The organism is Ruegeria sp. YKSF131 (assembly GCF_059612645.1).
Map to the genome: position 1 here is coordinate 1 of NZ_JBXWQZ010000015.1, position 56,111 is coordinate 56,111.

54 protein-coding genes (1 of these 54 running past the window's edge) are annotated in these 56,111 nt (G+C 60.1%); 28 read left to right on the forward strand and 26 right to left on the reverse strand.

Going from position 1 to position 56,111, the window contains the following annotated elements; translation table 11 throughout:
* Positions 1–256: 256 nt before the first annotated feature.
* Genes AC2FLZ_RS07340 through AC2FLZ_RS07355 form a run of 4 tightly spaced genes read left to right on the forward strand, consistent with a single transcriptional unit; the run spans position 257 to position 3,759 of the window.
* Positions 257–907 carry a histidine phosphatase family protein gene (locus tag AC2FLZ_RS07340; RefSeq protein ID WP_480517941.1) on the forward strand — a complete coding sequence of 217 codons (651 nt, stop codon included), beginning with the start codon at positions 257–259 and terminating at the stop codon, positions 905–907.
* Between the two features lie 21 nt (positions 908–928).
* On the forward strand, positions 929–1,543 hold the full coding sequence (locus AC2FLZ_RS07345; protein WP_480517943.1) for a glutathione S-transferase family protein: 615 nt from the start codon (positions 929–931) through the stop codon (positions 1,541–1,543).
* Between the two features lie 14 nt (positions 1,544–1,557).
* Complete coding sequence (locus tag AC2FLZ_RS07350; protein ID WP_496882017.1) at positions 1,558–2,613, forward strand: saccharopine dehydrogenase; 1,056 nt, start codon at positions 1,558–1,560, stop codon at positions 2,611–2,613.
* Positions 2,614–2,616: 3 nt separating this feature from the next.
* On the forward strand, positions 2,617–3,759 hold the full coding sequence (locus tag AC2FLZ_RS07355) for a saccharopine dehydrogenase family protein (RefSeq protein ID WP_480554422.1): 1,143 nt from the start codon (positions 2,617–2,619) through the stop codon (positions 3,757–3,759).
* A 94-nt stretch (positions 3,760–3,853) separates the two neighbouring features.
* Here the strand turns inward: AC2FLZ_RS07355 and AC2FLZ_RS07360 are convergent, their stop codons facing one another.
* The 3 genes from AC2FLZ_RS07360 to AC2FLZ_RS07370 form a co-directional block, all read right to left on the reverse strand.
* Positions 3,854–4,057, reverse strand: a complete 204-nt coding sequence (locus AC2FLZ_RS07360; protein ID WP_480474216.1) for a DUF1127 domain-containing protein — start codon at positions 4,055–4,057, stop codon at positions 3,854–3,856.
* Positions 4,058–4,094: 37 nt separating this feature from the next.
* Positions 4,095–4,322 carry a DUF1127 domain-containing protein gene (locus AC2FLZ_RS07365; protein ID WP_480474217.1) on the reverse strand — a complete coding sequence of 76 codons (228 nt, stop codon included), beginning with the start codon at positions 4,320–4,322 and terminating at the stop codon, positions 4,095–4,097.
* Positions 4,323–4,567: 245 nt separating this feature from the next.
* Positions 4,568–4,885, reverse strand: a complete 318-nt coding sequence (locus AC2FLZ_RS07370) for a DUF3775 domain-containing protein (protein ID WP_209505065.1) — start codon at positions 4,883–4,885, stop codon at positions 4,568–4,570.
* A gap of 151 nt (positions 4,886–5,036) precedes the next feature.
* On the opposite strand from AC2FLZ_RS07370, the gene AC2FLZ_RS07375 reads away from it, so the two are divergent.
* Both AC2FLZ_RS07375 and AC2FLZ_RS07380 read left to right on the forward strand, forming a co-directional pair.
* The gene (locus AC2FLZ_RS07375) at positions 5,037–5,693 is read left to right on the forward strand and encodes a sigma-70 family RNA polymerase sigma factor (RefSeq protein ID WP_480517947.1); all 657 of its coding nucleotides are present in this window, start codon (positions 5,037–5,039) and stop codon (positions 5,691–5,693) included.
* Between the two features lie 10 nt (positions 5,694–5,703).
* On the forward strand, positions 5,704–6,354 hold the full coding sequence (locus AC2FLZ_RS07380; RefSeq protein ID WP_480554421.1) for a ChrR family anti-sigma-E factor: 651 nt from the start codon (positions 5,704–5,706) through the stop codon (positions 6,352–6,354).
* 63 nt (positions 6,355–6,417) lie between these two features.
* Here AC2FLZ_RS07380 and AC2FLZ_RS07385 read toward each other — a convergent pair whose 3' ends face one another.
* From AC2FLZ_RS07385 to AC2FLZ_RS07410, 6 genes are all read right to left on the reverse strand, one after another.
* Complete coding sequence (locus AC2FLZ_RS07385) at positions 6,418–7,647, reverse strand: DNA recombination protein RmuC (protein WP_480517951.1); 1,230 nt, start codon at positions 7,645–7,647, stop codon at positions 6,418–6,420.
* Between the two features lie 52 nt (positions 7,648–7,699).
* Positions 7,700–9,562 (reverse strand): DNA mismatch repair endonuclease MutL, encoded by a 1,863-nt coding sequence (mutL, locus tag AC2FLZ_RS07390; protein ID WP_496882018.1) that lies wholly within the window; start codon positions 9,560–9,562, stop codon positions 7,700–7,702.
* 261 nt (positions 9,563–9,823) lie between these two features.
* Positions 9,824–10,753, reverse strand: a complete 930-nt coding sequence (locus AC2FLZ_RS07395; RefSeq protein WP_480474222.1) for a metal ABC transporter permease — start codon at positions 10,751–10,753, stop codon at positions 9,824–9,826.
* Complete coding sequence (locus tag AC2FLZ_RS07400) at positions 10,750–11,955, reverse strand: metal ABC transporter permease (RefSeq protein WP_480493931.1); 1,206 nt, start codon at positions 11,953–11,955, stop codon at positions 10,750–10,752. Before AC2FLZ_RS07400 ends, AC2FLZ_RS07395 begins: the two co-directional genes overlap by 4 nt.
* A 3-nt stretch (positions 11,956–11,958) precedes the next feature.
* On the reverse strand, positions 11,959–12,762 hold the full coding sequence (locus AC2FLZ_RS07405; protein ID WP_480474224.1) for a metal ABC transporter ATP-binding protein: 804 nt from the start codon (positions 12,760–12,762) through the stop codon (positions 11,959–11,961).
* Between the two features lie 3 nt (positions 12,763–12,765).
* Positions 12,766–13,719: a metal ABC transporter solute-binding protein, Zn/Mn family gene (locus AC2FLZ_RS07410; RefSeq protein ID WP_496882019.1), complete on the reverse strand. Its 954-nt coding sequence runs from the start codon at positions 13,717–13,719 to the stop codon at positions 12,766–12,768.
* A gap of 198 nt (positions 13,720–13,917) precedes the next feature.
* Between AC2FLZ_RS07410 and deoC the strand changes: the two genes are divergently transcribed.
* The 3 genes from deoC (at position 13,918) to AC2FLZ_RS07425 (ending at position 18,350) form a co-directional block, all read left to right on the forward strand.
* On the forward strand, positions 13,918–14,916 hold the full coding sequence (gene deoC / locus AC2FLZ_RS07415) for a deoxyribose-phosphate aldolase (RefSeq protein WP_496882020.1): 999 nt from the start codon (positions 13,918–13,920) through the stop codon (positions 14,914–14,916).
* A 266-nt stretch (positions 14,917–15,182) separates the two neighbouring features.
* Positions 15,183–17,516, forward strand: coding sequence for an aldehyde dehydrogenase family protein (locus AC2FLZ_RS07420; protein ID WP_496882021.1), 2,334 nt, complete (start codon positions 15,183–15,185; stop codon positions 17,514–17,516).
* Positions 17,517–17,540: 24 nt separating this feature from the next.
* Positions 17,541–18,350, forward strand: coding sequence for an SDR family oxidoreductase (locus tag AC2FLZ_RS07425; protein ID WP_480554417.1), 810 nt, complete (start codon positions 17,541–17,543; stop codon positions 18,348–18,350).
* A 22-nt stretch (positions 18,351–18,372) separates the two neighbouring features.
* Here the strand turns inward: AC2FLZ_RS07425 and AC2FLZ_RS07430 are convergent, their stop codons facing one another.
* The 7 genes from AC2FLZ_RS07430 to AC2FLZ_RS07460 form a co-directional block, all read right to left on the reverse strand.
* Positions 18,373–19,683 carry a M16 family metallopeptidase gene (locus AC2FLZ_RS07430; protein WP_480517963.1) on the reverse strand — a complete coding sequence of 437 codons (1,311 nt, stop codon included), beginning with the start codon at positions 19,681–19,683 and terminating at the stop codon, positions 18,373–18,375.
* Entirely contained in the window at positions 19,680–21,020 is a 1,341-nt protein-coding gene (locus AC2FLZ_RS07435) for a M16 family metallopeptidase (RefSeq protein ID WP_496821875.1), read from the reverse strand. Before AC2FLZ_RS07435 ends, AC2FLZ_RS07430 begins: the two co-directional genes overlap by 4 nt.
* 81 nt (positions 21,021–21,101) lie before the next feature.
* A complete protein-coding gene (locus tag AC2FLZ_RS07440; RefSeq protein WP_480474232.1) occupies positions 21,102–21,617 on the reverse strand; it encodes a DUF3035 domain-containing protein in 516 nt (171 codons plus the stop codon).
* A 50-nt stretch (positions 21,618–21,667) separates the two neighbouring features.
* Positions 21,668–22,144, reverse strand: a complete 477-nt coding sequence (gene lspA / locus AC2FLZ_RS07445; protein WP_480474233.1) for a signal peptidase II — start codon at positions 22,142–22,144, stop codon at positions 21,668–21,670.
* Positions 22,144–23,733: a bifunctional phosphoribosylaminoimidazolecarboxamide formyltransferase/IMP cyclohydrolase gene (purH, locus tag AC2FLZ_RS07450; protein WP_480554414.1), complete on the reverse strand. Its 1,590-nt coding sequence runs from the start codon at positions 23,731–23,733 to the stop codon at positions 22,144–22,146. Before purH ends, lspA begins: the two co-directional genes overlap by 1 nt.
* Positions 23,734–23,755: 22 nt before the next feature.
* On the reverse strand, positions 23,756–25,495 hold the full coding sequence (locus tag AC2FLZ_RS07455) for a heparinase II/III family protein (RefSeq protein ID WP_480554413.1): 1,740 nt from the start codon (positions 25,493–25,495) through the stop codon (positions 23,756–23,758).
* A gap of 89 nt (positions 25,496–25,584) precedes the next feature.
* On the reverse strand, positions 25,585–26,844 hold the full coding sequence (locus tag AC2FLZ_RS07460) for an RsmB/NOP family class I SAM-dependent RNA methyltransferase (RefSeq protein WP_496882022.1): 1,260 nt from the start codon (positions 26,842–26,844) through the stop codon (positions 25,585–25,587).
* Positions 26,845–26,932: 88 nt separating this feature from the next.
* Between AC2FLZ_RS07460 and AC2FLZ_RS07465 the strand changes: the two genes are divergently transcribed.
* Positions 26,933–27,115: a DUF1674 domain-containing protein gene (locus AC2FLZ_RS07465; protein WP_480605489.1), complete on the forward strand. Its 183-nt coding sequence runs from the start codon at positions 26,933–26,935 to the stop codon at positions 27,113–27,115.
* 4 nt (positions 27,116–27,119) lie between these two features.
* On the opposite strand, the gene AC2FLZ_RS07470 is transcribed toward AC2FLZ_RS07465, so the two are convergent.
* Positions 27,120–27,974 carry a LysR family transcriptional regulator gene (locus tag AC2FLZ_RS07470; RefSeq protein WP_480474239.1) on the reverse strand — a complete coding sequence of 285 codons (855 nt, stop codon included), beginning with the start codon at positions 27,972–27,974 and terminating at the stop codon, positions 27,120–27,122.
* Between the two features lie 99 nt (positions 27,975–28,073).
* Here AC2FLZ_RS07470 and tmpA point away from each other — a divergent pair, with 99 nt between their 5' ends.
* From tmpA to AC2FLZ_RS07485, 3 genes are read left to right on the forward strand one after another with little or no spacing between them, the layout of a single operon-like run.
* Positions 28,074–29,210 carry a 2-trimethylaminoethylphosphonate dioxygenase gene (tmpA, locus tag AC2FLZ_RS07475; RefSeq protein ID WP_496882023.1) on the forward strand — a complete coding sequence of 379 codons (1,137 nt, stop codon included), beginning with the start codon at positions 28,074–28,076 and terminating at the stop codon, positions 29,208–29,210.
* On the forward strand, positions 29,207–29,797 hold the full coding sequence (gene tmpB, locus AC2FLZ_RS07480) for a (R)-1-hydroxy-2-trimethylaminoethylphosphonate oxygenase (protein ID WP_480493940.1): 591 nt from the start codon (positions 29,207–29,209) through the stop codon (positions 29,795–29,797). Before tmpA ends, tmpB begins: the two co-directional genes overlap by 4 nt.
* A complete protein-coding gene (locus AC2FLZ_RS07485; protein WP_480474243.1) occupies positions 29,794–30,462 on the forward strand; it encodes an ureidoglycolate lyase in 669 nt (222 codons plus the stop codon). Before tmpB ends, AC2FLZ_RS07485 begins: the two co-directional genes overlap by 4 nt.
* An 86-nt stretch (positions 30,463–30,548) precedes the next feature.
* Here AC2FLZ_RS07485 and dapB read toward each other — a convergent pair whose 3' ends face one another.
* The gene (dapB, locus tag AC2FLZ_RS07490; RefSeq protein WP_480517976.1) at positions 30,549–31,358 is read right to left on the reverse strand and encodes a 4-hydroxy-tetrahydrodipicolinate reductase; all 810 of its coding nucleotides are present in this window, start codon (positions 31,356–31,358) and stop codon (positions 30,549–30,551) included.
* Between the two features lie 101 nt (positions 31,359–31,459).
* Between dapB and rbfA the strand changes: the two genes are divergently transcribed.
* The 7 genes from rbfA to AC2FLZ_RS07525 all read left to right on the forward strand — a co-directional run bounded on the left by rbfA (position 31,460) and on the right by AC2FLZ_RS07525 (position 36,995).
* Entirely contained in the window at positions 31,460–31,855 is a 396-nt protein-coding gene (gene rbfA / locus AC2FLZ_RS07495; protein ID WP_480474247.1) for a 30S ribosome-binding factor RbfA, read from the forward strand.
* Positions 31,852–32,595: a phosphodiester glycosidase family protein gene (locus AC2FLZ_RS07500; RefSeq protein ID WP_496882024.1), complete on the forward strand. Its 744-nt coding sequence runs from the start codon at positions 31,852–31,854 to the stop codon at positions 32,593–32,595. The genes rbfA and AC2FLZ_RS07500 overlap by 4 nt, the downstream gene beginning before the upstream one ends.
* 54 nt (positions 32,596–32,649) lie before the next feature.
* Positions 32,650–33,555, forward strand: a complete 906-nt coding sequence (truB, locus tag AC2FLZ_RS07505) for a tRNA pseudouridine(55) synthase TruB (RefSeq protein WP_480494047.1) — start codon at positions 32,650–32,652, stop codon at positions 33,553–33,555.
* Between the two features lie 21 nt (positions 33,556–33,576).
* Positions 33,577–34,080, forward strand: a complete 504-nt coding sequence (locus AC2FLZ_RS07510) for a DUF1643 domain-containing protein (RefSeq protein ID WP_480517980.1) — start codon at positions 33,577–33,579, stop codon at positions 34,078–34,080.
* 95 nt (positions 34,081–34,175) lie between these two features.
* Positions 34,176–35,210 carry a calcium-binding protein gene (locus tag AC2FLZ_RS07515; protein ID WP_496882025.1) on the forward strand — a complete coding sequence of 345 codons (1,035 nt, stop codon included), beginning with the start codon at positions 34,176–34,178 and terminating at the stop codon, positions 35,208–35,210.
* A gap of 143 nt (positions 35,211–35,353) precedes the next feature.
* A complete protein-coding gene (rpsO, locus tag AC2FLZ_RS07520; RefSeq protein ID WP_480474255.1) occupies positions 35,354–35,623 on the forward strand; it encodes a 30S ribosomal protein S15 in 270 nt (89 codons plus the stop codon).
* A 196-nt stretch (positions 35,624–35,819) separates the two neighbouring features.
* Positions 35,820–36,995 (forward strand): S41 family peptidase, encoded by a 1,176-nt coding sequence (locus AC2FLZ_RS07525; protein ID WP_496882026.1) that lies wholly within the window; start codon positions 35,820–35,822, stop codon positions 36,993–36,995.
* 69 nt (positions 36,996–37,064) lie between these two features.
* On the opposite strand, the gene AC2FLZ_RS07530 is transcribed toward AC2FLZ_RS07525, so the two are convergent.
* Positions 37,065–37,964: a hypothetical protein gene (locus tag AC2FLZ_RS07530; RefSeq protein ID WP_480493945.1), complete on the reverse strand. Its 900-nt coding sequence runs from the start codon at positions 37,962–37,964 to the stop codon at positions 37,065–37,067.
* A gap of 175 nt (positions 37,965–38,139) precedes the next feature.
* On the reverse strand, positions 38,140–39,852 hold the full coding sequence (locus AC2FLZ_RS07535; RefSeq protein ID WP_480622593.1) for an adenylate/guanylate cyclase domain-containing protein: 1,713 nt from the start codon (positions 39,850–39,852) through the stop codon (positions 38,140–38,142).
* Between the two features lie 329 nt (positions 39,853–40,181).
* On the opposite strand from AC2FLZ_RS07535, the gene pnp reads away from it, so the two are divergent.
* The gene (pnp, locus tag AC2FLZ_RS07540) at positions 40,182–42,332 is read left to right on the forward strand and encodes a polyribonucleotide nucleotidyltransferase (protein ID WP_480493947.1); all 2,151 of its coding nucleotides are present in this window, start codon (positions 40,182–40,184) and stop codon (positions 42,330–42,332) included.
* A 175-nt stretch (positions 42,333–42,507) separates the two neighbouring features.
* The gene (locus AC2FLZ_RS07545) at positions 42,508–43,512 is read left to right on the forward strand and encodes a Hint domain-containing protein (RefSeq protein WP_496882027.1); all 1,005 of its coding nucleotides are present in this window, start codon (positions 42,508–42,510) and stop codon (positions 43,510–43,512) included.
* 12 nt (positions 43,513–43,524) lie between these two features.
* On the opposite strand, the gene AC2FLZ_RS07550 is transcribed toward AC2FLZ_RS07545, so the two are convergent.
* Complete coding sequence (locus AC2FLZ_RS07550) at positions 43,525–44,160, reverse strand: DUF1326 domain-containing protein (RefSeq protein ID WP_480560535.1); 636 nt, start codon at positions 44,158–44,160, stop codon at positions 43,525–43,527.
* Between the two features lie 265 nt (positions 44,161–44,425).
* On the opposite strand from AC2FLZ_RS07550, the gene AC2FLZ_RS07555 reads away from it, so the two are divergent.
* Positions 44,426–45,115 (forward strand): outer membrane protein, encoded by a 690-nt coding sequence (locus AC2FLZ_RS07555; RefSeq protein ID WP_480560537.1) that lies wholly within the window; start codon positions 44,426–44,428, stop codon positions 45,113–45,115.
* 130 nt (positions 45,116–45,245) lie between these two features.
* Here AC2FLZ_RS07555 and AC2FLZ_RS07560 read toward each other — a convergent pair whose 3' ends face one another.
* The gene (locus AC2FLZ_RS07560) at positions 45,246–45,896 is read right to left on the reverse strand and encodes a peroxiredoxin (protein ID WP_480517988.1); all 651 of its coding nucleotides are present in this window, start codon (positions 45,894–45,896) and stop codon (positions 45,246–45,248) included.
* A gap of 214 nt (positions 45,897–46,110) precedes the next feature.
* On the opposite strand from AC2FLZ_RS07560, the gene AC2FLZ_RS07565 reads away from it, so the two are divergent.
* A complete protein-coding gene (locus AC2FLZ_RS07565) occupies positions 46,111–47,550 on the forward strand; it encodes an aldehyde dehydrogenase family protein (protein WP_496882028.1) in 1,440 nt (479 codons plus the stop codon).
* A 61-nt stretch (positions 47,551–47,611) separates the two neighbouring features.
* Here the strand turns inward: AC2FLZ_RS07565 and AC2FLZ_RS07570 are convergent, their stop codons facing one another.
* On the reverse strand, positions 47,612–48,046 hold the full coding sequence (locus AC2FLZ_RS07570) for a glyoxalase superfamily protein (RefSeq protein ID WP_480474265.1): 435 nt from the start codon (positions 48,044–48,046) through the stop codon (positions 47,612–47,614).
* Positions 48,047–48,223: 177 nt separating this feature from the next.
* The gene (locus AC2FLZ_RS07575; protein ID WP_480474266.1) at positions 48,224–49,075 is read right to left on the reverse strand and encodes a bifunctional helix-turn-helix domain-containing protein/methylated-DNA--[protein]-cysteine S-methyltransferase; all 852 of its coding nucleotides are present in this window, start codon (positions 49,073–49,075) and stop codon (positions 48,224–48,226) included.
* A gap of 117 nt (positions 49,076–49,192) precedes the next feature.
* Between AC2FLZ_RS07575 and nth the strand changes: the two genes are divergently transcribed.
* Positions 49,193–49,837: an endonuclease III gene (nth, locus tag AC2FLZ_RS07580; protein ID WP_209505105.1), complete on the forward strand. Its 645-nt coding sequence runs from the start codon at positions 49,193–49,195 to the stop codon at positions 49,835–49,837.
* Positions 49,834–50,823 (forward strand): adenosine kinase, encoded by a 990-nt coding sequence (locus AC2FLZ_RS07585; protein WP_480517990.1) that lies wholly within the window; start codon positions 49,834–49,836, stop codon positions 50,821–50,823. Before nth ends, AC2FLZ_RS07585 begins: the two co-directional genes overlap by 4 nt.
* A 74-nt stretch (positions 50,824–50,897) precedes the next feature.
* On the opposite strand, the gene AC2FLZ_RS07590 is transcribed toward AC2FLZ_RS07585, so the two are convergent.
* Positions 50,898–51,797 (reverse strand): LysR family transcriptional regulator, encoded by a 900-nt coding sequence (locus AC2FLZ_RS07590; RefSeq protein WP_496882029.1) that lies wholly within the window; start codon positions 51,795–51,797, stop codon positions 50,898–50,900.
* Between the two features lie 409 nt (positions 51,798–52,206).
* On the reverse strand, positions 52,207–52,698 hold the full coding sequence (locus tag AC2FLZ_RS07595) for an RNA pyrophosphohydrolase (RefSeq protein ID WP_496808927.1): 492 nt from the start codon (positions 52,696–52,698) through the stop codon (positions 52,207–52,209).
* Between the two features lie 137 nt (positions 52,699–52,835).
* On the opposite strand from AC2FLZ_RS07595, the gene AC2FLZ_RS07600 reads away from it, so the two are divergent.
* Both AC2FLZ_RS07600 and AC2FLZ_RS07605 read left to right on the forward strand, forming a co-directional pair.
* Entirely contained in the window at positions 52,836–54,863 is a 2,028-nt protein-coding gene (locus tag AC2FLZ_RS07600) for an FAD-dependent oxidoreductase (RefSeq protein WP_496882030.1), read from the forward strand.
* Between the two features lie 404 nt (positions 54,864–55,267).
* Positions 55,268–56,111 carry the 5' portion of a LysR family transcriptional regulator gene (locus tag AC2FLZ_RS07605; RefSeq protein WP_480474271.1) on the forward strand. The gene runs 62 nt beyond the window's last position, so the window shows 844 of its 906 coding nt (coding positions 1–844); its start codon is at positions 55,268–55,270; its stop codon lies off the right edge, out of view.

The following is a 56,111-nucleotide window of genomic DNA, read 5'->3' on the forward strand; positions in this document are numbered from 1 at the left end:
CGCCGCAATATCCGCTTTTGAATAGGCCGGGCGGATGACTCCTTTGCCCACACCCGAGGCACCGAATTCACGCAGCTTGTGCAGATCATCCAGAAAACGCGTGTGATCGACGGCCATGAATCCCTCCGGGCGCAGTTGGTCAGGGCGACCATAGCCAGAAACCGGACAGCTGCGAATGTTTTTCCGGCGAGATCAAGAAACCCCTCTGGTCCCGGCAAGGAACCTGCCCTAAGACTTCGGCGCAAGAGGGAGCGACATGTCACATATCACATTGGTGCGCCACGGGCAGGCAAACACGACAGCGCGCGACGAAGCAAGCTATGACAAGCTGAGCGATCTGGGCCATCAACAGGCCCGCTGGCTGGGCGCGCATCTGCGTGACACCCGCAGCCACTATACACGCGTCTATTGTGGCACCCTGACCCGCCACACCGAGACGGTGGCCAGCATGGAATTGACCGATCCTGTCTGCGACGCACGGCTGAACGAGATCGAGTATTTCACCCTTGCACAGTTGTTCGAAGAACAGCACGGCGTCGAAATCCCGACCGACCGCGAGGGATTTGTCGAACACTTGCCCAAAACCTTCGCGGCCTGGGCCAGTGGAAAGATCGAGAACGCTCCGGAAACCTTCGAGGCGTTTGAAGCCCGCGTCCGCGATGCGCTGCACGAGATCGGGACCGAGGGCGGACCGGCCATCGTCGTGACCTCGGGCGGGTTGATCTCGATGGTGGTGCGGCAGGCGATGGGGTTGGACATCCCGTCGATGGCGCGGGTGGCCCTTGCCATCATGAACACGTCGATGCATCGTCTGCACCCGATTGGCGCGCAGCTGAGCCCGGTCCTGTTCAATGCGGTGCCGCATCTGGAAGCACCTGACCGGCAGTTTGCGCAGACCCACCTGTAGGAAGCAGATTGGAGATCCCCGATGCAGCTTTATTACGCACCCCGAACCATCTCGGTCGCTGTTGCGATTGCTCTGGAAGAGGCCGGACTGGACTATGAAGCAATCAAGCTGGACTTTGCCGATGGGGAACAGACAAAACCGGCCTACAAGCAGATCAATCCCAAGGGGCGCGTTCCGGCGCTGGTGGTCGATGGCGGCATCCTGACCGAGACCGGCGCGTTGCTGGAATATATTGCGGCCAAGGCACCCGAGGCCGGGTTGGTGCCAGCTGATCCGGTCATGGCCGCCCGCATGCGCGAGGTGATGTTCTATCTGGCCTCGACCATGCATGTGAACCACGCCCACAAGCTGCGCGGGCATCGCTGGGCCGACAAGAAATCCAGCTGGAAAGACATGACGGACAAGGTCGCGCAAACGATGACTGCATCTTGCGACTATATCTCGTCAAACGGGTTGCGCGGGTCGTATGTTCTGGGGGACGCGTTCTCTCTGGCCGATGCCTATCTTTATGTGGTTTGCAGCTGGCTGGAAGGCGACGGCGTCGATGTCTCGGCCTTTCCCAGGATCATCGCCTTCCGCGAGGCGATGGAGGCACGGCCTTCGGTTCAGGCGGTGCGCGCTGCCGGGATGCTCTGACAAAAGGAAATAAGATGACACATCTCTGGGTCAGGGCGGAACAGCGCCCGAACGAGGAACGGGTGGGGCTGACACCCGAAGGAGCCGCAGCACTGATCGCCGCAGGTATCCGCGTGACGGTTGAGGAAAGCCATGTCCGCGCCATTCCGATTGATGGCTACAAGGACGCTGGCTGTGCAATCGCGGCTGAGAATTCGTGGCCCGAGGCCCCGCTGGACGCGATCATCTTTGGCCTCAAGGAACTGCCCGAAGATGGCACCCCCCTGCCCCATCGCCACATCATGTTCGGCCATGCCTATAAGGGCCAGCATTCGGGTCGTGCGCTGCTGGAGCGGTTCAAGGCCGGGGGCGGCACGCTTTATGATCTGGAATATCTGGTGAGCGAAGATGGCCGCCGCGTTGCCGCCTTTGGTTACTGGGCCGGGTATGCCGGTGCTGCGGTAACGCTCAAGACGTGGGCGGCACAGCAACGGGGCGAGGCATGCCCGCCGGTTGGGGTGTATGCAGGCAAAGACGTTCTGAACTCTGAATTGCTGGCCGAGTTGGACGCCACCGGAGCCCCACGCCCCCGCGCCATCGTGATCGGTGCACTGGGTCGCGTGGGTACGGGGGCCGCAGACCTGTGCGACGCGATGGGCGTCGACGTCACCAAATGGGACATGGCGGAAACCGCCAGCGGCGGACCGTTTCCGGAAATTCTGGACCACGACCTGTTCCTGAACTGCATCTTCGCGCGCCCCGGAACCCCGGTCTTTGTTCCGCGTGAAGCGTTGACTGCCCCGCGCAACCTGACTGCTATCGGCGATGTCGCCTGCGACCCGGACAGTGATTACAACCCGGTGCCGGTCTATGACCGTGCAACCACATGGGACGCGCCAGCTTTGCGCGTGGCAACCGATCCGGTGATGGACGTGATGGCCATCGATAACCTGCCGTCGATGCTGCCGGTCGAAAGTTCGGAAGATTATGCGGCACAGCTTTTGCCGTCGCTTCTGACCCTGACCGATCTGGACAGCGGCGTCTGGGGTCGGGCAAAAGCAACTTACAAAACACATATCGAAGGGATCTGAGCGATGACGATTCACTGGTGTGGCACCGGCCTGTCGGCCATCCCCGGCCTGCGCCGTCTGATCGAGGGCGGTCACAAGGTCACTGTCTGGAACCGGACGGTCGAAAAAGCCAGGGCCGAGGTTGGGGACCTGACCAACGATATTCGCGCCTTCGACATCGACGCTCTGGGTGGTGTGCTTGAGAAGGGCGACGTGATCGTGTCCATGCTGCCGGGCGACTGGCACGTACCACTGGCAGAACTGGCGATTGCGAAACAGGCCAATTTCGTGTCGTCATCGTATATCGCGCCCGAAATGCGCGCACTGGACGACAAGGCGCGCGAGGCCGGTGTGGCGCTGGTCAACGAAGTTGGTCTGGATCCGGGCATCGACCACCTGATGGCCCATGCACTGGTCGATGACTATCGCGCCTCGGATGCGTTCGATCCGCAAAACCACCTGAGCTTTATTTCGTATTGCGGTGGCATTCCCAAGATCCCGAACCCGTTCCGCTACAAGTTCAGCTGGTCGCCCTTGGGTGTGCTCAAGGCGCTGCGGTCGCCGTCGAAGTCGATCCGCGACTATGCCCCGCTGGACGTTGCCCGTCCGTGGGATGCGATCAGCAGCTATATCGCGCCGCTGCCAACGCCGGAAAGTTTCGAGGTCTATCCCAACCGCGACTCGATCCCGTTCAAGGCGCAGTACCAGTTCGAGGATCACTGGCCAGTCAGAGAATTCGTCCGCGGCACCCTGCGCCTGAACGGTTGGGCGGATGCGTGGTCGGATGTGTTCCGTGAAATCGAAACCCTGTCGGGCCCGGAAGGGGATGCGCGTCTGAAAGAGATGTCTGACCAGTTCTGGAGCGAAAACGCCTATGACGAAGGTGAGCCCGACCGCGTTGTGCTGTGTGTTGGACTGAAAGCCGAGAAAGACGGCGTTCCTGTCTGGCACAAGACCTATGTCATGGACGCCTGGGGCGATGAGCGCGGCACAGCAATGGCGCGTCTGGTATCGATCCCGGTTTCACTTGCCGTCGAGGCCGTTTTGAACCGCGCCATCCCGGCAGGCGTTCACGCAGCCCCGAGCGACCCAAAACTGGTACAGGGCTGGATGGCCGAGATCGACAGGTTGGCCCAGCACTTGCAGATCGTGGATCATACGGCCTGATCGCACGAAAAAAGCCATTCCAGAGTTTCTGGAATGGCTTTCATTGTTCTTCTTCAGGCATGGTAAACTCGTCTGGATTTCTCTGAAGGTATCTTCAAATATAGCGCTCGATGGTGTCTTCGACATCGCTGCGGTTGATGCCAAGCTCTGCCAGCTGATGGTCGGTCAGGCCGTTCAGATGCTGGGCGGCCCGAACGATATCCGGGCTGATGGCTCGAATGCGCATGGCGCGATCAAACAGCAACAAGGCGCTGGCGGCCGGGGTCGGTTGATTGGTCGAGGGGATAAAGTCAAACATACTGATTACCTCACGCAAGGGTTGCGAAACTTTCGGGTCACTGCTGGTAGGGTGCGTTGTGATACACGCTGTGATAAGCGCGCCGACGGATCTGGTCGCGGGGAATGCCGATATCGTTCAGCTGCTTGTCGCTGAGCTTTTCCAGCTTCCGAACGGTTTTTGAGAAAATCTGGCGTCGGAAATGTTCAACTTTTGCGTCGGCATATTTGGCAAAGAGGCCGTCCAAGAGGCCCTTATGAGTGTCAATCGTCTGTGCATGGGTCATTGCTGGTTCCTCCAATATTTGAGTTGCTTGGTTGTGATAGCTTCAAATAAGGGAGGCCACCGTTAAGGCCGCCAGTCGGAATCATTAAAGTTTGTTGAGATGACGCGTGCAGCTATTCGCGACCGGTCTGCCCTACCTGTTCCTCACTTACAGGAGTGCCCGCGCAGCGGAAGGCGCGTTGGCCTTGGTATCCGACGCTGGCGACCAACGCACAAGTCTGTTTTTGGGTGATGCCGCCGAAGGGCCTACATCAGATCGTTTTCTACGTCTTCCGCAGATATTCCCAGTGCGTCCAGACCATTCTCAAGGTGGTCAGACATGTGCGGTGTTCCGATCAGGTAGTCTGCACAGGGGGTCGAAGCCTCGGACTTGGCGGTGGCGATGGCCTCGGCCAGATCTTCCGCGAAAAAGCTCTCGCGCCCGATCCACATGATGGCAACCAGTTCGGCCTGCTCGTCTTCGCTCATGCGGTCGATGAACGCCCGCAATTCGCCCTCGGCCCGGTTCAGTTCGCGGCCCATCATGGCGACCTGGGCGACTTTTCTTGCCGAGATTTCCAACATCTCTTCCACTCCTCGTGTTCGCGGTTGTTACGCCATCACAACCACCGACAGCGGCCTGCGTCTTTGATCTTGAACAAACAGGCGGATCAGCGCCGCGAACAAAATGTCCCGATAAAGTGATCCGGCTTGGGGCGTGCGCCGTAATGTGGTTATGTTTACCCAGACCAATACAGCGACCTTGGACGGACCAGCGGTTGAAACACCCGCCCCTCAACCTTGGCGCATCAACAAACACATCAAGGGTAGGCGGGTGAACGACATCAACGGCAAGCGCGAGACCAGGGCCGAATGGGTGGACCACGTCAGACGCATCCGGGATGCGCAGGATCAGGCGGCATTTGCCGATCTGTTCCAGCACTTCGCGCCGCGTATCAAGGCCTTTCTGATGAAGTCAGGGGCTGATGCCGCCATGGCAGAAGAGTGCGCGCAAGAGGTGATGGCGACCTTGTGGCACAAGGCCCACCTGTTCGATCCGACGCGTGCCACTGTGGCCACGTGGGTGTTCACCATCGCACGGAACAAGCGCATTGACGTGCTGCGCAAGCAACGCCGTCCTGAACCCGAGGATCTGGGTTGGGGTCCCGAGGCAGAGCCCGATCAGGATGACGTCATCGCGCTGCAACAGGAAACCGCGCAACTGCGCACCGCCTTGCAGGCGTTACCGGATGCGCAGCGGGACCTGATCGAGAAGGCGTATTTCGGCGACCTGAGTCACCGGGAAATAGCGTCACAAACCGGATTGCCACTGGGAACAATCAAGTCACGGATACGGCTGGCGCTGGATCGCTTGCGCCACGCGATGAATTGAGATGAGTAAGATGAACAAGTTGATCAAACATCACCTGATAGATGACCTGCTGATGGCCTATGCCGCAGGCAACCTGCCCGAAGCCTTCGATCTGATGGTCGCCACGCATCTGTCCCTATGCGACCACTGCCGTGCGCGCGCAGAAAGCTATGACGCCGTTGGCGGGCAAGTTCTTGACAAGCAGAGTGAGGCAGTCAGCATGAGCGAAACCTCTCTGGCGGCCACGATGGCTTTGATCGCCAAGGGTGCTCCGGCGCCCAAGCCCGTTCGCCCGGGATGTGCAGTTCTGCCGGCCCCGTTGCAGGATTACGTGGGTGGAACAGTCAAGGACATCCGCTGGAGGCCGATTGGCATGGGCGTCAAACAGGCGATCCTGCCGACCACTAAAGACGCCACCGCCCGATTGCTGTTCATCCCAGCCGGTGCCGCCGTACCGGATCATGGCCATAACGGCATGGAGCTGACAATGGTTCTGCAAGGGGCTTTCTCGGACGAGGTTGACCGCTTTGCCCGCGGCGATGTCGAGATCGCTGACGAGGATCTTGAACATACGCCTGTGGCGGATATCTCGGAAGACTGCATTTGTCTGGCGGTTACGGATGCGCCGCTGAAATTCAACAAGCTGATGCCGCGCCTGTTCCAGCCCTTTCTGCGTATCTGAACGCTTGCAGGCGCTGGCCCATCAGAACCGGCCCGGTGCCGGTTCAGTTTTTCAACAGGATCCTCAGCCTTCGTGACGCGCCAGAGGTACAACCTCTGTTTCAGTATCGGGCGCGATTTCTTCGAAGTCGAAATTATCCAACCGCTGCGCCCGGCGGCCGGCCTTTTCGGCACTGATCTTGATTTCCGAGATATCCTTGGCCGCCTGACCGAAGTGACGGTCGAGGTTTGAAACGCGGTCACCCAGACGGTCCACATCCTTGTGCAGCAATCCCAGTTCTTTGCGGATCGCACCGGCCTGTTCACGCATGCGCGCATCTTTAAGGATCGCCCGCATCGTGTTCAGCGTGGCCATGCAGGTGGTGGGAGAGACGATCCAGACCCGTGCGGAGAACCCTTCGCGCACCACATCGGGCAAGCGGGCGTGCAGCTCGGCATAGATCGCTTCGGACGGGACGAACATCAGGGCACCGTCAGCGGTTTCCCCTTCGAGGATGTATTTCTCGGAAATGGCCTTGATATGCACTTTCACGGCAGCGCCAAAAGCCCGCAGGCATCTTTCAACATCTGCCTTGGTCTGCGCGGCGGCAAGTGCTTCGAAATCCTCAAGCGGGAATTTCGCGTCAATCACGATCGGGCCAGGCGGGTTAGGCAGATGCACCAGGCAATCCGCGCGCCTGCCGTTCGACAAGGTGGCTTGCAGCGAATAGCTGTCCGCGGGCAGTGCCTTGGACACGATATCGTTCAGCTGAATCTCACCAAACATCCCGCGCCGCTGCTTGTTCGACAGGATATCCTGAAGGCTGAGAACATCGCCCGAAAGTTTCGTGATATTGTCCTGCGCCTTGTCGATGGCGGCCAGACGTTCCTGCAGCTGCGTCAGTGATGTCGCCGTCTGTTTTGACGAACCGTGCAGGGTTTCCTTCATCCGTTCCTGCATCTCGGCCAGCGCGCGGGCCGATTTCATCGCGTTATCCGCCAGCCGGTCATTCATCTGCTGCTGGACCGAGGACAAGCGTGCCTCGACCGTCTGGATCACCTGTACCTGCGCGTTGGCTTGCGTGTCCGAAACATGCTGCAAGCCGCCGCGCAACTGTTCCTGCCCCTGTCCCAGCTGCTGCACATGCTGACCCAGAAGCGCCATCTGCCGCGCCAGCGGTTCCGCCATCCGGGCCGAGCGATTAGCGGCGCGCAACGACAGGAACAGCAGTAGCAGGATCAGCGCAACTGTTCCGCCCACGATAAGAACAACCGGGTCATCCAGTGCATATTCTGTTCCTGCAATCTTGATCATGTCGCCTCGAATGTTCTTGTTTTATTCTTACTAACCTGCAGTGGCCAATGGATCAACTGCGCCCGAACAGGCGTTCGATATCGCTTAGCTTCAGTTCCACATATGTTGGTCGCCCGTGATTGCACTGGCCGGAATGCGGCGTCGTCTCCATCTCGCGCAGCAGCGCGTTCATTTCCTCGGCCCGCATACGGCGGCCGGACCGAACCGAGCCGTGGCAGGCAACCCGGCTGAGAATCGCCTCGATCCTTGCCTGCACCATCTGGCTTTCGCCCTGATCGGCCAGTTCGTCGAGGATATCCAGGATCATCGCGCGCGCATCGACCTCGCCCAGAATGGCCGGAGTTTCGCGCACGGCAATGGCGCCTCCGCCAAAGGGTTCGATGGTCAGACCCAAACGGGACAGATCATCACAGACAGCCATCAGACGGGCGCAGTCACCTTCGGACAACTCAACAATCTCAGGGATCAAAAGCGCCTGCGCCGCAACGCCCGTCTCGGCCATCTGTGTTTTCAGCTTTTCATAGACCAGCCGTTCATGCGCGGCGTGCTGATCAACGATCACCATTCCATCGGCAGTCTGGGCGATGATGTAGTTTTCATGCACCTGTCCGCGCGCGGCGCCCAGTGGAAGATTCTGGGCATCAGACTCCTGACCCTGCGAAGCGGCTGCAACCGGGATCGGATCGACAATGCTGCCGCTGTAATCATGCGCCAGTTCCGCAAAACCCGGAGCCTGTGCCCGGTACGCGGCCTGGCGCGCTGCAGGCGACGGGCGATCCATCTGATAGACCCGCGCTGGTGCAGACTGCGCGGGTTCCGGTCGCATTGCACCCAAGGTCGCATTGGCCACGGTCGAGGACGCGCGATGCCCGGCCTCTGCCAAAGCGTGGCGCAGGCTGGATACGATAAGCCCGCGCGCAACGCCGGGATCGCGGAACCGGACCTCGGACTTGGCAGGGTGAACGTTCACGTCAACCAATGTCGGGTCGCAGTCGATGAACAATGCCGCAGCCGGGTGACGGTCCCGGCTTAGGAAATCGAAATAAGCCGCCCGTAAAGCGCCGGTCAGCATCTTGTCGCGCACGGGACGCCCGTTGACAAAAAGGTACTGCGCCACCGCAGCGCCACGGGAATAGGTCGGCAGGGCCGCATAGCCAAAAAGCCTGAGGCCGTCGCGCGAGGCATCGACCCGCAGCGCATTCTCAGCAAACTCGCGCCCGATCACACGGGCAAGACGGGCGTGCAAGGCGTCAAACAGGTCGCCATTCTCGCGATCCGCGCGGAAGATCACGCGGCCTACGCCACCGCCCGAGACATCGCGCAGGGTAAATGTGACGGATGGCTCAGCCATCGCCAGCCGCTTCACCATGTCCGTGATCGCCTGCGCCTCGGCCCGATCGGTGCGCATGAATTTCAGCCGGGCGGGGGTGGCGAAGAACAGATCGCGCAGCTCGACCACCGTGCCCGCGCGCAGGGCGGTAGGCTTGACCGAACCCATCTTGCCACCCGCGACATGGATCTGCGCCGCATCCAGACCCGGCGCACGGCTGGTTATGGTCAGGCGTCCGACAGCCCCCAACGAAGGCAAGGCTTCGCCTCGAAACCCGAAGGTGTGGATATTCAGCAGATCCGATCCGTCGATCTTTGATGTGGCATGGCGCGACAGGGCAAGCGGCAAATCTTCAGCCGGGATACCGCACCCATCGTCGGTCACGCGGATCAGCGTCTTTCCCCCGTCGGCGATTTCGACGGCTACACGCGTGGCCCCGGCATCCAGTGCATTCTCGACCAGTTCCTTGACGGCCGAGGCCGGGCGTTCCACCACTTCACCCGCCGCAATACGGTTGATCGCAGCATCGTCAAGCTGTCTGATCACGGGGCGATTTTCGCTGATATTGGGGTTTGTCTGCGCCATACCCCTAGACCTAGCACAACCGCGCACGATTCTACCACCGGTTTGAGCATGTCTTCTGTTCGGAAAGGGGCACCCGGATAGCTGTGAATGAATCCCATTCCGTACCATCCGGGCGTACCAAAGTGAGTGGTGTGTTCAGCCAGTCAATGGGCAGCCCTCTAGCATGAGACTTCCCAAAAATCTGCTTAAGATTAACCTTAACGGCATCTGGGCAGAGTTTGGCCGATGACGCTCGGGCATCTGCGGCAGGAAAATGCCGTCTCAGGCTGATGTCTGAACACCAACACGTGTGCGGCATGGGCCAAACATGGCCGCCAGCGCCAGGATCAGCCCGGACATCGTTGCGATCATCCCTGCCGCACTGACCGCATCCGCTGCGCCCAGCCACAGGGGCCCGTATCCTGCCAGCACATACCCTGTCACGGCAGAGGTTATAGCGATCACGACGCTCCAGCCAATCTGCGCCTCAAGCCGGTTGGTCAGCATCCGCGCGGCTGCCGGAGGGCAGATAAACATCGCGATCACGATGATCGAGCCTACCGCGTCAAAAGCGGCAACCGCCGCGATAGCCGCAGTGATGACGAGCGCCATGCCCAGAAGTCCCGTGCGAATACCAATCGTGCGGGCGAAACCTTCGTCAAAGGTGGATATTTTCAGCGGTCGCCAGAACAGCCATGTAAACAGCATCACACCCACCAGTGTCAGCGCAATACGGGGCAGTTCCGGGGGCAATCCGGCAAGGGCCTGAGCGTCCAGCAGCGAGGACCACCCGGTCGCGTCCAGCCAGATCAGGCTTTCGAGATTGCCGTAAAGCGCATGTTCCACATCCAGATGCACGGTTGACGTATCCGTCTGCTCAAGCAGCAGGACGCCTGCCGCGAACATGGTGGTAAAAACCACGCCCATGGCGGCCCCGGGTTCGATCTGCCCCAGTCGGCGAATCGCCTCGATCAGGACCACGGCCAGAACCGCGGCCCCGGCCGCGCCCAACATCATCGGCCAGGTGGATATGGCCCCTGTCAGCAGGAACGCGACAACGATACCCGGCAGCACTACATGGCTGATCGCATCGCCGATCAGCGCCTGTTTTCGCAACACAAGAAAGTTGCCGGGCAAGGCACAGGCGATGGCCGCAAATGTTCCGATCAGCAGCGGCGTCAGAGACAGCGGGACGAATTCTTCACCACTCATGCCGGTATCCCTTGCGGTCCGCCAATCTGGCGGTCGATCTCATCAATCTGGTCCCGTGTCAGAACGGTTTCGATATCGCGCAACCCGTCATAGAGCGCAGCTGTCGCCTCGTGCGCCTGATCGGCACGCACGATTTCCCATCGCTTTTCATCCCGCAGGGCTTTGGCCGCGCGGGCCTTGCCGGTGTCCGTCGCCACGCCATCCGCCCGGACCAGCCCGGCACGCCGCAGCAAACGCAAGGTCAGGGGCTCATAGATCTTCTGCCCTTGCGCCATCGCCAGAAGCCCCTGACGAATATGCACTCGGCGCTGAAACCGCAGATGCCGCAGCACTGCCGCCAGAACGCCGCGCATCGGGGCGAAGAAGAGGGAGGCGAGGAAAAAGGCAAAGCTGACCAGCACGATAATCGGGCCGGTTGGAAGATTGGGCGCAGATGCGGATATGGCAGCGCCGATATATCCGGCCAGACCACCGGCCAGCCCGGCCAACAGAACAACGCGTTCCGAGCGGTCAGACCAGAACCGGGCGGTCACTGCCGGAATGATCAGCAAAGCCACGATCAGGATCAGGCCGACGATTTTCAGGCCGACCACGGTCACGGCCATGACCAGCCCCATCATGGCCAGATCGATACGATGCACCGGCAACCCGCGCGCCGCTGCATATTCGGGATCGAATGCGACAAGGGTCATCGGACGGCGGATGATCAGCACCAGAGCCAAGGTCAAGGCTCCACCAAGTGCGATGATCACCGCATCGGCCCACAGCATTCCGGCGGTCGAACCCAACAGGAAACCTTCCAGCCCGGCCTGACGGCCAACCCCCATGGTTTGGATGACCGTCAGCAGTACGATTCCAAAGCCGAAGAACACAGACAGGATCGCACCGATCGCGGCGTCCTCAGCCAGGCGGGTACGCCGTGTCAGCCAGTTCATGCACAACAGACCAACCCAGGCTGAAATAGCGGACCCCACCAGCAGGCCCGGCAGGTTACGCCCGTCCCCGCCCAGTGCGACCAGCACCATGAAAGCGATACAGACGCCCGGCAGGGTTGCATGGCTGATTGCGTCGCTGACAAGGGCGCGCTTGCGCAGAAACAGGAATGTCCCCGTTACGCCCGCCGACACGCCCAGCAATGTCGCACCGATGGCAACCAGCGTGGCGTTATAGCCAAGCTGAAGGGTCAGAGCATCCCAAAGCATGAGTTATCCCAGCGCGCGTGAAATCTGATCGATCTGGGCCGTTGCCAACCTGCCACCATAGGCCGATTGCAGCGTTTCCGCAGTGAAAGCCTCGGCCACTGAACCCTCGGCCACCTTGCGGGTGTTGATCAGGAAAACGTGGTCGAAATAGTCGGTCACGGTGGCCAGATCGTGATGCACGACAACGACTGTCTTACTGGCCTCTTTCAGTGATTTCAGCACCGCGATGATGGCTTTTTCGGTGGCGGCGTCGACACCGGCAAACGGCTCGTCCAGTAGATACAGATCAGCATCCTGAGCCAGAGCACGCGCCAGAAACACACGCTGTTGCTGGCCACCGGACAGCTGGCCAATCTGGCGATCCGCGAAATCGCGCATTCCGACACGGTTCAGGCAATCCATCGCACGGGCCTTGTGGCGCGCGCGCAAGCGGCCCAACAGGCCCAGTTCACGCGACAGACCCATCAGAACCACGTCGATCACCCGTGTCGGGAAATCCCAGTCCACACTGGCACGCTGGGGAACATAGGCAACACGTGCGCGTTGCGAATTCAGCGGCTGACCAAATACTGTCACCTGCCCCGACAATGGCGTAACGATGCCCAGCGCCGCCTTGAGCAGCGTTGATTTTCCAGCGCCGTTTGGCCCGATAATGGCGGTCATCGCGCCGGGCGTAACCGTCATATCAACCGAAAAGACCGCAGGTTTCTGTCCGTAGGAAACCGTCAGCCCCCGCACAGCCAGAGGGCTGTTATCCAGGTTTTGTTCCTGGACCGTCACACCTTCGTTGCTGATCAGCCCCAGCATCTCTCAGAACCCCGCTGACAGTTTGCCGTTCATGCCGCGATCGGGAACTTCTCCGCCCAATGCGCCTGCGATAACGGTGATATTGTGGTCCAGCATCCCGATATAAGTGCCTTCATAGGTGCCATCCTCGCCCATGGCATCCGAGAACAACTCGCCCCCGACCTTCACCTCGTGCCCTTTGGCTGCGGCCCCTTCGATCAGCGCGCGGATCGACCGGTCAGAAACCGAGCTTTCGACGAAGACCGCCGTGATCCTGCGATCAACCAACAGGTCAACCAGCTCTCCGATCCGGTTCAGGCCCGCCTCGGATTGGGTCGAGATGCCCTGAATGCCCAGAACCTCGAACCCGAAACTTTCACCGAAATAACCAAAGGCGTCGTGGGCGGTGACCAGAACCTTGTTGTGATCCGGTACGGTGGACAGGGTTTTCTCGGCATAGGCCGTCAGACGGTCTATGTCGGCCAGATGGGCTTGTGCATTCGCAGCAAAAACCTCGGCTGCTTCGGGGCGTGCCTCGGTCAGGGCGCGCTGCACCTCTACAACAACCTCGCGCCACAGCACGGGCGTCATCCATAGATGCGGATCATACTTGTCGGCATAATTGTCGTGCGCGCGCAGCCTGGACTTGTCTACGCCTTCTGCAACCGCAATAACGGTCCGTTTCCGCTCAAGATCATGAAAGAAGTCTTCCATTTGCGCTTCGAGATACAGGCCGTGCCACAGAACCAGGTCTGCTCGTGTCATCGCCACAATATCGCTGCGCGTCTGGCGATAGGCATGGGGATCAACGCCGGGGCCCATAAGCCCTCTGACCTCAACCAGATCACCACCGACCTGAAGCGCCGCATCTGCAATCATGCCCGTTGTGGCCACCACTTTCAGCGGTGCCCCGGCAAACGCCATGGCTGGCACCGAAAGGGCCAGAGCCAAAAATGCAAGGCAATGCCGACGAATCATTTCCAACCTCGATTTAGATACGTGTTGGATCAAATATGAGAACCATTCGCAACTAAGTCAACGCTAATGAGAATTATTCGCAAGAAAACCTCAATTATTTGTCCAAATGGTCAAAAATATTCGATCATTGCGCCGGAACACCTTCCATTCCCGGGCCACCCGTGCGATTTTGTCGCAAACCTCCCAAAGGACGTAACCATGGATACGCAGAGCTCAGAAAGCCCCGTGCGCACCGCGCATCTGCCGCAAGTAACCGAACCCCGGAACCCCGGAATGGAACTGGATCTGGACTGGGTGCGCGCCGTTCAGGCCAATACTTCCGCGATTGAACGCCGTGCGGCCACATTGCCGGGCCGCCGTTCGGTCAAGAAGGAATATCAGGCTGCGTGGCTGCTGAAAGCCATCACGATGATCGACCTGACCACGCTGTCGGGCGATGATACGGTGGGCCGTGTGCGCCGCCTGTGTGCAAAGGCCCGTCAGCCGGTTGCGCCTTCAGTCCTTCAGGCGCTGGACATGCCGCCGATCACGACCGGGGCGGTTTGTGTCTATCACGACATGATCGAAACCGCCGTGGACGCCCTGAAAGGCACTGGCATTCCGGTCGCTGCCGTGTCCACCGGCTTTCCCGCAGGCCTGTCCCCGTTCCATCTGCGCGTGGCCGAGATCGAGGAAAGCGTGAAGGCCGGGGCCGAGGAAATCGACATCGTAATCTCACGCCGTCACGTGCTGTCGGGGAACTGGCAGGCCCTGTATGATGAGATGAAGGCGTTCCGCGTGGCTTGTGGCGATGCCCATGTCAAAGCCATTCTTGCGACCGGAGAATTGGGTAGCCTGCGCAATGTCGCGCGCGCCTCGCTGGTGTGCATGATGGCCGGGGCGGATTTCATCAAGACCTCGACCGGCAAGGAAAGCGTCAACGCCACCCTGCCCGTGTCGCTGGTGATGATCCGCGCGATCCGCGATTACTATGACCGCACCGGATATCGGGTCGGCTACAAGCCTGCGGGTGGTATTTCGAAAGCCAAGGACGCGCTGGTTTATCTGTCGCTGATCAAGGACGAGCTGGGTGACCGCTGGCTGGAACCGGATCTGTTCCGCTTTGGCGCCTCATCGTTGCTGGGCGATATCGAGCGGCAGTTGGAACACTATGTCACCGGGGCTTACTCGGCTGGTTACAGGCATTCGATGGGATAAAACATGGCAAGTGGTCGAGAAAAAACACTTCCTTGGGTATTTGACGCTCTTAAGTCCCTTGGAGGAACAGCAGAAGTCATTCAAGTTGCAGCGTATCTCTGGGATAACCATGAACGAGAGATAGTGGCAGACAGAAAGCTGCTGCTCACTTGGCAATACGAAATGAGGTGGGCCGCGTCTCAACTGAGAGTTCAAGGTATTATGAACAAAAACACGCCCAACGAACCTTGGTCGCTGTCTAAGATAGGTATGGGGATGAGTTCGCTATGACAGTCAAAGAGATTTTTGAGACCATGGAATACGGCCCCGCCCCCGAAAGCGCCGCCGAAGCACTGGCCTGGCTGGTCGATCAGGGCGACAAGTTCGGACACTATATCGATGGTGCTTTCACCAAGCCGGGCAAAGGGTTTGACAGCCGCAACCCTGCGACCGGGGAGGTTCTGGCCAAGCTGACGCAGGCCAAGCAGGCCGACGTGGACGCCGCGGTTGCCGCCGCGCGCAAGGCTCAGCCGAAATGGGAGAAACTGGGCGGCGCGGGCCGTGCGCGGTATCTCTATGCAATTGCGCGACTGCTGCAAAAGCATTCGCGTCTGTTTGCGGTGCTGGAAAGCCTCGACAACGGCAAACCGATCCGGGAATCGCGTGACATCGATATTCCGCTGGCGCAGCGGCATTTCTATTACCACGCCGGTATGGCGCAGCTGATGGAAAGCGAGCTGCCCGACGCTGAAGCGTTGGGTGTGTGCGGTCAGATCATTCCGTGGAACTTCCCCCTGCTGATGTTGGCGTGGAAGATCGCGCCTGCGCTGGCAATGGGAAATACGGTGGTTCTGAAACCCGCTGAATATACCTCGCTGACGGCGCTGTTATTTGCCGATATCTGCACACAGGCCGGTCTGCCGAAAGGTGTCGTCAACATCGTCACCGGAGACGGTGCCGTGGGCGAGATGATCGTGGCCTCGGACGTGGACAAGATTGCCTTTACCGGCTCGACTGTTGTGGGCCGCCGCATCCGTGAGGCCACTGCCGGATCTGGTAAGGAACTGACATTGGAGTTGGGCGGCAAATCCGCGTACATCGTCTTTGATGACGCCGATATCGACTCGGCCATCGAAGGGCTGGTGGATGCGATCTGGTTCAATCAGGGTCAGGTCTGTTGTGCGGGTTCGCGCCTGCTGGTGCAGGAAGGCATCGCCGACCGTTTCCACGACAAGCTGCGCGCCCGGATGGACACGCTGCGCGTCGGCAATCCGCTGGACAAATGTATCGACGTGGGCGCGGTTGTGGACCCGGTTCAGTTGCAGACCATCAAAGGAATGGTCGAAAGCAACACAGCGGGCCATGTGCATCAAGCTGCCTGCAATCTTCCCGCACACGGCTGCTACTACCCGCCGACACTGATCTCGGGGCTCGAGACCTCGGACCCGTTGATGCAGGAAGAGATCTTTGGCCCGGTGCTGGTGTCTTCGACTTTCCGCACACCGGAAGAGGCTGTCGAGCTGGGCAACAACACCCGGTATGGTCTGGCGGCGACCGTCTGGACCGAGAATGTGAACCTTGCGCTGGATATCGCGCCCAAGCTGGTTGCGGGCGTCGTCTGGGTGAATGCCACCAATCTGTTTGACGCTGCTGCCGGGTTCGGTGGGGTCCGCGAAAGCGGCTTTGGCCGCGAAGGTGGTTGGGAAGGGCTGACCGCCTATACCAGACCCAAGGGTAAGGCCAAGCCGCTGGCAAAGGTCGAGGCAGCCATGGGCGAGGGGGCACCGGTCGACCCGATTGACCGCACTGCCAAGTTGTATGTCGGCGGCAAGCAGGCGCGGCCCGATGGTGGTTATTCGAAACCGGTTTGGGGCAAGTCCGGCCTGCTGGGCCATGTGGGTCTTGCCAACCGCAAGGACGTGCGCAACGCGGTCGAGGCTGCGGCAGGTGCCAAAAGCTGGTCCAGAACCACCGGCCATCTGCGGGCCCAGATCCTGTATTACATCGGCGAAAACCTCTCGGCCCGTGCCGGTGAATTCGCGGCGCGGATCGACGCCATGACCGGCAGGAAAGACGGCGCGAAAGAAGTTGAGGCTTCGATCCAGCGCCTGTTCACTGCCGCCGCCTGGGCCGACAAGTATGACGGCCAGGTCCATGGTGTTCCGATCCGGGGCGTGGCCATCGCCATGAAGGAACCCGTTGGCGTGATCGGTGCGCTTTGCGCGGATGAGGCACCGCTGCTGGGTCTGGTCTCGGCCATGGCGCCTGCGATTGCGATGGGTAACCGGACGGTTCTGGTGGCTTCTGAACCCTACCCGCTGGCGGCGACGGATTTCTACCAGATCCTTGAGACTTCGGACGTCCCTGCCGGTGTGGTCAACATCCTGACCGGCAGCCATGCTGAACTGGCGAAACCCCTGGCCTCGCATCTGAATGTCGACGCGGTCTGGTCGTTCTCGTCCACCGACCTGTCGAAAGAGATAGAGGTCGTTTCAGCCGGGAACCTGAAACGGACCTGGGTCAATAACGCGACGGCATTTGATTGGAGCATGGACCATTCCCGCCGCTTCCTTCAGGCTGCAACCGAAGTGAAAAACATCTGGGTGCCCTACGGCGAGTAGGGCTCCCTGCCAAGGGAGGCCTAAATGGATTTCTCAGGAAAAACCGTCATCGTGATTGGCGGAACCAGCGGTATCAATCGCGGCATTGCCGAGGCTTTTGCGGCCTCGGGCGCCAAACTGGCCGTGGCCAGCCGGTCGCAGGAAAAGGTCGATGACACCATCGCTGCGCTGAAGGCCGCGGGCGCACAGGATTCGATTGGGGCTGCGTTTGATGTGCGCGATGCCGACGCTGTGGCGGCGGGACTGAAGCAGTTCCATGACGCCTTCGGGGATTTCGATGTGCTGATCTCGGGCGCGGCGGGCAATTTCCCGGCGCTGGCATCCGAAATGTCAGTCAACGCGTTCAAGACCGTGATCGATATCGACTTGATGGGCACGATCCACGTGATGAAGGGGGCCTATCCGTTCCTCAAACGCCCCGGTGCCAGCATCATCAATATCTCGGCCCCGCAATCCTATCTGCCGTATGAGGGCCAGTCCCATGTCTGCGCCGCCAAGGCGGGAGTCGACCAGATCACCCGCACCTTGTCAATGGAATGGGGTGTCGAGGGGATAAGGGTGAATTCGGTTGTGCCGGGGTTCATCGAAGGCACCGAAGGTGCGAGACGCCTTGCGCCCACCCAAAACGCCCACGAAGAACTTCGCCGGGACGTGCCGTTGGGCCGCTGGGGTCAGCCGCAGGACGTGGCCAATGCCTGCCTGTTCCTCAGCTCGGATCTGGCCAGTTATATCAGCGGCACGGTTCTGGCCGTGGACGGGGCACTCTATCAGCGCGGATCGGGCAAGTTCGGGCAGATGATGGGCGATATGCTGCGGAGTATGAAAAAGAGGTGAGCCGCAACTCACCCCTTGCAGTTCAGTTGGTAGTTTCCAGACCAACCGGCTTTCCAACAACAGTGAAATGCAGGCCGTCCGGGTCCAACAGTTCGGATGCAACGCGGTTCACGTCTTCCAGTGTGACCGCGTTCACCTTGTCATTGCGGGTGGCGATATAGTCGATGGGCAATCCCTCCATCTGCATCCCCACCATGATCCCGGCAATCTGTCCGTTGCCGTCAAAGCGCAGCGGATAAGCGCCGGTCAGATAGGTTTTGGCATCGTCCAGTTCCTTCTGCGTCACCCCTTCGGTGGCGGCGCGCGCCCATTCGTTTCGAATAACCTCTATCGCCTCGGCAATGCGGTCATTGGCCGATGACACCGACCCCAGGTAAACCGAGGCCAGATCCTTGGGCACAAGATAGGTTCCAACCCCATAGGTCAGGCCACGCTTTTCGCGCACCTCCTGCATCAGACGGCTTTCGAACCCGCCACCGCCAAGGATGTGGTTCAGGATATAGGCGGCAAAGAAATCAGGATCGTCCCGATCTATTCCGGCATGGCCAAACAGCGCCACGGATTGCGGGGTGTCAAACTCGACAACACTGATCCCGCCGGGGATGGTCACGTTGGCCTTGCCCGGGATGGGCTTGCCCGTTTCCGGCAGGTCGGCGAGCAACGTGTCAAGCAATGCGCCCAGTTCTTCGGCCGTTATATCGCCGACGGCCCCCACATAGAGGCGATCCTTGGCAAAAACGCTTTCATACGCCGTAACCACATCATCCCGTGTCAGCGCCGAGACACTTTCGATCGTGCCCTTGCCTTCGGAACCGTAAGGGTGATCGCCATAGGCCATCTGGGCAAAGTTGCGGCCTGCAATCTCGTTCGGGTCGGTCTGATCTGATCGCAGCCCGGACAGGATTTGCGCGCGCACACGGTCAACCGCGTCCTGATCAAAGCGCGGTTCGTGAATCGTCTCACGCAGCAGGTCGGAAACCTCATCCCGGTTTTCGGTCAGAAAACGTGCGGAAATCGAAACCGTGTCGTCACCGGCGTTATAGCGGAACGATGCGGCCAGCGCCTCAAGCTCGCGCGCATAGGTCCGCGCGTCCATTTCGCCGGACCCTTCCTCGATCAGCCCGCTCATCAGATAGACCGCGCCGCGCTTGTCCGGGTCGTCCAGCGACGTACCGCCACGGAAGCGCAGCTCAAGCGCGGTAAACGGGATCGAGTGATCCTCGACAAGCCATGCGGTGATCCCGCCGGGCGAGGTTACTTCCTCGATCTCGATCTCGGCCAAAGCGGGCAGAGCAACCAGACAGGTAATCAGCGTTGCGAGAAACCGTTTCATTGCGTCACCTCATCATCGCGCATCAGCCAGCCGGTGACCGACGCCTTGGGTTGCAGAACGTCGCGGGCGGCGGCGATGATTTCGTCTCCGGTCACGGTCTGAAGGATATCAGGCCATGCCTGCACGTCCTGTATTGTCAGGCCGCTGGTCAGGGCGCGCCCATAGCGGTTGCCGATCCCGTCCACATTGTCCCGTGCATAGGTCTGCGCGGCCCGCAACTGCATCTTGATGCGGTTCAGATCGTCCTCGTCGACACCTTCGGCAATGAAATCGGCCACGGCCTGGTCCATGGCATCCTCGGCCTCTTGCAGGGAAACCCCTTCGGCGGGAACGACCAGCAGGTCGAATGTTGTGTCATCCAGCGAGACGTCACGATAGAACGCCCCGGTATAAACAGCCATTTTCTGATCGAATTGCAGCTTTTCGTTCAGATACGAGGTCGTGCTGCCCCCCAGAAGTTCCGCCAACAGAAACAGGGCTGCCGCCTTTTCCTGATCGCCCGGATCGCGTTCCGGCGCCAGGTAACTGCGCTGGATGTAGGGCTGCGCCACGCGAGGGTCCTTGAAAGTCAGACGAAGTTCGGCGGTTTGCGGGGGTTCCTGCGACCGGACCCGTTCCGGCAAATCCGCATTGGCGGGAATCACACCGTAATACTGATCGGCCAGAGTGCGAACCTCGGCGGGATCAACGTCTCCGGTGACAACCAGAATGGCGTTATTGGGCGCGTAGTGGGTCTGGTAGAAAGACATCGCGTCTTCCAGTTCCAGTTCTTCCATCTCGTGCTTCCAGCCGATGATCGGCACGCCATAACGGTGATTGAGGTATTGTGCTGCGCTCATCTGTTCGCCGAACAGGGCGCGCGGGTTGTTCTCGGTGCGCTGGTTGCGTTCTTCAAGGATCACATCGCGCTCGGTCACGATATCTTCTTCGCTCAGGCGAATGTTCCGCATCCGGTCCGATTCCATGCGCATCATCAGCTCAAGCCGGTCGGCGGCGACGCGCTGGAAATAGGCAGTGTAATCATACGAGGTGAACGCGTTGTCGTTGCCGCCATTGGCCGCGACGGTGGCCGAGAATTCGCCCGGTGCCAAAGTATCTGTGCCCTTGAACAGCAGGTGTTCAAGAAAATGCGCGACACCCGACGACCCGATCGGCTCATCCGCCGATCCGGCGCGGTACCAGACCATGTGCTGCACAACAGGCGCGCGGTGGTCTTCCACCACGACGACATCCATGCCGTTGTCCAAAGTGAATGTGGTGACCGCTTCTTTCCCACCCTCGGCAAAAGCCGGTGTGGTGGCGATCAGGGCAGCCGACAAGGCAAGGGCCCGAACCATGGGGCATCCTCCGTTTCGTTTCTGTCATTCAAACTACGGTGGTGCGGCCCGGGTTCAAGCCCGATGACGGAAAGTTAAGAATTATTCATTCGGCGGCGAGGTTGGAGTCTCGACCCCGGCCCGGCGGGCGGCTTCGGTTTCCGAATACGGATCGATCGACTGGCGTTCGTAGACCTGATTATAGCGGTCGACAGGGAACAGGCGCAGACCGGTCCAGCGGCCCCGGCGTTTGCGGAATGCGGCGTCCTCGGCTTCGACCACCTGCCGCGTATCGGGTGACACGCCATAACGGCTGGACGCCGTCACAAGCGCCGCATCCGACGACGGCACACCAGCGTTGGGGTTCAGGGCGGCGGCATTACCACCCAGCGCGACCACCAGATCGGCTTTGGGGGTCGGGTCTGTCAGGTTTCCGCCACCCGGCGTGGGTGCCGGCAGAAACGCGTAATCCTGAGGCTGGGTCAGCGGCTTGACTGGCAATACCGAAAATTCATCCGGGCCCTGTCCCGGAGGCGCCAGATCCCGCAGTCCGGGATTCGAACATGCCGCGACCGCAGCGGCAACTGTCAGAACAAATATGGCGCGCGGCATCCGCATTGGTGTCTCCAGCCTGTTTCAGGCGCTTTTATCGCAAATCATTCCGCGCGTCACGAGGGCTTTTTGCCGTCAAACAAAACCAGCCCCAGCGCTCCGGCGAATATGAACACATCCGCCAAGTTGAACACAAACGGGTTGTTGATGCCACAGCAGGACATGTTCAGGAAATCCAGTACAAACCCATAGAGGAGCCGGTCGATCACATTCGCAAGCGCTCCGCCGATCAGAAGGCCGCCACAGAGCAACATGAATTTCGAACGCGTCGAACGACCAAGCCAGACAAGAACACCGATACAGATCACCACGGACACACTGATCAGAAACCAGCGTGCGGCCTCAGAGTCGCCCTGAAACAGGCCGAAATTAATGCCTCGATTCTCGCCGTATTTGAACACCAGCAGCGGTGGCAGAACATCGATACCGTCGGGCCGTTCAGCCACGCGCAGGACGTGAACGACCAGATATTTGCTGATCTGGTCGATCGCAAAGGCGGCCAAGGCTGCCCAGAGAAGCAGGCGTGACCGCATCAGTGACGGAAATGACGCATACCGGTGAAGACCATCGCCAGTCCGGCCTCATCGGCTGCGGCAATCACTTCATCGTCGCGCATGGACCCACCCGGCTGAATGACGCAGGTCGCGCCCGCTTCGGCGGCTTCCATCAACCCGTCGGGGAAGGGGAAAAACGCATCCGATGCCACGGCCGAACCGATGGTCAGCGGCTGCGGCAAGCCCAGCGTTTCAGCCATGCGTTCGGCTTTCTTGGCCGCGATCAGGGCCGAATCCACTCGGCTCATCTGCCCCGCGCCAACACCCACGGTCGCGCCATCCTTGACGTAGACGATGGCGTTGGATTTGACGTGTTTGGCCACTTTCCACGCGAACAACAGGTCACGCATCTGCGCGTCAGTCGGGGCTTTCTTGGTCACGACCTTGAGGTCGTCCATGCCGATAAAGCCGTTATCCTTATCCTGCACCAACAGCCCGCCAGCCACCTGACGGACGGTTTTGCCACCTTCGGTTACATCCGGCAGCGCCTCGGTCGTCAGCAGGCGCAGGTTTTTCTTGGCGGCAAAGATCGCCTTGGCCTCGTCCGAGGCACCGGGGGCAATCACAACCTCGGTGAAGATGCCCGTGATCTCTTGCGCTGTTTCTGCATCCAACGGCTGGTTCAGCGCAACAATGCCACCAAAGGCCGAGGTGCGGTCGCAGTCAAATGCCGCCTTGTACGCCTCGAGAAGGGTGGCACCTGTGGCTACACCGCAAGGGTTGGCGTGTTTGATGATGGCGCAAGCCGCGCCTGTCGCTGGATCAAACTCGGCCACCAGTTCAAAGGCCGCGTCCGTGTCGTTGATGTTGTTATAGCTCAGTTCCTTGCCCTGATGCTGTACGGCGGTGGCGACACCGGGGCGGTTGGTGCCGTCCGTGTAGAACGCTGCCTGCTGGTGGCTGTTTTCGCCATACCGCAGGGTCTGCTTCAACTCACCGGCAAACGCGCGGCGCTTGGGAGCGTCCAGTTGCAGCGCATCCGCCATCCAGTTCGAAACAGCGGCGTCATAGGCCGCTGTTCGGGCATAGGCCTTTTGCGCCAGCCACTGGCGGAAGCCATAGGATGTCTTGCCATAGTTTTCTTCCAGCTGATCCAGCAGGGAGGAATAATCCTCGACATCCACGACCACGTTCACAAAGGCATGGTTTTTTGAGGCCGCGCGGATCATCGCCGGGCCGCCGATGTCGATATTCTCGATACATTCGTCATAGCCCGCGCCCTTGGCGACTGTTGCCTCGAACGGGTAGAGGTTTACGACCAGCAGGTCGATGGCGCCGATGCCATGTTCCTCCATCGCCGCAACATGGGTGTCATTGTCGCGCAGCGCCAGCAACCCGCCATGCACCATCGGGTGCAGCGTCTTGACCCGGCCATCCATCATCTCGGGGAACCCGGTGATTTCGCTGACATCGCGAACCTCAAGCCCTGCATCGCGCAGCGCCTTGGCGGTGCCGCCTGTCGACAACAGTTCGATCCCGCGTTCGGACAGCTCCTTGCCCAGCTCGATCAGCCCGGTCTTGTCGGAAACGGAAAGCAACGCGCGGCGCACGGGATGAAGGTCGGTCATGGGTCCAAAGGTCCTTTTGGCGTCAGTCAAACTTGGGCTCGTCCCGGTGCGTATCGCGCACGGCATAGGCTGTATCCTGCGCCTTGCTCAGCGTCCACCGGATGCGCGTCGCATACTCCATTGCGCGGCCAGATAGAACGATCTGTTTTGTCGCGCGTGGCTTTAAACGGCCTTTTTCAAGGTAAACACTTGGTTCGACAGATAATTTTCCCACGCCATCATGGCGGAAAACCCAGATCTCGCCGCTTTTGAGCGCCATCGACACTGCCGCCCCGCCCAGATCCAGCACCGCGTCAACGTCAGGATGCAGATGAAAACGGATGTCATAGCCAATGCCCTTGAGGCCCGAGGCGTCCAACGCCCTGTCGAACTGACGCTTGGCCTTGTCGGTTGCGGTCAGCAGAATATCCTCGACCGTCAGCTCACGCCCGTCAAAGCGCAATTCGAATGTGCGCGCGTGGGTCAGCCCGAAGACTTTGACATATCCGTCATGCCCGGCCATGAAACGGATGCCTTCGAACGCATCTTCAAAATCGACTGGAACGTCCTGTGGCGCGTCGACCAGCGCCTGACTTTCGCGGCCCGGCAACGGGTTGGCCAACCGCGCGCTCGAGAACCCGTCCAGACACAGGGTTGAGTGAGATGGGGTCGCACGCCCGGCACGGCGCCAATCCAGCCCGAAACTGGCCCCCGATCCACAATTCACGATCAAAGGGCGACGCCCCGAGGTCAGCTCGAACGCCAGCGTGGATGCGTGCGCGTTGAATGAGGCCGCTCCGGAGGGCGGCGCGCTGGCATCCACGATCACCGTGGTGCGTGCTGCGGCCAGGCGGGCATAGCCCATTGGCAGTTCGGTCGCCGCCTTGTGCTTGACGCCACTTTGCGCAAGCGCCTGTTCCAGCCGCCCTTCGACCCCGCGCCCGCCACCGTGAAACCGCGCCAGCGCGCCATCCGCATGGCGCAGACTGCGCAAGGTCGGTGCGATCCGCTTGATCGCCTTGGCCTGCGCGACAGGTGTGCCGCGTCCAAGATCGCTCAGCGCCGCCGACGTCCAGCTGAGCAGCATGAACACCTCAAGCAGCTCTTCCGGGTTGCGTGTTGGAATACCGCCCTTCGCATCCACCTGCCGGTCACACTCACCAGCCAAAGCCCGCAGGGCCGGATCGGCCATCTGCTCCAACCCCTCCAGCGCCAATCCGGCTTGCACAAGACCGGCCAGCGCCTCGAAACGCGGCAACCCGGGCGTCGCGGCCTGCCAGCGTTTGGACAGGAACCATGTTTGCTGCGCCAAAGACCGAAAGAACAGTTTGCTTTGCTTTTCATCTGCCCCGCGCAGCAGAAAAAGCGCATGGTTGATCCAGCGCATCACCCGCCGCCCGGTCAGGTCAGGCACCCAGCCCGGGCCCTGCCCGCGGCCATGCGTCTCGATCCAGCCCCAAACCCAGCGCTGCGCTTTTTCCCGTGCGCGCATATCACCGACAGCGGCCAGATCATCCAGCCATGCAAAACCATGGCGTTCCTCGTCAAAGCCGGCGCTGGGGGCAATGACATCCCACAACGCGGTATCGTCTGCCTCGACCAGATAGCCGGCGAACAAGAGATTCCCCGCAACCAGCTGCCGCCCGCGCGCAAACGAACCAACGGTACGCGGCTGGGGCTGCGCAACAAACCCCGTAGCTGCCTTTTGCCGTTGGCTGAGACGCGCGTAGAAACGGTTCTGCAACCGCATCCACCGACTGGCCATGGTGTCCGAATTTGACATGCGCGTGTTACTCTGCCCCTTGCGCTCTGCTGGCGCTTGAGACCCAACGATAGACCGCGCCGATCGTCAAGTCATCGAAAAGCGTGCACTCAGGCGGATTTGTTCAGGCAGGCGATATAGAACCCGTCCATACCCCCGCGATCGGGCCAGTAGTCGGGCCGCAGACGCAGGCCGCCTTCCTCAGTGATCCAGTTGTCTTCGATGCCGGGTAAGTTCAGAGCGGCGCGATCAACACGCATGTCCGGATACATGCCCAGCGCGTCTTCGATCTGAACCTCGCCCTCATCCGGCAAGAGCGAACAGGTGCAATAGACCAGCCGCCCGCCGGGTTTCAGCAGCGTCCACGCATGGGCCAGCATCTGCGCCTGCAAATCGATCAGTCCGCCAAATTCCGAGCCATCCTTGGCAAAAGGCAAGTCAGGATGCCTGCGGATCGTACCCGTAGCCGAGCAGGGTGCGTCCAGCAAAATTGCGTCGTACTGACCCTGATGGTCCAGCGCGTCACCCACGATGACCTCTGCCTGCAACCCGGTCCGGGCGAGGTTTTCGCGCACGCGTTCGGTGCGCGCCGCGGATACATCCAGCGCCGTCACATCGGCCCCCGCCGCAGCCAGTTGCATCGTTTTGCCGCCCGGAGCCGCGCAAAGGTCCAACACCTTCTCGCCCGCCATCGGTGCCAGAACACGTACCGGCAGCGCGGCTGCCGCGTCCTGCACCCACCAATCCCCAGCCTTGTACCCCGGCAAGGCCGAGACCTGACCCGCATCCTGAATACGCACAGACCCGGTGGGCAGCTTTTCGCCCGGGGGGCCTTCTGCCCCCGGCTTCAGTGTAAGGTCCAGTGGTGCGCCCGCGAAATGCGCCTGTTCCATACCGGCAACCGCTTCGGCACCCCAGGCCGCGATCAGAGGTTCTCGCAACCACTCCGGCAGGTGCGGGACACGCATTTTCGGCCATGCCTCGGGACCCTCGGACGCGACCTTGCGCAAAACAGCATTCACCAGCCCTTTCAGACGCCCGTGCTTGCGCGAGCGGCTGATGATTTCAACCATGGAGTTCACCACCCCATGCGCGGCTTCCCCGTTGCACAGTTCGACCGCACCCAGCCTCAGCGCGTTGTGTACGGTCAGGGCGGGTGTTCGGTTCAGGTGGTTGTCCAGCAGACGGTCGGCGCGCTCCAGCCCGCGCAGGGTTTCCGACGCCAGCCGCTGGGCACGCGCGCGATCCTCTGGCCCCAACCGATCCAAAGCGCCCGCAGCGAGGCATTCAGACAACAGGCGGCCTTCGCCCAGAACCTGATCCAATAGATAGATTGCGCTGCGCCGTGCTGCTGTCGCGCTGTTTGTCATGGTACTGCCTTCATGTGACCTGTGCCCGCATTGCCATTGGCGGACGCGGGCGTATATCAAGGCTATGCACGGAAAGGAACCCGATGTCATGAGTGACGACCGCAAAGACCTGCCTCCCGCCGCCCAACGCGCGCTGGCTGAAGCGGAAGAACGCCGCCAAAAAGCCCGGGCCGAGGTCAGGGAAATGCCCAAGGAACTGGGCGGACGCGATGGGTTGGACCCCGCCCGTTACGGCGATTGGGAAAAGAAAGGCATCGCCATCGATTTCTAGGCCCTCAACCGCGCAGGGCCTTCAGAAAATCATCGATCAGGGCGCGCTGTTTCCTGGACTGCGCCCGATCTTCAGGCCATGTCAGCCAATACCCGTCCTTGGTTTGCAGCTCTGGCAGCTCCAACCTGCGCAACCGGCCATCCTTTAGATCACCGGATGCCAGCGGAACCGAGCCCAGAACGATCCCCATTCCGCGCCTTGCCGCCGAAACGGCGTGCTCCATCGAATCGAAACTGACATGTGATGGCGCGACTTCTCCATGCCCGCATTTCCGGACCCACTCGCGCCAGCCCGGACGTTCACCGCGCAGATCGATCAGGGGGGCACCCCATTCAACACCCGGCGCGGCCATCGGCACCAGCACCTCGCGCGCGATCAATACCGCGTCGCGCCCGGCCCACACCCCCCTGCCATAGCGGATTTGCAGCCAGGTGCGTTCCTCGTCCAGCGACGACCGGCGCGCAACCGAGTCGGTCATCACCCGCACCTCGGGGCGCAGATTTCGGAACACAGGCAGGGCTGGTACAACAAGGGCGTGAATGTTTGACGACAACCCGGCGACCCTGAGTTCGCGTGGCGATTTTCCAAACAGATCCTCGGTGTTGCGTTCCAACGCCAGCAGGCTGTCCTGCACGAGCGGCAGATAGCTTTCACCTTCGACCGTCAGCGACACGCCGCGCGCCTCGCGCACAAACAGGGACCGGCCCAGCCACGCCTCAAGATTGCCGATCCTTTGGCTGACAGCGGCCTGCGTCAACCCGAACTCTTTCGCCGCGGCCGAGAACCCGCCAAGCCGCCCGGCGGCTTCGAACACGCGCAACCAATCCAGCGGCGGTAATCCGGTCTTATTCTTAGCCATTAGTTTTTCCAAGCCTCAGCCGAAATAAGGATTAATTGTCGTAATGCCACGAACGGCGTATCTGCTCAACCAAAGCCCGCGCCGAACAGGAGACCCCCAATGCTGCGCACCGCCACCCACGACACCTCGATTGTTACAGTCGCGTTTGATACCGGGACCAAGGCCCGTTTCCACGCCATCTGGCTGCGCGACAACGCGCTGGACGCTGATACCCGCGCACCGGGCAACGGTCAGCGCCTGATCACCATCGGCGATATTCCTGCCGACATCTCGGTCAGTTCAGCCGAGGTGGTCGCGGGCGACCTGCAAGTCACGTTCCAGCCTGAGGGCAAAACCGTTACCTTCCCGGCGGACTGGTTGGCCGAAAACGGCTATGACCGCGATCATGACATTGCGCTGGGTCGCATCGCCGCCGGCATCACGACCTGGGAGAGTGGCATCGCCGCGCCCAGCGGCGATTGGAACGAGGTCCATGCCAACCCGGCTGCCAAGCGCAATTGGCTGGCCGCTGTGGCCGAGTTCGGCTTTGCCAAGCTGACTGGCGGCCCGACCGAGCCTGAATCGCTGCTGAAGGTCGCTGACCTATTCGGCTATGTCCGCGAAACCAATTATGGCCCCTATTTCGAGGTGCGGACCGAGGTGAACCCGACAAACCTTGCCTATACCGGGCTTGGCCTTCAGGCGCATACCGACAACCCCTATCGCGACCCGGTGCCGACCTTGCAAATCCTCTATTGTCTGGAAAACTCGGCTGAAGGCGGGGATTCCATCGTTGTTGATGGCTTCCGCGCTATCGAAAAACTGCGTGACGCAAACCCCGAAGGCTTTGCCCTGCTGGCAGGATATCCGGCGCGGTTCGAATACAAGGGCTCGGACGGGGTCTGCCTGCGGTCACGCCGTCCGATGATCGAGTTGTCGCCGGATGGCGAGCTGATCGGCATCCGCTTCAACAACCGCTCTTCTGCCCCCTTCGTAGACGTGCCGTTTGACAAGATGGAGGCTTATTACGCCGCCTATCGCCAATTGGGGAATATCATCGACGATCCGGCGATGGGCGTTTCCTTCAAACTGGAACCGGGGGAAAGTTTTATCGTCGACAACACCCGCGTCCTGCACGCGCGGCTTGGCTATTCCGGAGCCGGATCGCGCTGGTTGCAGGGATGTTACGCCGACAAGGACGGGTTGCTGTCCACACTGGCGGCCATGGAGATGGTGCAGCCGGAGGCGGCGGAATGAAACCCGATTTCTCGACCCTGAACCGGGACAATATCGTTGCCTTCATCGGTGACATCTTTGCGCGCCGCGGCGGTGAAGAATATCTGGGCGAGCCTGTCACCATGGCCCAGCACATGCTGCAAGGCGCCACCATTGCCGAGCAGAACGGGATGCCCGAGGAAATCATCGTCGGCGCATTGCTGCACGACATCGGCCATTTCACATCCGAGTTCGGCACCTACCACCCGGATGACACCGAAGACCGCCACCATGAGGACGCAGGCGCCGAGGTGTTGGAGCAGTTCTTCCCTTCGGTCATCACCGATTGCTGCCGCTACCACGTGGCGGCCAAGCGGTATCTGTGTGCCACCAAGCCCGAATATTTCAATCGCTTGTCCGCCGCATCGGTTCACACGTTGGAACTGCAAGGTGGCCCGATGAGCGCCCAAGAAGTTGCCGCGTTCGAAGCCAACCCGAACCTGAAAGAGATCATTCAGGTCCGCTATCTGGATGAGGCCGGAAAACGCGCGGATATGGAAACCCCTGACTTTGCACATTTTGCGCCGATGGTGCAGCGTATGGTCGACAAGCACATGGAGGCCGCATGAACGCCCCGGAATATATCTTTGAAGCCAGCACCAAACCCTCGTTGCCCTGGCACGAGGTTCCCCTGATCCGCGCAACGGACGCCTCGGTCAAAGGTTATGGATGTCTGGTCGATGATCCCGAAGAGTTCGAGATCGAGATCACCCGCTGGCCACAGCAGGGGTGGCGGCCGATCGACGAAGGCACAGGCGATGAAGGCGGCTGGGTCGAAGGCACCTTTCGCGGTGAGTGGAAGGGAGACGTGCTTTACGGCGAGAACGAAGCGGTCAATGGCCACTATGTCCTGGGATGGTCAACCGATCCGCAGCAGGCGCAGACAAGCCGCCAAACAGCGCCCCGCGATCAGGTGCTGCTGTGGCACATGAACTATCACCCGGATGGCGGGCAGATGTTCTGGCCGCTCGACAACAAGCCCTTCATCATTCCTGCCGCGTTGCCCGGCGACAACCTGACGCCGGAAAAGGTGGTGGCGTTCTGGTGCGACGGTTCGCGCGGGCTGTATATCCATCCCGGTATCTGGCACGAGGGGATATTTCCGGTTGAAAACAACCAGCGGTTCCTCGACCGGCAGGGTGCGGTGCACGCTCGGGTCAGCGCTGATATCGGTCAGGAATTTGGCGTCTACCTCGCCTGCCCGCTGCGCGCCGACAAGATCAGGGACTTGTAAGAAAAGCACAGCTTGTTGCTGCGGTGCTTTTTTGGAGCACCGCATTCATTCGATTAGTTGATTTGACCGCGTATGTTTAGCAGCGCCTACAACCCCAACACATCCACCATGTCATACTGACCCGGCGCCTTGCCCTGCCCCCACAGGGCCGCCTTCAGCGCGCCGCGGGCAAAGATGGCGCGGTCCGTGGCCAGATGGCGCAGGACGATGCGTTCTCCGGGGGCGGCGAACAGAACATCATGTTCCCCCACGATGTCGCCGCCGCGAATAGCGTGAAAGCCGATATCTCCGCGCTTGCGCGCGCCGGTGATGCCGTCCCGGCCCCGGTCGGACACATCCGACAACTCGACGCCGCGCCCTTCGGCTGCGGCCTCACCCAGCATCAGCGCCGTGCCCGAAGGTGCATCGACCTTGTGATGGTGGTGACCTTCGATGATCTCGATATCGAAATCCTCATCCAATGCGGCCGCGACCTTTTTGGTCAATTGCACCAGAAGGTTGACGCCAAGGCTCATGTTTCCGGCCCGAACGATCACCGCATGGCGCGACGCGGGTTCCAAAGCTGCGATCTGTTCGTCGGACATGCCGGTGGTGCCGATCACATGCACACAGCGCGCCTGCGCGGCCAGCGCGGCAAATTCCAGAGTCGCTTCGGGCGCGGTAAAGTCGATTACGGCCTGCGCCTGTGCAAACGCCTCCAACGGGTCGTCGGTCACGGTCACGCCCAGCGCGGGGCCGCCCATCGCTTTGCCCACGTCCTGACCGATCCAGTCATGGCCTTTCCGCTCGACCACACCCACCAGGCGCGCCTGATCGCTGTCGGTGACGGTCTTGATCAGCATCTGCCCCATACGGCCCGAAGCCCCTGTAATGACGATCCCCGGAATATGGGTCATAGCGCTGGTCCTTTTTGTTCAGGTCGGCAATGTCGGCTCAAAGCCTCCTACCCCGTTCGCGCCCGCTTGGCAAAGCCCTGCTTTCAGCTTAGATCGAAGACATGGCAAAGAATAAATTCCACGATGGCCCCGGCCCGTCCCAACGGCAACTGCGTGTCGGCGAACTGATCCGTCGCACTCTGTCCGAAGTTCTGGCGCGCGGAGATGTCCATGACCCCGACCTGAACCGCTTGTCGATCACCGTAGGCGAGGTGCGCACCTCGCCCGATCTGAAGATCGCCACCGCCTATGTGCTGCCCCTTGGCGGCCGAGGGCAGGAGGACGTAATCGAGCTGCTGGCCCGCAACAAGGGTGAGCTGCGGCGTATGGTCGGCAAGAAAGTCGGCCTGAAATTCGCGCCCGATCTGCGCTTTCGGCTGGATGACACGTTTGACCGTCTGGACGACACCCGCCGTATGTTCGAACAGGACGCGGTGCGCCGCGATCTGGACGAGTGATCCGCACGTTTGTCACATTGGCGACGCTTCTCTGGGCCGCGCAGGCAGGCGCGGTCACTTGTGAAAAGCTGACCCATGAGGACAAACGTTATACGGTTTGCAACGTTGATGCCGCCAACGAAGACCTGCGGCTGTTTCTGAACGGCGAAGACGGTCAGGTATTGGGGCATTTTTCGGCGGTCAACGAAGTGCTGGCCCCGGAAGGCAAACGGCTGGCTTTTGCAATGAACGCGGGCATGTATCACGACGACCGTTCACCCGTTGGCCACTATGTCGAGGACGGGCAGGAACAGATGCGTGTGATCGCCAACCCCGGCCCCGGCAATTTCGGGTTGCTGCCCAATGGCGTGTTCTGCATCCGCAAGGGTCGGGCGGATGTGTTTGAAACGCTTGATTACGTGGATCAGGCCCCCACCTGCCGCTTTGCTACCCAATCCGGTCCAATGCTGGTGATCGACGGAGAACTGCACCCGCGCTTCCTGCCCGATTCGACCTCGCTTTATGTTCGCAATGGGGTCGGCACCAGTTCCGACGGTACGCGAGCGGTGTTTGCGATCTCGGAAGATTATGTCACCTTCCACGAATTCGGGCGTCTGTTCCGCGATGTGCTTGGCACACCAAACGCGCTGTTTTTCGACGGCAATATCTCGCGGATGTATGAGCGGGCCAGCAACCGCTCGGATCTGGGATTCTCGCTGGGGCCGATTGTCGGCGTAGTCGAAGAAAAGCCCGCAAATTGACAGCGGCAGAGTGATCCGTTAACTCGCGCGCCTTAGCAAGATTCAAGGTGCATGATGGGACGTAAACGCAAGGGTCGCGACATTTCCGGCTGGCTGGTGGTGGACAAGCCCGCGGGCATGACCTCGACCGCCGTGGTCAACAAGGTGCGTTGGGCGATGGATGCCAAAAAGGCGGGCCATGCGGGCACGCTGGATCCCGAGGCGACCGGCGTTCTGGCAATTGCCTTGGGTGAGGCAACCAAGACCGTTCCCTATATCACCGATGCGTTGAAAGCCTATACCTTCACTGTGCGCCTGGGGCAGGCCACCAACACGGACGATGCCGAGGGCGAAGTGATCGCGCAAAGCGATACGCGCCCCTCGGATGACGATATCAAGCAGGCGCTGACCCGGTTTCTGGGTGACATCATGCAGGTGCCGCCCAAATTCTCGGCGGTGAAGATCGACGGCCAGCGCGCCTATAAACTGGCCCGCGATGGTGAGGACGTGGAGCTGACCGCCCGCCCCCTCTGGGTCGAGGAACTGATCCTTGTCGACCGCCCCGACGAAGACCATGTGGTGCTGGAGATGACCTGCGGCAAAGGCGGCTATGTGCGCTCGATTGCCCGCGATCTGGGCGAGGCGCTGGGTTGTCACGCCCACGTCAAGGAACTGCGCCGCATCTGGTCCGGCCCCTTCGAGGCCGAGGACGGGTTAAGCATCGAGCAGATTGACGAAATGGCGAAAACAACCGCGCTGGACGAATATCTGCACCCACTGGAAACCGGCCTGTCCGACCTGCCCGAGCTGAAATGCACCGCCGAGGGGGCAACCCGTCTGCGCAATGGCAATCCGGGCATGGTGCTGGCCTCAGACATTGAATACGGCGACGAGGCCTGGGCATCGTTCGACGGCAAGGCCGTGGCCGTGGGCATCTATAAATCCGGTGAATTGCACCCTAGCCGGGTGTTCGTCGACTGAGAGCCGTGTTAGGCGAAGGGCATGATCACCCGTTCCCACACCAAGGGCGACGCGCCCTCGACCGCCATCTATTCCGATTGCGAGAAATACCGCTATAGCCTGACCCGCATCTGGGACCCTGAAGGGCGCAAGGCGCTGTTTGTGATGCTGAACCCGTCAACCGCGACCGAGGTGCAGAACGACCCGACGGTGGAACGCTGTGAACGGCGCGCACGCGCGCTTGGGTTCGGCGCGTTTCAGGTCACGAACATCTTTGCCTGGCGCGATACCGACCCGCGCAAGATGCGGGCTGCCGCCGATCCGGTCGGGCCCGGGAACGACGCGGCCATTCTTGACGGTGTGCGATGGGCCGATCAGGTCATCGCGGCCTGGGGTACGCACGGCGCGCATCTGGGACGCGGCCCTGCGGTGGAAACCCTGTTGCGAGGCACCGGCCAATCGCTGTTCCATCTGGGCCTGACCAAAGACGGTCATCCCAAACATCCGCTTTATATCGCATACACGCGTCAGCCTGAGGTCTGGTGACAAAGGATTAACCATTTCAAAGGTTTACCTTTGACCTGGTGACGGGCGACATGGGATATTCCACCCTCGGAGCATCATGCTTTCGGAGGGGTTCAATGTTTCTGGCCGGATTGCTTGGACTGGCCGCCATCGGCGGCGCTGCTTACGCGATGAGCGATTTTCTGATCGAAGAGGACGACACGCCGGATGAAAACCCGGAAGGTGAGCCATCGGCTGAGGTTGATACCGGTGAGTTTCTGGTCATCGGTGAAGGTGTCGAAGACCCGGAAAACGCTGACACCGAACCTTCGCCGGACAATGGCGAGGCACCCTCCACCGGGACTGTGATCTCGGAATTTGAAGGCGATCTCGTGATTGCCGGTGGCGATGGCTCGGACGTGATTACCGGGCAGGACGGTGTCGATCAGATCAACGGCTATGGCGGGGACGACACGATAAACGGTGCCAAGGGCAACGACGTTCTGCACGGGGGCGACGGCGCGGATGAGATATCGGGCGGTCAGGGAAATGACATCCTGCACGGTGAGGCGGATGACGACCTTTTGTTTGGTGATGACGGGGATGACGCCCTTTACGGTCACTTTGGTGACGACACTCTGGATGGCGGTGCGGGTGAGGACGAACTGTTTGGCGGTCAGGGCGACGACAGCCTGGACGGCGGCGCCGGGGATGATGCGTTGCAGGGCGGGTTCGGGGATGATGTTCTGAACGGTGGCGACGGTGAGGATACCGTCTTTGGCGGGGACGGAGACGACTTTGTTTTCGGGATCGAAGAGGGTGCCGCCGAAAGGGATTTCCTGAACGGCGGTTCGGGTGACGATACCATTCTGGCAGGCGGCAAAGACGTGGTTACGGGCGGTGACGGAGCTGATGACATCGTGCTGAACCCAGGCGACGATCAGGTGACCGTGATGGGTTTTCAACCCGGCGAAGACAAGCTGCTGGTGACGTGGGAGGATGAGACCGACCCGGCAATCGAGGTTGAGGTCGACGCCGAAAACGCCAACCTGACAAGGGTTTTCATCGATGGCCAGGAAGTTGCGCAGGTATTTGGTGCCGAAGGGATGACAGTGGCCGACATTCAGCTGATCACCGAAGCCCAGTTGGCGCAATACGGTCAGATGATTTGAGCCCACAGAAACCCTTTGCCATTTGGGTCAAATGCGCTTATACGCGCCCATCCGCAACGGAATCGGTGCGGTCTTCTCCATGGGCCTGTGCTGGACGACATCCCGGCCTGCGCCATCAACTCTAACCTTAAAAGGAGACCCCGATGTCGATCACTGCCGCTGAAAAAACACGCGTCATGCAAGAATTCGCAACCAAAGAAGGCGACACCGGTTCGCCTGAAGTTCAGGTTGCTATCCTGACCTCGCGCATCAACACCCTGACCGAGCACTTCAAGACCCACAAGAAAGACAACCACGGTCGTCGTGGTCTGCTGAAAATGGTTGCTCAGCGCCGTAAGCTGCTGGACTACCTGAAGGGCAAGGAAGAGGCGCGCTACCAGGACCTGATCAAAAAGCTGGGCATCCGCCGCTAAACGTAATTGTTACGTTTTGTACCGGTTCTGAACCCCGGTTTGTAAGATTTGTACGCCCGCCCAATTGGCGGGCGTTTTCTTATGTGGACGAATGTCAAGTATTCCAACCGACCAAAGCTGCAGTGGTAAACTCAATCTTGGTTGGCAAGGTGAGCCCAATCTGGACATTGACGAACGGCCATGCGCATCGTGAGGCATGTCGCTCACGGAAGACCTAAACCAAATTTTAGAAACTGTCTTGCCGACCGATCCCAGCTTTCAGCAGATCGAATATGCGGTGATAGACAATTGCATTAGTGAAACCCGGCGATACGCCTTGGAAGGCTCCACCGAAGCCTTCTTGATGTCCGCGATGCGTCTACTGGCACTTCCCGACAATGGGCACACACGGCTGATCCCGAACGATGCGATCAAAGTGCTTCCGCTGAGGTTCGTGAGCGTAGGGCGTTCTGTGCAACTCGTCGGCGCGTTTCCAGAGATAACTGCACCACGAGGAGAACTGATTGCGGTTAACGGCGCAGCTTTGAGCCAGATTGAAGCAAAGGCGGAGCAGTTTCTTGCGGGAACGTGCCAAAGGAAGCGAGTCATCGGACCGATTCTTTTGGCTTGGCCGTACGCCTTGGCACGTTTGGGTTTTTCGTCAAACGGTGGAACGACCGAGTATCGTGTGCAGGACGAGAATGGGCAGATAACCAATCTGAAAGTGGCAAATGGAAACACTGTTCCTGGATCGATGCTCTACCCGAGAAATGAGCAAGGCAAAGATGATCCAACCTGGGTGCCTGAGACTTTTGCGGAAATAAAGGACTGGCAAGATCTTGGGCTATCAATAGCGTTGCCGAGCTTTTTTGCTCCGAACGAAACAACGCTGCACAAAGCCGTCTCAGCCGCGGTGGAACGCGTGCGCGCCCGTCCGAACGGAACGCTTTTGATTGACGTTCGCGGAAACACCGGCGGCGATTTTCTTCTGACTATGCCTTTGATAGACGCGATCTCGCAAATCGCAAGCAAGCAGGTTGTTGTGCTTGTTGATAAATTCACGTTTTCCGCGGCGATAGTGTTTGTGGCCATCCTCAAACATCGTTTGGGAAACAGGCTCAAACTCATCGGGGAAGAAATGGGTGACGGGTTGATGTTCTTTGCCGAGGGCGGGTTGCTCGATTTGCCGACCAGCGGGGCGGTTGTTCGATACTCATCAGCCTTTCACGATTGGAAGAATGGAAGGACTGACAAAACCACTCCGCCCGAAATCGCGCGGAAGATCGTTCCCGTAGGGGCACTGAATTTGGATTTGGAATGGGTCGCAAGTCGTGCAGATGAGGATGCGGACGGCGCCTTCTATCAACGAGTTCTCAGAAGCATGAGCACTTAGGCAAACAGCCGCGACGGCACCGCGGTGCCCATCCGCGACGCCGCTCGGTATGGCTTTTGATGTCTCTGGTCAGATTGCCTGCCACTTTTTGTAGGTATCGACCGCCAAGGCGGTGTCGATCACGAACATCGCAACCGCGGTTACCATCGCCAGCATCGACAGCCAGAACGACCCGCTTGCCGAGGCGACGGCCAGGGTCATGCCGCCGACGCAGGTGGCAATCGCAGCGGCTTTTTCAAGGCCGCTCATGTCGGTCAGAACGATGCCCGCAAGTTTGGTGAACCCGACGGACGCCTTGGCGACGCCCAGCATTGCCTTCATCATGGCCAGATCGCTGCCCGCCGTTCCGGCCTTGGCGATTGCACCGGCGTGGCGGCTGATCGGGCCGCTGCATTTGACAGCAATCCCGGCCCCGGCCCGCGTGACTGTCTTGGTTCCGAGCGCCTGATAAACCCCCAGCGCGGCCATGGCCATCGTGATGATATCTGCAAACGCCTTGGCGGCGGCCCCGATAAAGGTGTTCAGCGCAGCTTTCTTGCGCTTTTTCCTGCTGGTGCCCAGCGGAGCCCCCAAAAGCGGCGTGTCCCCCTGCATCAGGATCAGGCTGTCCGCAGTTTCATGCACCGAGAACGGCGCGGCATCGACGGGAACCGTGGCGGCTTCGGCCTCGGGTATCGGGTCGGGAGACAGGAACCGCGCCTTGATCTGCGCCTGCTGGTCGGCCGGTAGCGCGCGGATATCGGCCCCTTCGTCTGAGGCATAAAGCTCTTCCCATGCGCTTTCCATGATCGCGGCCACGTCCGCCGCGCTTGGTTCGGCGGCGGGGGCTGTCATCAGCGGCATCTTGGGGCCTGCATCAAGGTCGATGTCCTCCACCGCGTCCTCGGGGAGCTTGTCGAGCATCTCGATGAATGACTCGTCGAACACATCAGGGTTGAATGAAATGCCAGAGGCGGAATGGAGCTTCATGGGTAAACCTACTTTCTTTAACTTTGACACAATAAACCTGCACAATAGACGAGTTTTGAATTCTCTCTGTGGTGAACATCACACTTGAACAGCCAGTCGCCCCCCCGGACGCCGCCAGCCGGGGCGCGCGCGGCGTTTCGTGGCAGCAGCAGGACGCGTGTCTGTAGATCAGCCGTTATTCGGGAAGACCGGCCTTTTTCCACCCTTCGCGCCAGCTTTCGGAACAGGCCGGAACGGTAAAGATCGGCAGCCTGGTCTGATCCGAGGAAGCGGTGATATCCGGGCGCAGCGCTTTCAGGTCGCTTATCGCCGCCTGCGCCGCTGCGGCATCGGACATCTGACCCAAGGCGGCAATAAGCATCAGGTGGCTCATGACAAATCCTGACCGAACGGCCAGAGCGTCACGCGCTGCGGCGGCGGCCTCGTCATACCGGCGCAGCTGAAACAGCGCACTTGCCCGGGCGATATGTGCCGCATGACGCATCGGGTCTTTCGGGCTGAGTTCAATGGCATGTGTTGCGTGGTCCAATGCCTCATCCGGTCGGTTCAACATGCACAGGTTGATGGAGGCGAGCATGTGGACGCTTGCAGCATTGGGGTTTTCGGCCAGCGCCTGTTTGAACGCCGCACGCGCACGCGGCAGGTCGCGGGCCAGCATCGAGATTGAATGCGCCGCATAAGCCATGGCAATGCCGTCGGAGCGGTCGCTCATGAGAACGCGTTCAGCCGCGCTGATGGCGGCCTTGGGCCCTTCGCCGATGGGATCAAGCCCCTGCACAAGCCGCTGAATATGCAGCCAGGCCAGCAGCCCTGCGGCAGCGGCGTAATCCGGGTCGCGGTCCAGCGCCAGCGTTGTCAGCCGGATGGCTTCGCGATTGGCGTCATCTGTCAGCAGATGAAAATGCGACAGCGCCTGAAGGTAGAGTTCATAGGCTTCGAGGTTTTCGGTCGGCTTGGCGCGGGACCGGTTCGTTTCGGCGTGGCGCAGCGATGGCTCGATCGCTGTGACGACCTCTTGCGTGACCTTGTCCTGAAGGTCGAAGATATCGTCCAGCACCCCGTCAAAGCGATCGGCCCACAGGTGGCTGCCATTTTCCGCATCAATCAACTGCCCGGTGATCCGGACACGCTGTCCGGCGCGTCGGACGGACCCTTCCAGCACATACCGAACCCCGAGCGTCAGGCCGACCTGTCGGATATCCGTCGTTTTTCCCTTGAAAATGAAGGACGAGTTGCGGGCCACGACCATCAGCCAGCGAAAGCGCGACAGTTCCGTGATGATGTCTTCGGTTATGCCGTCGGCAAAGAACTCTTGCTCGGGGTCGCCGGACATGTTGTCGAAGGGCAGAACGGCGATCCCCGGACGAGTGTCGGCGGGTGTAGCAAGATGGGCGGTTGAACCCTTTGGCCAGCACCAGACACCAACGCGGCGCGTGATGTTCTTCAGCTCGGCCTGCCCGCCGCCGTCGAACAGGGCCGCATCGCCCCGGTCAAGGCTGTGATGCGCCGTGTCCGAGATCAGGATCTGGTCGGGTTTGGCCAATGCTTCGAGCCGGGCAGCGACATTGATGCCATCACCGAAAATGTCTTCGCCTTCCGTGATGACCTCACCCGTGTGAATACCGATGCGCAGCCGCAGCCCTTCGGGCTTGTCGCAGGATTGCAGGGCAATCGCAAAATCCGACGCGTCGGACGTTGACCGGAATTCGGCGATCCAGCCATCCCCCATGCTTTTGATCAATGTGCCGTTGTGGGTTTCCAGCAGGGCAGTGAGCGTGTCGTCACGGAACGATTTCAGTGCTGCAAGTGTACCCTGCCGGTCCTGATCCATAAGCGCCGAGTACCCGACAACGTCAGCCGCCAGCACTGTCGTAAGCCGTCTTTTCATTCGCACCCCCAATGAAAGTGAGGTTAGCGCAGTGATCCGGTTCTGTCAGGCCATTTCCCGGACGGGGCAATGGCACGCATCGCACCATCATGCGGCCCCTGTGCCTTGTATCGCGCTGCGAGGGGTCAGGGCCTGCCTCAGCATGATCCGGCCAGCTTTTTCGGTTTCGCTTTCCTTCCAACGCATTCTCATGTATGCGCGCGGTATCTGAGACGTTGTGCCCTGACCCCGGCACTCGAACGGAAGATAAATGGGGTCGGCGGCAATGGGGCCGCCATGCAAAACCGGAGACCCGCAGGGGCGGGAGTGCTCCGTTCTAGGATACGCATATGTTTGATGTAACGAAGAAATCGATGCAGTGGGGCGAGGAGACGCTGACACTGGAAACCGGCAAGGTTGCCCGTCAGGCCGACGGCACCGTGATTGCCACGCTGGGCGAAACCAGCGTCATGGCCAACGTGACCTTTGCCAAGAGCCAAAAACCCGGTCAGGACTTTTTCCCGCTGACCGTACATTACCAAGAGAAATATTATGCCGCCGGTAAGGTTCCGGGTGGCTTCTTCAAGCGCGAGGCGCGCCCGACCGAGAAAGAGACGCTGACCGCGCGTCTGATCGACCGTCCGATCCGCCCGCTGTTCGTTGACGGTTTCAAAAACGAAGTTCTGGTGATGTGCACCGTGCTGAGCCACGATCTGGTCAATGATCCCGACATCGTTGCGATGATCGCCGCGTCGGCTGCGCTGACCATTTCCGGCGCGCCGTTCATGGGCCCGATCGCCGGTGCCCGCGTTGGTTTCGTGGATGGCGAATACGTCCTGAACCCGACCGTGGACGACATGCAGGACCTGCGCCTGAACCCTGAACAGCGTCTGGATCTGGTTGTTGCCGGTACCAAAGACGCCGTGATGATGGTTGAATCGGAAGCCTATGAGCTGTCCGAGGCCGAAATGCTGGGTGCGGTGAACTTTGCGCATGAGCAGATCCAGCCGGTCATCGACCTGATCATTTCGCTGGCCGAAGACGCCGCGAAAGAGCCGTTCGAATTCGTCGCACCCGATTACTCGGAGCTTTACGCCGCCGTGTCGGCTGCCGGTGAAGAGCAGATGCGCGCCGCGTTCGCGATCACCGACAAGCAGGAGCGCACCGCCGCTGTTGCCGCTGCCCGTGAAACGATCAAGGAAGCGCTGACCGAGGAACAGCTGGAAGACGCCAACCTTGGTTCGGCGATGAAAAAGCTGGAAGCCGGCATTCTGCGCGGTGACGTCGTCAAGGGCGGCAAGCGCATCGACGGTCGTTCGACCACCGATGTTCGCGCCATCGAAGCCGAAACCTCGTTGCTGCCGCGCACACACGGCTCTGCCCTGTTCACCCGCGGTGAAACCCAGGCGCTGGCCGTGACCACGCTGGGCACCGGCGACGATGAGCAGTTCATCGACGCGCTGCACGGCAACTTCAAATCGAACTTCCTGCTGCATTACAACTTCCCCCCCTATTCGGTTGGTGAAGTGGGCCGCGTGGGTTCGCCCGGCCGCCGCGAGATCGGTCACGGCAAGCTGGCATGGCGCGCACTTCAGGCGGTTCTGCCTGCGCCAACCGACTTCCCCTATACCATCCGCGTGGTGTCCGAGATCACCGAATCCAACGGCTCCAGCTCGATGGCGTCTGTCTGCGGCGGGTCGTTGTCGATGATGGATGCGGGTGTTCCGCTGAAAGCCCCGGTTGCCGGTGTGGCCATGGGCCTGATCCTGGAAGATGACGGGTCTTACGCGGTTCTGACCGACATTCTGGGTGACGAAGACCACCTGGGCGATATGGACTTCAAGGTTGCTGGTACTGCAAACGGCATCACCTCGCTTCAGATGGACATCAAGGTCGCGGGCATCACGCCTCAGATCATGGAAACCGCCCTGGCACAGGCCAAGGACGGCCGGATGCACATCCTGGGCGAGATGGGCAAAGCCCTGTCCGAGACCAACGAGTTCTCGGTCCACGCACCGCGCATCGAGACCATGAACATCCCGACCGACAAGATCCGTGAAGTGATCGGTTCGGGCGGCAAGGTCATCCGCGAGATCGTCGAGGTTTCGGGTGCCAAGGTCGACATCAACGACGATGGCGTCATCAAGATCGCATCGCCCGATGGGGAATCGATCAAGAAGGCCTATGACATGATCTGGTCGATCGTGGCCGAGCCGGAAGAAGGTCAGGTCTATACCGGCAAGGTGGTCAAGATCGTCGATTTCGGTGCCTTCGTGAACTTCTTTGGCAAGCGCGACGGTCTGGTCCACGTGTCCCAGATCGAAAACCGCCGCCTGAACCATCCGTCGGATGTTCTGAAGGAAGGTCAGGAAGTGAAGGTCAAGCTGCTGGGCTTTGACGATCGCGGCAAGGTTCGCCTGTCGATGAAAGTGGTCGATCAGGAAACCGGCGAAGAGATCGTTCCCGAGAAGAAAGAAAAGAAAGAGGAAAGCGCAGAATAATCTGCCAACCCTCAGATTGAATGCGAAAGGCCCCGGTTTCGACCGGGGCTTTTTTGTCCGCGCGGTCAGGAGTGTCGGGCGTCCCGTGGCTTGGTAAATCAATTGTTAACACTTCATGCGTGTATTTACTCAACCATAAGGATGATCATGTTGCATTCAGGGATGTTTTTCGACCGTGGCCTCGATAACCGTTTTCGAAATCAGCGCAGACCCCTACAGCAATAAAAGCGTCGATATTACTGCCGCTTATTCCGTTGATATCACCGACAATGACGCCCTGTTGCAGGATCCTGACCCTGACAGCGCGCAGCTTGATCTGTCGGCCCTGCCCGGTTTTTCCGGGACAAGCCAGAATTTCAGCACCTTCGAAAGCTATTCGGGAACGGTGAACGGGGCGCCTGTCACCTTCATTCTGGTTCAGTTCTCGAACCCGCGCTACATCATCGTCACCTCGGGTCAGGCACAGTTGAACGATACCATCACGGGGACCAGCTTTGGCGGGACGGCAGCGCCAACCACCTATCAGACCTTGCCGTCTTTCGTGTGTTTCACCGCCGGGTCCCTGATCCGGACGCCCGTCGGGCTGCGCCGGGTCGAGACGCTGAACCCCGGCGACCCGGTTGTCACCGCCAAGGGCCATACCCGCCCGGTGCGCTGGATCGGCAGGCGTCGCTTGTCAGCGCAGGAGTTGCAGCAGGACCCTCATCTCTGCCCGGTACGGATCATGGCGGGGTGTTTCGGGACAAACAGCCCAAGCCGTGATCTGGTCGTCTCGCCACAACACCGGATCGCCGTCACCTCGGCGATGATGGAACTGATGCATTGCGAGACCGCGATGCTGGCCCCGGCCAAGGGGCTGATCAATGGGCGGACAATTGTTCAGGAGCTGCCCGCGCAAGGGGTCGAATACGTCCATATCCTCTTTGACCGGCATGAGCTGGTGAACGTCGAAGGCATCTGGTCCGAATCCTTCTATCCCGGTGACACGACATTGGGCGCGATGGCACCGGCCACAAGGCGCGAGCTGTTTACCCTGTTCCCGGATCTGGCCTGCGGTGCCGGTGGCTATGGATCAACCGCGTTGCCGGTGCTGAAACCCTTTGAGGTTCGGGTGCTGAAGGCGGATCTGACGCTGCCCTGCTGGACTCCTGTCCCGAACACATCTGCACACGCCGCCTGACAGGGGTGCCGATCAGTGGGCAACCCCGCCGGGCCCGTGTTTCAGTAGATGCCACTGGCCATAGCTGTCCTTCAGGTCCAGCTTGATCGCGGCATCAGAGCGGGTCGAGGCGCTGCCGATCTCGGCAATGGAAAACTCGATTCCGCCGGGGATATCGATGCGCACCCGATGCGCGCCGCCGCCATGTGGGGCCTGGATCGGCTGTCCGGTGGATTTCAGGACATCACCAACGGAAACGCTGGCCGTGCGTTCTTCGAGGTCCATCTCGAATTCGATCGGCAGGTAGAGCGTGTCATGGACCGTCTCGCACATTGCCCTGAACACGTACCAATGCGTCGCCATTTCTTCGGTTTCTTCGCCGTGAAAGACCTTTTCCAGCGCGTCGCGCTGTGCCGGGGTTGCTGCGGGATCGACGATCACCTGCATCTCGCCGCCGCCTTCAAAGATCGGCCCCGGCCAGGCATAGATCAGCGCGGCCTTGGTCCCGCTGAGGTCGGTGTCGCCGAAATGCCCTTTGGTCACCTCAAGCACTTCGAACCCCCGGCAATCGCCATGGGTCGGCAACTCTTCGAACTGGCAGGGGCAGGCATAGCCGCAATTGCAGTTCCCGAAACTCTCTCCTTCAACATACCAATCTGTAAAAGCCATGGTCTTCTCCCGCTAAGTACAGTCCGACAGCCCGAGGTGATTGGTCTTATGCCTGAGTTTTGCCCCGGAACATCTTATCACAAATTGCCCCGAACCAGAACCTGAGGGCCGTGAGACGGCAGATGAACGGGCCTGCCCAGCCCCGGATCTATTCATTCACGCGCGTCCAAAACCCTGTGAAACGAAGTGATAACCCCGCGCCTTTCCTTTCCGCCAAGCCCGCCCACATCGAAGCCAAGCAGAGTTTGGAGCAACGGAGACAATCATGATCAAGCACGTTTTACTTACCTCAACGGCCCTCGCCGTCAGCGCGACGGCGCTTGCCGCGCAGAGCCTGGGCGACGGCACCTATATTCAGGGCTTTGTCGGATACAGCCAGCTGCAGGACAGCGATTTCGCGGGCACGATCGGCGGCGCGCCGCAATCGGTCGACACGGAGTTCGACGCGGGGTTCGGTCTGGGCGTGGCCATCGGCAAGGAGATCCCGCAATGGTCCAATGACAGGTTCGGCACGCGGATTGAGCTGGAGCTGTCTTACCGCGACAGCGACGTGGATGGTGTGAACTTCTCGGGCAACGGGCCGGGGGCCGAGGGCAATATCTCGGGCGATGTCACGCAGACCTCATTGTTTGCCAATGTGTTGTTTGATTTCAAACAGGCGGGTGCGCTGACGCCCTATGCCGGGTTTGGTCTGGGGGCCACCTATTCGGATCTGGATTTTGCCTATGGGCCGGGTGTGGTACTGGATGACAGCGACACCACCTTTGCCGCGCAGCTGATCGCCGGTGTGGCTTACGAGATCAACCCGTCAACCGCCTTTACCGTCGACGCCCGCTATGCCCGCGCCTTTGACGTCTCGTCGCGGCGACTGGCCCCGAACGGCGCGTTGACCGGCATTGTCGAAGACGATCTGGATACGTTCAGTGTCAATTTCGGGCTTCGGTACAAGTTCTGAGGTCTAGGGGCAGGTTTCTCTCAGGTCATCCTGCCCCTGCCTGCTTCATCTGGCCCCAAATATCCTCGGGGGGAATCGTGCCGGCAGGCGCGATGGGGGGGCAGACAGCCCCCCTGACCCGGGAACCGCCTCAGGACGGCGCTTTGGTCTTGCGCAGATAGGGGAAGATCGTCTCGAACGCGCCGAATTTGGCCTTGGCGTCTTCGTTCGACACAGACGGTGGGATGATCACGTCTTCACCCGGCACCCAGTTGGCGGGCGTTGCGACACCTTTCGACGACATCTGCAACCCATCCAGCGCGCGCAGAATTTCCGCAAAGTTGCGACCCACGGTCATCGGATAGGTCATCGACAGTTTCAGCTGCTTGTCCGGGCCGATAATAAAGACCGACCGCACGGTGGCGCTGTCAGCCGGGGTGCGGCCATCGGGCAGGTAAGCTTCGGCAGGCAGCATGTCGAAGGCTTTCGACACGGCCAGACCGTCATCAGCGATGATCGGGAAACTGGGATTGGCCTTGCCGTATTCCTCGATGTCCTTCTTCCATTTCTTGTGGTCTTCAACACCGTCAACCGACACGCCGATCACCTTGGTGTTGCGCGCGGCCCATTCGTCGTTCAGCTGCGCGACGGCCGAGAATTCGGTGGTGCAGACAGGCGTGAAATCCTTGGGGTGCGAGAACAGAATGGCCCAGCTGTCGCCAATCCAGTCGTGAAACTGAATGGTGCCCTGATCTGTTTCTGCGGTGAAGTTCGGGACCGTATCGTTGATGCGCAAACCCATGGCTACTTCCTTTCCTGTTGAAAATCCGAGTCGATTGCCTGAAACCTAATCACTTTGTGCGAAGGTTAAACCTTTCATCGTGGTCGCGGCCAAGGAATTTGCCGGTTTCACTGGAAAAATAATTTGATCAAATTATCTATTGCCCCCTCTTCGCTTGGGTGACAGAGTGTCGGCGAACAGCCGGATTCTAGCTGAACCGACAGGAGGGCTCAGGATGATCGAGAAACGGAATTTCTATATTAATGGTCAATGGGTCGCGCCGTCGCAACCCAATGATTTCGAGGTCATCAACCCCTCGACCGAGGAGCCGTGCGCGGTGATCTCGCTGGGTGGTCAGGCCGACACGGATGCGGCGGTTGCCGCCGCCAAGGCCGCCCTGCCGGGCTGGATGGCAACGCCGGTGGAGACCCGCATCGCACTGGTCGAGAAGCTGATCGACATCTACCAGACCCACGCGGAAGATCTGGCGCAGGCCATGTCGCTGGAAATGGGTGCGCCGATTGACATGTCGCGCAGCCAGCAGGTTGGTGCAGGCACATGGCATTTACAGAACTTCATCCGCGCGGCCAAGGCGTTTCAGTTTGAACGCCCTCTGGGGGATCACGCCCCGAATGATCGGATCATCTATGAGGCGGTTGGCGTGGCCGCATTGATCACGCCCTGGAACTGGCCGATGAACCAGGTCACGCTCAAGGTCGGTGCGGCGGCGATTGCGGGCTGCACGATGGTTCTGAAACCATCCGAGCAAAGCCCGCTGAATGCGATGATCTTTGCCGAGATGATGGACGAGGCAGGGTTCCCGCCCGGTGTATTCAATCTGGTGAACGGCGATGGCCCGGGCGTTGGCTCGCAGCTGTCGGGTCATCCCGACGTGGATATGGTCAGCTTTACCGGCTCGACCCGTGCGGGTACGGCAATTTCGAAGAACGCGGCGGAAACGCTCAAGAAAGTGCATCTGGAGCTGGGCGGCAAAGGCGCCAATGTGGTCTTTGCCGATGCCGATGAAAAGGCTGTCAAACGCGGCGTCCTGCATATGATGAACAACACCGGCCAGAGCTGTAATGCCCCCAGCCGGATGCTGGTGCAGCGCCCGATCTATGATCAGGCCGTTGAGATCGCCGCCGAGGTCGCCAGCAAGGTCACGGTGGGCAATGCCGCAGACGAGGGCCGCCATATCGGACCCGTCGTGAATGAGGTTCAATGGACCAAGATTCAGGACCTGATCCAGAAAGGTATCGACGAAGGGGCGCGGCTGGTCGCGGGCGGCACCGGACGCCCTGAGGGGCTGAACAAGGGCTATTATGTCCGCCCCACGGTCTTTGCCGATGCCAACAACCAGATGACCATCGCGCGCGAGGAAATCTTTGGCCCCGTCCTGACCATGATCCCGTTCGACACCGAGGAAGAGGCCATCGAGATAGCCAATGACACCCCTTATGGCCTGACCAATTATGTGCAGACGCAGGACAAGGCGCGCGCCAACCGCATGGCGCGGGTTCTGCGGTCGGGCATGGTCGAGATGAACGGCCAGTCGCGCAGCGCGGGCTCTCCGTTTGGTGGGATGAAGCAATCCGGCAACGGGCGCGAAGGTGGCGTTTGGGGGCTGGAAGACTTTCTGGAAGTCAAATCCGTCGGCGGCTGGGCGGCTGAATAATACACCCAGCGCAATGCAAGATGAGAGGGCGAGGCAACGCGGTTGCCTCGCCCGTGTTATGTCAGACAGGCCGCACCACTAGCTGGGGTTCCCCGTCGGACGTATGGCGACGGGAACGACCGTCCCAGCCAATCTCTCCTGTCACGCGCTGGCGATAGGCCGAGAAACTGTCGAACCGGACTACATCGACAGGCGTGTCGAACTGTAGGGTCACCCGGCGGTGTGCACCGTCCCCCAGCATGGTCAGACCACGAATTTCCGCCGTGAAGGGCTGGCCCAGGTATCGACCTTCGACCCGGTCGCCCACGCGCAAGCGCATCCGGTTGCCCGCCATCGCGTGCAATGTGTTCCAGTCGCGCACCCCATGTTGATGAGCCACCAGTTCCAGGGCCTGACCGTGCGACAGCTGAACGCCGGTGTCGTGTAGTTTCCGTCGCAGGCGTTTGGCCTGCTCTTTCAGCTCCTCCAGCGGAGCGATGTCTTGTGACAGTGTCATGTTTTGCCTCGTTTCCTTGAACGGGCGCGAGTTTAGGACGGGGTTCGCATTACCATCCGCGCGCCGGGAAAGGGCAACAGATGTTTGTTCAACCGGGTTTCACCAAAGCCTATGGCCGCGAACGGCAGGGGACCCGAACCTGCGTTGCTTTTTGGCAGCGGTCGGGCCTTCTGTCAATCAGGCGTCGGCCTGCGCCGCCTCATAGGCCAGCATGGCCCGTTTGACCGGCAGACCCCAGTGATAGCCGCCCAACCCCCCTGATTTGCGCAGGGCGCGGTGACACGGGATCAGCCAACTGACCGGGTTTCGCCCGACCGCCGTGCCCACGGCGCGCACGGCCTGCGGCGAACCCACGCGCTGCGCGATCTCGGAATAGGTCGTCACCTGCCCCGACGGGATGTGCATCAGTGCTTCCCATACCTTGATCTGCAAGGGCGAGCCGATCAGGTAGAGCGGCGTCGGCTCTAACCGGTCGCGGGCCGTGCCGAAAGCGCTGAGAACCCAGGGGCGCAGACGCATGGTATCTTCGACATAATCCGCGTTGGGCCAGCGCGAGACCATATCCTCCATCGCCGCCTTCTCTCCGGTTTCGGCCCCGAAGGCGATGCCGCAGATCCCCTTGTCGGTGCCCATGACCAGCGCGGGACCAAAGGGGCATTCAAACCAGCCCCAGTAGATCGTCAGACCCGTGCCCTTGCGGGCGTATTCGCCGGGGCTCATGGATTCCCATTTCAGGAACAGATCATGCAGGCGGCCACTGCCGGACAGGCCGACATTATGGGCGGTTTCAAGCGTGGTGAACCGTTCGCGCAGCAGCGCCTTTGCATGGCCCAGCGTAAGGTATTGCTGATACCGTTTTGGCGACACACCAGTCCAACGCGAGAACAGGCGCTGGAAATGCGCTGGGCTCATATCCATCTGGCGGGCCAACTCATCGAGGCTGAGGGTTTCACCGCCCTGATCAATCAGGTCGATTGCCCGGCGCATGACGTTATAGTGGTATCCGCTTTCGGGGGTCTGGACGTTCATGGTTGCACCTCATTGTCTGGCACAAACCATAGCGCGCGCGACACGCTGCCGCGACCCGGAACTTGCGCATTGGCTTTGGGCTTGTGTCGCGGCCCCTCGGGCGGCATTAAGGCCCGGATGGCAAAGCAACTCGACTATCATACGATCCGCGAGATCTTTACGCGCTTTCAGGAGGCCGACCCCGAACCCAAGGGTGAGCTTGAGCATGTGAATGTCTACACGCTGGTCGTGGCCGTGGCGCTGTCGGCGCAGGCAACCGATGCGGGGGTCAACAAGGCCACGCGCGAATTGTTCAAGATCGCCGATACGCCGCAAAAGATGCTGGATCTGGGCGAGGAGGGCCTGATCGAGCATATCAAGACCATCGGCCTGTTCCGCCAGAAAGCCAAGAACGTCATCAAGCTGAGCCGTATTCTGGTCGAAGACTATGGCGGTGAAGTCCCAAATTCCCGTGCAGCGCTGCAATCGCTGCCGGGTGTCGGGCGCAAGACCGCCAACGTTGTGCTGAACATGTGGTGGCGGCAGCCGGCGCAGGCTGTGGACACGCATATCTTTCGCGTCGGCAACCGCACCGGCATCTGCCCTGGCAAGGACGTGGACGCGGTCGAGCGCGCCATCGAAGACAACATCCCCGCCGATTTTCAACTCCATGCGCATCACTGGCTGATCCTGCATGGCCGGTACCATTGCAAGGCGCGCAAGCCGCAATGCCCGACCTGCATCATCCGTGATCTCTGTCAATTCGAGGACAAGACATTATGAAAACCTACCAGCTGACCGGTATCGGAAATGCCGTTGTGGACGTGATCTCGCAGGCCGATGACAGTTTCCTGGAACTGATGGGCATTGAAAAGGGCATCATGCAGCTGATCGAGCAGGAGCGCGGCGAGCTGCTGTATGCCTCGATGGAGGGCCGGGTACAGACGCCGGGCGGGTCTGTTGCCAACACGATTGCGGGCGCGGGTGCGCTGGGGTTGGATGCCGCCTTTATCGGGCGGGTGCATGACGACGCGCTGGGCCGGTTCTATGCGGATGCGATGAACGAAGATGGCGTCGATTTCGTGAACCCGCCTGTTCCGGGCGGGGAATTGCCGACCTCGCGCTCGATGATCTTTGTCTCGCCCGATGGCGAGCGGTCGATGAACACCTATCTGGGCATCTCCTCGGAACTGTCGTCGCATGACGTGCCCGATGAGGTCGCCGGAAGCAGCCAGATCATGTTCCTTGAGGGCTATCTGTTCGACAAGGAAAAGGGAAAGGCCGCGTTTCTTGAGGCCGCGCGCGCCTGCCACAGGGGCGGCGGCAAGACCGGGATCGCCATTTCCGACCCGTTCTGCGTGGAACGGCACCGGGTCGATTTCCTGCTGCTGATCGAGAATGAGCTGGATTTCGTCATCGGCAACGAGGCCGAAATCAAATCGCTGTTTGAAACCGACGATCTGGAAGAGGCGCTGATCAAGACCGCCGAGATTTGCCCGCTGGTGGTTTGCACGCGATCGGGTGACGGGGTGACCGTCCTGAACGGAGGCTCACGCATCGACGTGCCGGTCAAGAAGATTGTCCCTGTAGATGCAACAGGTGCCGGTGACCAGTTCGCTGCGGGGTTCCTGTACGGAATGGCCACCGGACGCGACTACGAGACCTGTGCCAGGATCGGCAACGTCTGTGCCCGCGAGGTTATCAGCCATATCGGCCCGAGACCCGAGGCGGATATGCTGGAATTGTTGCGGGAAGAAGGGTTGCTTTGAGTCCAAGGTGGACTACGTCAACTCTCATCTCAGAAGGGAACTCGCAATCTTATCGGCTGCAGCTTCATTCAGCCTTAGGTGGCTTGTTCCTTAAAAATTACCGCATAGCGAGGTGCGAAATATTTGACGAAGGCTCTAACTTCAGGTCGTCGGTAGGCATCTGGTGAAACCAACAACAAATGTGGCGCTGACAGCTCCTCGATCTCGTCGAAGCACCTGATGAGGGTTTTGTCCGGCTCAAGCAACTTCACGTTGCTTATTCCCAACCCTTGACCCGCCCTGATCGCCGAATGCATTAAGTCCAGTTCGCTATAGGTCGCCACAATCTGCTGGGGCTCAATGCGTTCAACTAACCAATGGTGAAAAACGTTGGGGACGTCCCCTCTTTGGAACGTGACGAACCTGTGGCCTTTCAAATCCTGAGATGAGGTGGGTAATCCAAATTCCTGCTCATAACTTTTCCCACCAAACAGCGACCACTTCGCGTCGCTAATCTTCCTTGAAATCAAATTTTGGTCAGGTTCAGTCCGCACCAATCGTAGCGCTATATCTGCTTCACCTGCCATCAGGTCCAGAGCTCTCACTGAAGGCAAGAACTCAAACGCTATGCCGGGGTTACTTGCTGAAAATTCATTGACAATATCGACCATTCGCGGCGAGAAGTTCGCTGAATATGCAGTGATACGAATGGGTTTTGTTGCCGCCAATTCACCTGCATGTCTGGCAAACATATTTGCTTCGGCTTCGAGCGTCTCGGCGCTCTTGACGAGATTGAGTCCGTTTTTCGTGAGTTTGAAGCCTCTGGTGTCACGCTCGAACAGAACTAGTCCGGCTGCATGTTCCAATGCATCGATACGCCTAGCCACAGTAGGTTGGGCCATGCCGAGTTTGCGAGAAGCGGCCAGCGTCGACCCCTCTCTGACGACCATCAGAAAAACGCGTACATCGGACCAGTTCCAATTCTCGCTCTGCATTTATGCAGAACAGCACAAATTCAAGCACGATACCAGAAGGTGATGCTGGCCAATAACCTGAATGGAGAACCCATGAACCAAGGTGGCTAACGATGACTTTGCACATCACCCCACAACTCGATACTTGGAAACCTTTCAGATTGTTGCACAAACTGTTTGAACGTACCCCTGATCCTTCGCGGTGCTGCGAGAACACCCATGAAGCGACACGACAACGACGGGAGTTCATTCAAGAAATGATGCAAAGCCACCCTGAGGCATTTCAAAGTGAATTGGACGTTCAGTACTTGATGCAGTGCTACCCATCTTGGTTTTGAACGTGGCTCCAATGGGAGTGCGCAGTTTTGTGTATTGTTGCGTGTCCGTTTCGTCCCGCTTAGCGGAACAACCTGAAAAGCATCCCTAGCGATCAGAGTTCGTTTAGATAGTCGGAAAAAGCCTCGACCACGCGCTCATACACATCGCGCTTGAAGGGCACGATTTCGGCGATCAGCCGGTCGGGCTCCTGCCATTTCCAGCGGGTGAATTCCGGGTGGTCGGTTTCGATGTTGATCTGATCGTCGGCGCCGGTGAAGCGCAGCAGGAACCATTTCTGTTCCTGCCCGCGATAGCGTCCTTTCCAGATGTGGGGCACGATGTTATGGGGCAGGTCATAGGGCAGCCAGCCCTCGGTTTCGGCGATGACTTCGACCAGATCAGCTGTGACCCCGGTTTCTTCCCACAGCTCGCGCAGGGCCGCGACGCGGGGGTCTTCGCCCTTGTCCACACCGCCCTGCGGCATTTGCCAGGCGTCCGCGTGGCGGTCGTTGCGCTGTCCCACGAAAATCTTGCCCTCGGCATTCATCAGCATCAGCCCGACGCAGGGGCGATAGGGCAGTTTGGCGATTTCTTCGGGGGTCATGCGCGGCCTCATCGGGTTGTTCCGCCCACCTCTAGCAATCACCGGCGCTACAGCAAAGAGGGTGACGTGGGGTTTCGCGTGACAAAGTTGACGCGAACGTCAATCTAGCGGGCAAATTCAGGAGGGAGAGTTCCGCCATGACTGCGTACCCGAATATGCTGGCCCCGCTGGATCTGGGCTTTACCACGTTGAAAAACCGCGTGCTGATGGGCTCGATGCATACGGGGCTTGAGGAGACCGGCGACTGGAACCGGGTGGCCGAGTTCTATGCGGATCGGGCGCGGGGTGGCGTAGCCTTGATGGTGACAGGCGGGATAGGTCCGAACCTTGAAGGCTCGGTCCTGCCGGGGGCCTCGATGATGGTGAGCGACAAGGACGTGGCGCACCATTCCATCGTGACGCAGCGCGTACATGAAGCGGGCGGCAAGATCGCGATGCAGATCCTGCACGCGGGGCGCTATGCCTATGGGCCGAAATGCGTGGCCCCCAGCCCGGTGAAATCGCCGATCACTCCGTTCCCGCCCACTGAGCTGGATGAAGAGGGCATCGAGAAGCAGATCAGCGATATCGTCAACGCCGCCGTACTGGCGCAAAAGGCGGGCTATGACGGGGTCGAGATCATGGGGTCCGAGGGGTACTTCCTGAACCAGTTCCTTGTGACCCATACCAACAAGCGCACCGACCGCTGGGGCGGGTCTTATGAGAACCGGATGCGTCTGCCGATAGAGGTCGTGCGCCGCACGCGTGAGGCGGTGGGCACCGATTTCATCATCATCTACCGGCTGTCGATGATCGATCTGGTCCCCAACGGCTCGACCCATGACGAGGTGGTTCAACTGGCGCAGGAGATCGAAAAGGCCGGGGCCACGATCATCAATACCGGGATCGGCTGGCACGAGGCGCGGATTCCTACAATTGCCACCAGCGTGCCGCGTGCGGCCTTTGCCTGGGTGACCAAGAAGCTGATGGGCAAGGTGGGGATACCGGTGATCACATCAAACCGGATCAACACGCCCGAGGTGGCCGAAGAGGTTCTGTCGACCGGTTGCGCCGACATGGTCTCGCTGGCCCGCCCGATGCTGGCGGATGCAGATTTCGTCAACAAGGCGATGGCAGATCAGGCGGCAAAGATCGCGCCTTGCATTGCCTGCAATCAGGCCTGTCTGGATCACACGTTCAGTGGCAAGCTGACCTCATGCCTCGTGAACCCGCGCGCCTGTCATGAGACCGAACTGGTGATTGAACCGGCAAAAACGCGCAAATCCATTGCCATTGTGGGTGCAGGCCCTGCCGGTCTGTCGACCGCAATGATCGCGGCCCAGCGCGGTCACGACGTCACCCTGTTCGACCGCGCTGATGAGGTCGGCGGGCAGCTGAACATGGCCAAGCAGGTGCCGGGGAAAGAAGAATTCTGGGGACTGGTCGACTGGTACCGCAACATGATGGATGATCTGGGCGTGAAGGTGGAACTGAACCGCGAGGTTGGCGCAGATGACCTGACCGGCTTTGACGAGGTAGTCATCGCCACCGGCGTAAGACCGCGTGATCCGCAGATACCGGGGCAGGATCGGAACAACGTGCTGAGTTACATCGACGTGCTGCGCGGCAAGGCCGAGGTTGGCAAGTCTGCTGCCGTGATCGGGGCCGGTGGCATCGGCTTTGATGTGTCCGAGTTCCTGCTGGAAGAGGGTCACAGCGCCACGACCGACCTGCCACTGTGGATGAAGGAATGGGGCGTGACGGACCCGGCTGAACACCGCGCAGGGTTAGCGCCCGAAGGTCCGCAACCCAGCGCCCCCGCGCGTCAGGTCACCTTGTTGCAGCGCAAGAAACAGGCGCACGGCAAAGGTCTTGGCAAAACCACAGGCTGGATTCACCGGGCAACACTGAAGATGAAGAACGTCAATTTCGTGGGTGGCGTGAATTATGAGCGCATCGACGATGACGGCTTGCATGTCAGCTTTGGCGAAGAGCGCGCGGACCCGACGGTGATCGCGGCCGACACCATCGTGCTGTGTGCCGGTCAGGTGTCCGAACGGTCACTGGCGGACGCGCTGATCGAGCGGGGCATCACCCCCCATGTGATCGGGGGTGCGGATGTCGCCGCCGAACTGGACGCCAAGCGCGCGATCAATCAGGGCACGCGGCTGGCAGCGGAATTCTGATCGCCCGGTTTAACGTTTCCCAGTCGGACAGCGCGAGATTTGCACCCAATGCGCCAAAGGCCGTTGCAAAACTCCGCCTGATCCACGTCTTCACCGTCGGACGGCGGATCACGTAGTCGCGGGCCAGAACGGCACCCTTCGGCAGGCAAGGACGGCGATGGTGAAAACGGATTTCTTGACCCCGTCTGTGGTCACAAAAATGCCATTCTAAGATGAACAGAAACGCATAATTGCGCGGAAAACGCAGTATCGCAGGGTTCAGGACCGGTTTGGAAACTACTGTTTCCGCGTTTCTCATACGCAAACGATCCGATTCAAATCCCTGATATTATCCCATGTATGCCCCGATTCCGCCCAGATTCAGAGCGATAGTCGGGTTGAAAATCAATATCTGGGGAACGAGTATGGACCGACTGACCGAAATGGAAGCCTTCGCCAATGTGGTGGACCAGGGTGGCTTCACCGATGCGGCCAAGAAGATGGGCATCTCCAAATCGGCCGTGTCCAAACACGTCTCGAGCCTCGAAGCGCGTCTGGGGGCCCGGTTGCTGAACCGCACCACGCGCCGGGTGTCGCCGACGGAAATCGGCCTTGCCTATTATGACCGCGCACGTCGCGTTCTGAATGATGCGGGTGAAGCGGATTCGCTGGTCACATCGATGCAATCGGCCCCGTCTGGACTGCTGCGCATCAGCGTTGCCACGGATTTCGGCGTCAATCATCTGTCACCGGTCCTTTCCGATTTCCTGGCCGTCTACCCCGACATCACCGTGAACATGGTTCTGAACAACCGCTATGTCGAACTGATTTCCGAAGGATTTGACGTGGCCGTGCGCATCGGCGAGCTGGAAGACAGCACGTTGCGCGCCCGCAAGTTGACCGAAACGGTCAAACGCATGGTTGCCGCGCCCAGCTATATCGAACGGTTCGGGCGCCCGCAGAAGATCGACGATCTGAACGAACACAAGTTGCTGCACTATTCCAGCCAGTCGTCAGGCAATGTCTGGAAGCTGACCGCACCGTCCGGTGAAAAGCGTCAGGTGCGCACCGCGGGCTGGCTGAGCGTGAATGACGGACAGTCGCTGCTGAACGCGGCCATTTCGGGGCTGGGGATCGCGTATCTGCCCAGCTATCTTTATGCCGAGGCGTTGAAATCGGGGCAGGTTGTCGATGCCATGCCGTCCCTGCCGGACGAGGTACAAGGCATTTACGCCGTTTACCCGCCCGGCCGCTTCACACAACCCAAAG

Bases quoted from the DNA above. Each gene is read 5' to 3' on its own strand.
- AC2FLZ_RS07340 (WP_480517941.1), top strand. From the start codon at position 257: ATGTCACATATCACATTGGTGCGCCACGGGCAGGCAAACACGACAGCG.
- AC2FLZ_RS07345 (WP_480517943.1), top strand. From the start codon at position 929: ATGCAGCTTTATTACGCACCCCGAACCATCTCGGTCGCTGTTGCGATT.
- AC2FLZ_RS07350 (WP_496882017.1), top strand. From the start codon at position 1,558: ATGACACATCTCTGGGTCAGGGCGGAACAGCGCCCGAACGAGGAACGG.
- AC2FLZ_RS07355 (WP_480554422.1), top strand. From the start codon at position 2,617: ATGACGATTCACTGGTGTGGCACCGGCCTGTCGGCCATCCCCGGCCTG.
- AC2FLZ_RS07360 (WP_480474216.1), bottom strand. From the start codon at position 4,057: ATGTTTGACTTTATCCCCTCGACCAATCAACCGACCCCGGCCGCCAGC.
- AC2FLZ_RS07365 (WP_480474217.1), bottom strand. From the start codon at position 4,322: ATGACCCATGCACAGACGATTGACACTCATAAGGGCCTCTTGGACGGC.
- AC2FLZ_RS07370 (WP_209505065.1), bottom strand. From the start codon at position 4,885: ATGTTGGAAATCTCGGCAAGAAAAGTCGCCCAGGTCGCCATGATGGGC.
- AC2FLZ_RS07375 (WP_480517947.1), top strand. From the start codon at position 5,037: ATGTTTACCCAGACCAATACAGCGACCTTGGACGGACCAGCGGTTGAA.
- AC2FLZ_RS07380 (WP_480554421.1), top strand. From the start codon at position 5,704: ATGAACAAGTTGATCAAACATCACCTGATAGATGACCTGCTGATGGCC.
- AC2FLZ_RS07385 (WP_480517951.1), bottom strand. From the start codon at position 7,647: ATGATCAAGATTGCAGGAACAGAATATGCACTGGATGACCCGGTTGTT.
- mutL (WP_496882018.1), bottom strand. From the start codon at position 9,562: ATGGCGCAGACAAACCCCAATATCAGCGAAAATCGCCCCGTGATCAGA.
- AC2FLZ_RS07395 (WP_480474222.1), bottom strand. From the start codon at position 10,753: ATGAGTGGTGAAGAATTCGTCCCGCTGTCTCTGACGCCGCTGCTGATC.
- AC2FLZ_RS07400 (WP_480493931.1), bottom strand. From the start codon at position 11,955: ATGCTTTGGGATGCTCTGACCCTTCAGCTTGGCTATAACGCCACGCTG.
- AC2FLZ_RS07405 (WP_480474224.1), bottom strand. From the start codon at position 12,762: ATGCTGGGGCTGATCAGCAACGAAGGTGTGACGGTCCAGGAACAAAAC.
- AC2FLZ_RS07410 (WP_496882019.1), bottom strand. From the start codon at position 13,719: ATGATTCGTCGGCATTGCCTTGCATTTTTGGCTCTGGCCCTTTCGGTG.
- deoC (WP_496882020.1), top strand. From the start codon at position 13,918: ATGGATACGCAGAGCTCAGAAAGCCCCGTGCGCACCGCGCATCTGCCG.
- AC2FLZ_RS07420 (WP_496882021.1), top strand. From the start codon at position 15,183: ATGACAGTCAAAGAGATTTTTGAGACCATGGAATACGGCCCCGCCCCC.
- AC2FLZ_RS07425 (WP_480554417.1), top strand. From the start codon at position 17,541: ATGGATTTCTCAGGAAAAACCGTCATCGTGATTGGCGGAACCAGCGGT.
- AC2FLZ_RS07430 (WP_480517963.1), bottom strand. From the start codon at position 19,683: ATGAAACGGTTTCTCGCAACGCTGATTACCTGTCTGGTTGCTCTGCCC.
- AC2FLZ_RS07435 (WP_496821875.1), bottom strand. From the start codon at position 21,020: ATGGTTCGGGCCCTTGCCTTGTCGGCTGCCCTGATCGCCACCACACCG.
- AC2FLZ_RS07440 (WP_480474232.1), bottom strand. From the start codon at position 21,617: ATGCGGATGCCGCGCGCCATATTTGTTCTGACAGTTGCCGCTGCGGTC.
- lspA (WP_480474233.1), bottom strand. From the start codon at position 22,144: ATGCGGTCACGCCTGCTTCTCTGGGCAGCCTTGGCCGCCTTTGCGATC.
- purH (WP_480554414.1), bottom strand. From the start codon at position 23,733: ATGACCGACCTTCATCCCGTGCGCCGCGCGTTGCTTTCCGTTTCCGAC.
- AC2FLZ_RS07455 (WP_480554413.1), bottom strand. From the start codon at position 25,495: ATGTCAAATTCGGACACCATGGCCAGTCGGTGGATGCGGTTGCAGAAC.
- AC2FLZ_RS07460 (WP_496882022.1), bottom strand. From the start codon at position 26,844: ATGACAAACAGCGCGACAGCAGCACGGCGCAGCGCAATCTATCTATTG.
- AC2FLZ_RS07465 (WP_480605489.1), top strand. From the start codon at position 26,933: ATGAGTGACGACCGCAAAGACCTGCCTCCCGCCGCCCAACGCGCGCTG.
- AC2FLZ_RS07470 (WP_480474239.1), bottom strand. From the start codon at position 27,974: ATGGCTAAGAATAAGACCGGATTACCGCCGCTGGATTGGTTGCGCGTG.
- tmpA (WP_496882023.1), top strand. From the start codon at position 28,074: ATGCTGCGCACCGCCACCCACGACACCTCGATTGTTACAGTCGCGTTT.
- tmpB (WP_480493940.1), top strand. From the start codon at position 29,207: ATGAAACCCGATTTCTCGACCCTGAACCGGGACAATATCGTTGCCTTC.
- AC2FLZ_RS07485 (WP_480474243.1), top strand. From the start codon at position 29,794: ATGAACGCCCCGGAATATATCTTTGAAGCCAGCACCAAACCCTCGTTG.
- dapB (WP_480517976.1), bottom strand. From the start codon at position 31,358: ATGACCCATATTCCGGGGATCGTCATTACAGGGGCTTCGGGCCGTATG.
- rbfA (WP_480474247.1), top strand. From the start codon at position 31,460: ATGGCAAAGAATAAATTCCACGATGGCCCCGGCCCGTCCCAACGGCAA.
- truB (WP_480494047.1), top strand. From the start codon at position 32,650: ATGGGACGTAAACGCAAGGGTCGCGACATTTCCGGCTGGCTGGTGGTG.
- AC2FLZ_RS07510 (WP_480517980.1), top strand. From the start codon at position 33,577: ATGATCACCCGTTCCCACACCAAGGGCGACGCGCCCTCGACCGCCATC.
- AC2FLZ_RS07515 (WP_496882025.1), top strand. From the start codon at position 34,176: ATGTTTCTGGCCGGATTGCTTGGACTGGCCGCCATCGGCGGCGCTGCT.
- rpsO (WP_480474255.1), top strand. From the start codon at position 35,354: ATGTCGATCACTGCCGCTGAAAAAACACGCGTCATGCAAGAATTCGCA.
- AC2FLZ_RS07525 (WP_496882026.1), top strand. From the start codon at position 35,820: ATGTCGCTCACGGAAGACCTAAACCAAATTTTAGAAACTGTCTTGCCG.
- AC2FLZ_RS07530 (WP_480493945.1), bottom strand. From the start codon at position 37,964: ATGAAGCTCCATTCCGCCTCTGGCATTTCATTCAACCCTGATGTGTTC.
- AC2FLZ_RS07535 (WP_480622593.1), bottom strand. From the start codon at position 39,852: ATGAAAAGACGGCTTACGACAGTGCTGGCGGCTGACGTTGTCGGGTAC.
- pnp (WP_480493947.1), top strand. From the start codon at position 40,182: ATGTTTGATGTAACGAAGAAATCGATGCAGTGGGGCGAGGAGACGCTG.
- AC2FLZ_RS07550 (WP_480560535.1), bottom strand. From the start codon at position 44,160: ATGGCTTTTACAGATTGGTATGTTGAAGGAGAGAGTTTCGGGAACTGC.
- AC2FLZ_RS07555 (WP_480560537.1), top strand. From the start codon at position 44,426: ATGATCAAGCACGTTTTACTTACCTCAACGGCCCTCGCCGTCAGCGCG.
- AC2FLZ_RS07560 (WP_480517988.1), bottom strand. From the start codon at position 45,896: ATGGGTTTGCGCATCAACGATACGGTCCCGAACTTCACCGCAGAAACA.
- AC2FLZ_RS07565 (WP_496882028.1), top strand. From the start codon at position 46,111: ATGATCGAGAAACGGAATTTCTATATTAATGGTCAATGGGTCGCGCCG.
- AC2FLZ_RS07570 (WP_480474265.1), bottom strand. From the start codon at position 48,046: ATGACACTGTCACAAGACATCGCTCCGCTGGAGGAGCTGAAAGAGCAG.
- AC2FLZ_RS07575 (WP_480474266.1), bottom strand. From the start codon at position 49,075: ATGAACGTCCAGACCCCCGAAAGCGGATACCACTATAACGTCATGCGC.
- nth (WP_209505105.1), top strand. From the start codon at position 49,193: ATGGCAAAGCAACTCGACTATCATACGATCCGCGAGATCTTTACGCGC.
- AC2FLZ_RS07585 (WP_480517990.1), top strand. From the start codon at position 49,834: ATGAAAACCTACCAGCTGACCGGTATCGGAAATGCCGTTGTGGACGTG.
- AC2FLZ_RS07590 (WP_496882029.1), bottom strand. From the start codon at position 51,797: ATGCAGAGCGAGAATTGGAACTGGTCCGATGTACGCGTTTTTCTGATG.
- AC2FLZ_RS07595 (WP_496808927.1), bottom strand. From the start codon at position 52,698: ATGACCCCCGAAGAAATCGCCAAACTGCCCTATCGCCCCTGCGTCGGG.
- AC2FLZ_RS07600 (WP_496882030.1), top strand. From the start codon at position 52,836: ATGACTGCGTACCCGAATATGCTGGCCCCGCTGGATCTGGGCTTTACC.